The following is a 56,362-nucleotide window of genomic DNA, read 5'->3' as shown; positions in this document are numbered from 1 at the left end:
ACCGGCCCCCTGAACTTTTGGCAGTTTTGCAAGGGCTGCGTCATTGGCGGTCTGAACGACCTTCGGATCACCGCCTGCGGCACGGATCAGGCCGGATGCCGCGCCCTGTTCATCATCCAGCAGGGCCTTGAGCAGATGCTCCGGCGTCAGCTGCTGGTTGTAGTCCCGAAGCGCAATGGTCTGTGCGGCCTGAAGAAAGCCCTGGCTGCGTTCGGTGAAATTCTGAATGTCCATTCTCTTAAATTCCTCTCATGCCCCGTTACGGCGGCATTGATGTGCTTGGCCGCCCCCGGAGGCAGCGGCCTATGATTAATATTTAGGCAGTCATTTTTTCGTTTCAAGGGCCTCCCGATGACGTTTTGCCGGTCCCTGCAAAACAAGATCCGCCTTGGAGAGACGGTCAAAGGCATTCCGGTTCTGATGCCAGTACGGATAGATCAGGTCAGGCGCACTCACATCGTCAAGCCGGCGGACCTGTTCCTGCGTCAGACGGAGCGACGCGGCTGCCAGATTGTCCAGAAGCTGGCTCTCTTTACGGGCACCCAGAACCAGCGAGGTGATCGCCGGCTTGTGCAGCGTCCAGGCCAGCGCTACCCGGGCAGCAGAGACGCTGTGCTCCTCGGCGATCTGCACCAGAACCTCGATCGTATCATAGAGCTTCTTCAAATCCCGGACTTCCGGCTCCGGCCAGCCGGAAATGCGGCGGGAATCTTCCGGCGCCGTCTTGCCGCGCCGGTATTTGCCCGTCAGCAGACCACAGGCGAGCGGACTCCAGACCTGCACCCCCAGCCCCTGATCGACGGCGAGTGGCAGAAGCTCGTATTCGGCATCCCGGGCTTCCAGCGAGTAATAGAGCTGCTGGCTGACCGGCGCGATCAGACGGTCCCGCTCGGCGGCGCCCAGAAGCTTCATGGCCTGCCAGCCCGCAAAATTGGAAATCCCGGCATAACGGATCTTGCCCTGATCGCGCAGGGTCTGGAGCGCCTCAAGCGTCTCCTCGACCGGCGTCAGACCATCCCATTCATGCAGATAATAGAGATCGATGTGATCGCGCCCCAGCCGACGCAGACTGTCGTCGCAGGCATTGAGGATATGGTGACGCGACAGACCCTGTTCGTTCGGCCCTTTTCCCGTTGGAAAACGCACCTTGCTGGTCACGAGCAGTTCGCGGCTGCGCCCCTGAAGGACGCGGCCGAGAATTTCCTCGGCTTCACCGCCGGAATAGGCATCGGCCGTATCGAACATGTTCACGCCATGCTCGACGCAGATGTCCACCATGCGGGTCGCTTCGGCGATATCCACCTTGCCAGTAGCGGCAAAATTGCCCTGTCCGCCGAACGTCACCGATCCGAAATTGAGTGCTGAAATCTTGAGGCCCGAGCGACCAAGCTGACGATACTGCATATCCATCAGGCTCCTTCTTGCTGAGACATACCACGATACACAACACACGAACCCGGGATCGGTCCCGGTAAAATCGCCCCCGCTCCCATAAACGTGAGAAGGGAGCGTTCCTCTCTTTTGGAAACCCTGTTCACAAACGACGGCCCGGTCCATGATCGACGTCAAAATCCTGTCCGTCGTCATGCTTACGGAGATGCAATGCTGTCACTTTCCCTGCGCCTTCCTTTGCGCCGAACTCTTCTGGCCTGTGCCATCCTGTCGCCGCTACTGTCAGCCGGCACCCTTCAGGCCGCAGAGCCCCCCGCCTGCATGGTCGATCTCGCAAAGACCCGGAATGGCGCGCTTGGTCTGCCCAATCACGCCGAAGTCACGCCGGATGGTCATTCCGTCCTGTTCCTGCGCTCGGGGCCGTTCGACACGCATCTGCATCTTTACCGCTACGACCTGCCCGACCATTCGCTGCATGAACTGGCTGCCCCCGCCTCGGGCCCGGAGCATCTGTCGGTCGAGGAAAAGGCCCGGCGTGAACGGGCCCGCCAGATCATGTCGGGCATCACCGACTATCAAATGAGCGAGGACGGCGGCACGGTTCTGGCGTCTCAGGGCGGGCAGCTTGAACGCATCGCCACCGATGACGGCCGGGTCACGCCGATTGAAGGTCAGTGGATTGCCCCCCGCCTTTCCCCGGACGGACTGACCCTCGCCGCGGTTCGGGACAATGACCTGTACAGCGTCGATCTCGTCAGCGGGCACGAAACACGTCTGACGACCGGCGGCCGCGACACCCTGACGCATGGTCTGGCCGAATTTGCCGCAGCCGAGGAACTGGAGCGTGCTGATGGCGCCTGGTGGTCTCCTGACAGCAAAACCATCCTGTTCGAGGAAGCCGATAACAGCGACGTCGAAAAGCATTACATCACCAATCCCGAAACCCCGCAGGCCGAGCCAATCTCATTCCGCTATCCCCGCGCCGGGACGAACAACGCGAAAACGCGTTTTGGTCTCGTGGATACGAAAGGCGGCCCGGTCCGCTGGATTTCCTGGGATCACGAGGCATGGCCGTATCTTGGTCGCGTAGTCTGGCGAAAGAATGGCCCCCTCGCCGTCGTGCTGCTCAACCGTGCCCAGACGCAGGAACAGCTTCTCACGATCGACCCCGCAACCGGCGCCACCCATCTCCTGCTCGCCCAGTCCGACCCCGCCTGGATCGAACTGGACCCGCGCGCAGCCTCCGGCGGCCACAGCCTCCCCGTCTTCCTCGCCAATAATGCTGGTTTCCTCTGGGCCGCGGACCGAGGCAAAGACTGGCAGCTTGAACTCCATACACCTGATGGAAAACTCCAGCGCGTCCTAACACCCCCCGGACTGTCCTATGTCGCCTTCGACGATTACGACTCCGAACACAACACGATCACCGTGACGGTCCGGACCAACCGGCTGGACAATGAGGTCGTGCATATCGACCTTGCAACCGGTGCCGTAACGCCGTTTGTGACGGAGCGCGGCCTTCATAATGTCCATGTCACGAATGGCACGCACACGGCCATGGTAGACACGTTTGCCAGTGCGGCGGGCACGCGCCAGACGCTGGTGCGGGATGCGAACGGCCATGTCATCGCGACCCTGCCCAGCGTAGCGCAGCCGCCGAAGCTGCCAGTCCATGTCGAGTTCACGACGGCCGGTCCGCGTGAATTTGATGCGGCCATCATCCGCCCGGAAAACTTCAGCGCCTCCAAACGCTATCCGGTTGTGCTGTCAGTCTATGCCGGTCCGGGCTCCAAGATGGTCCATGACACGCCGACCTCCTATCTCGATGACCAGTGCCTGGCCAATCAGGGCTATATCGTCGTCACGCTCGATGGGCGCGGAACGCCAGGACGCGATCATGATTTTGAGCGCGCCATCAAGGGCAACCTGATCGACCTGCCGCTTCAGGACCAGATCGACGGACTTCAGGCGCTCGGCAAGCGCCATCATGAAATGGACCTTTCCCGCGTCGGCGTGCATGGCTGGTCCTTCGGCGGCTATTTCACCGCAATGGCGACCATCCGCCGCCCGGACGTGTTCAAGGTCGGTGTCGCGGGTGCGCCTCCCGTCGATTTCGCGGATTACGACACGGCCTACACCGAGCGTTATCTCGGCACGCCGCAGGATGATCCGGAAGGTTATCGCAAGAGCAACGTCTTGACCTATGCCGACACGCTGAAACAGCCTCTGCTGCTCATGCACGGCATCACGGATGACAATGTCTATTTCGAGAACACCATGAAGCTGACGCAGGCCCTGCTTCATGCCGGCAAGCCCTATGACCTGCTGCTGCTGCCGGGCACGCACATGCTGCCTGATCCGGTTATCCGCGCCCGGGTGGCCGAACGGCGCGCGCAGTTCCTGAGCGCAGTTCTCCAGCCCGGAAAATAACGTTCTGTCATGCAAACATGAAAAAGGGGGCCGGATCACACGATCCGGCCTCCCTTGTTTTTGTAAAGCTTGCCTGAAATCAGACGGCGATATCGTCGAACAGACCCACGCCGGACCGTACGGCCATGGCCTGCCGGTAGGCTTCGACTTCGGCCGGATATACGACGCCCCGGATCAGCGACATGCTGTGCAGATGCGCATAAAGATGGATGTCATCCGTGGAGAGTTCGCCATTCACGGCCTCTGGCGAACCGATGAGCGGCGCCAGATCCTTCAGCATCGCATTCAGCTGCGTGAGTTCGTCGGTCTTTTCTTCCAGAAGGGCACTGAAAGAACCCACAGACGGTTCCTTGCGCCGGATGAAGCCAGCACGCGCGGATGTCGTCGCGAACTCCGGCAGAGGTGCCGCCGCAGCGCGGGGCAGGAACAGGCGATAGAGCGGCGTTCCCGCCTTCTTCAGCCAAGCCGCGATCTCGGGGCGCGTCTCACCCGTCAGGACAGGAGTTCCGATCGCATCGATATGGGCGACGATATCCATGCTCTCGGGCATGAAGGTCCCGTTTTCCTCCAGGATGGGCACAACCTTGCGACCCACCATGCGAACCGGACCGTCGATATCATCATTGAGCAGGATGCGCTGCTCATACGGGATGTTCTTCAGCCCGAAGATCATCCGCGCTTTGGTGCAGAACGGGCAGTGTTCATAGATGTAAAGGATATGGGGTGCGCTCATGCTGCCCTCCTGTGTCTGGTGGATCATTTCTGCGGAACAGGACGCCTTGTTCAGGCTTCCCCGATCGATGAAGAAAGAAGAAGCGGGTCGAAATCTATGGCCACGAGGGCCTGTCGCCATTTTTTCGCATGATCGGTTCCGAACACGATCTCGTCGGTCGCAGGCGCGATGAACCAGGAACTGTCGCGCAGGATTTCCTCTTCGAGCTGCCCCGGCGCCCAGGCAGCATGTCCGAGCGCCATCACGGCCTGTCTGGGACCATGTCCCGCGGCGATCTCGCGCAGGATGTCCAGACTGGCGGTCAGGGTCGTATGACCGTCCACATCCAGACTGCCCTCTCCCGCCCAGTCCGCCGAGTGCAGGACAAACCCACGGGAATGCTCGACCGGACCGCCCATGCACACACCGATCCGGCGTTCGGGGGGGCTGGGCTCGATTCCCAACTGGGCAAACAGATCATCCAGTCCCGGCTGGGACAGGCGCTTGTTGACGATCAGCCCCATCGCACCGTCCTGCTCGGAATGGGCACAGAGATAGATCACCGTCCGTTCAAAAAACGTCTCTGCCAGCGCAGGCGCGGCCACGAGCAGTTTTCCCGTAAGACCGAGTTCCATGAGAGCGGCGTCTGTCAGGTTGTCATTCCGTCCGTCGAGTGTTTTCTTCATGCCTGCCAACATGGGTGCATCCCTTCCTGTATTGCAAGCGTTTGCCTTCAGGAGTGTTAATGACATCCAATGTCACTGACCTGGGTACCCCGTGCCGCCCCTGCCGGGTGCGGACTGTCCGTCTGGAGATTGCCATGCCTCTCACCGTCCTCGTCACCGGCGCCACCGCAGGCTTCGGTCACGCCATAGCAACGCGCCTCGTCCGCGAAGGTCACCGCGTCATCGCGACCGGACGCCGCAAGGAACGTCTGGAAGCCCTCAAGGACGAACTGGGCGAGAGCGTCCTGCCCTACACGCTCGACATGACGGACCGTGAGGCGCTGCGCGCTTTGCCCGCTTCCCTGCCCGAGGAGTGGCAGGACATTGATGTCCTCGTGAACAACGCCGGTCTCGCACTCGGCATGGAGCCGGCGCAGGATGCCGAGCCCGATAACTGGGAATCGATGATCGCAACAAACGTCTCGGGCGTCGTGGAACTGACCCGCGCACTTCTGCCGGGCATGGTCCAGCGCAATACGGGCTACATCATCGCACTGGGCAGCACGGCCGGGACCTATCCCTATACGGGCGGGAACGTCTATGGCGCGACCAAGGCCTTCGTGCACCAGTTCACCCAGAACCTGCGTACGGATCTGCTCGGCACCCGCATCCGCGTGACGAATATCGAGCCCGGCCTGTGTGGTGGCAGCGAGTTCAGCAATGTGCGTCTGGGTGACGATGCAAAGGCGGCCGCCGTCTACAAGGACACGACGCCATTGACGCCCGAGGACATCGCTGGGACCGTCTCCTGGCTCATCGGGCTGCCGTGGCATGTGAACGTCAATTATCTGGAGATGATGCCGGTCTGTCAGGCATCGGGGGGGCTTGCGGTGAACCGTCATGTCGGCTGAAACCGGACTTCCTTCCCAACTTCGCATCACGGACGGAAAGAAATTCCGTCTGTCCTCCATCGCGACGAACGACAAGCTCGGCCGTCAGAAAAACTCGTCCCGCACCCGCATCCGCGACTGCGTGGACCGGATGTCCATCCTGCAGCAGCGACTGGCGGCTTACGCCACCCACGGCATTCTGGTCGTGCTTCAGGGTATGGATACCGCCGGCAAGGATGGCGCGATCCGCCATGCTTTTTCCGGTCTAAATCCGCAGGGTGTGCATGTCACGTCCTTCAAGACTCCCGTCGGCATTGCCACGCGCCATGACGATCTATGGCGCATCCATCTTGCCGTGCCGTCGCGCGGGGAGATCGGCATTTTCAACCGCAGCCATTATGAAGATGTCCTGGTGGAGCGCGTTCATCCGGACATGGTGCGGGCGCGCGGACTCGATCCCGATCTTCCGGATTTCTGGGATCACCGTCTCGGCGATCTGCGCAATTTCGAGAGCTATCTGCGGCGACAGAACATCATCGTCCTCAAGCTGTTCCTGCATATCTCGCCGGAAGAACAGCGCCTGCGGTTGCTCAAACGGCTGGACCACCCGGAAAAACGCTGGAAATTCAGCCCGTCGGATCTGAAGGAACGCGAATTCTGGCCGCATTATACCGCAGCATACGAAGAGGCGATCCGCGCGACGGCAACACCCGACGCCCCCTGGATCGTGATTCCGGCGGACCATAAATGGCTCGCCCGTGTGCTTGTAGCGGAAGCCCTGCTGGACACACTTGAAAGCCTGCACCTCAAGGAGCCGGAACAGAAAATGTCCGATGCGCTCAAGGAGGCCCAGCAGATCCTGCTTAAAGGGGCGGCCAAGACCGTCTGATCCTGACCATGCCGCTTCTCTCCCGTCTCAGGCGTCTGTTCTCCCCACCGGCCGGAGCTTCCGGTCTGGCGGGGATCGCACGCAGCACGACTGCTCTCGAAACCTGTCCCGTCCGAGCGGTTTCCGCGCCCTGCAACCCGGACCTGAGCCATCCGGAACGTAATCCGTTCCGGGACTGGAAGAGCATGCCGGTCACGGTCAGCCAGTTCACTCTGCGCGACGTCGTGCTGGACCAGCCCCTGATGACACTGCTGCATGCAGGCCATCCAATCGCTGAGACCGCCTATGTCCAGGATCCGGAAGCCGTGCGTCACCTGCGGCTGCGTCCTGCGGATGTCATCCGCTGTGCACCCTTCAAAGGCATTACGGCGAGTTGTGTCGACCACTGGGCCTCAAACTATTATCATTGGGTGGCCCATACGATCCCGATCCTACACGTCCTGTCCCAAACGGGCACACCGGTCCGTCTTGTCCTGCCCGAGCATATGCATCCGTGGCAGTTCGAGACGCTGGAGCTTTTTGGTCTGACCTCCGCCGCTCATATCCGTCTACAGCAAGGGCGACAGTACGCCTTCAAAACCCTAGACTACATCACCTTCGTCAATGGCAGCACCGATTTCGCCGTCTCGGACGTGTCTCGCGACGCCTATGCACGGCTGCGTCAGACCGCAGATGCCACAACGAAGCCTGCCAGACGGCGGCTCTATATCGAGCGTGGCAGTTCGGCCAACCGGCACGTTCCCAACGAAGCCGAACTTGCGGAAGGGCTGGAAAAACTCGGCTTCGAGCGCGTGCATCCTGAAACCCTGTCCCTGACCGAACAGATCCGCCTGTTCAGCGACGCCGGGACGGTCATGGGGATGCTGGGCGCCGGGATGGCCAATATCGCCTGGTGCCAGCCGGGAACATTCGTTTACGAACTCGTCCCGTCCCATCATATCAACCCCTGCTTCGCCGCCATGGCGACTCAGGGCGGCCTGACATACTGGGCAGATGTTTTCGAAACAGGAGCGGCACAGGAAAATCATACTGACAATGCCGCCATCCCGCTCCCGGTCAAAGATATCCTCGACCGCGTCCGGGAGTTGGTAGCTCTCCTGCCCGACGTCTGAAACAACAAACCCCGCCGGAGACCTGCTCCGGCGGGGTTCTGCGTTTCAGATCCTGAAAGACGGATCAGGAACGGCGCTTGCGGCTCGAACCGTCACCGCGCGGACCATCACCGGCTGCGGGCTTCGGACGACCATAACCCGAACCGCCGCGGCCCTTGTAACCGCCGCCGGCACCACCGCGCGGACCACCCTTGAAGCCGCCGCCGCCCGGACGGCCACCGCCACCAAAGCGCTTGCCTTCACCCGGGTTGCGACCACGGGGGCCCATGCCACCGGCAGGGGCTTCGGACGGCTCGATCGTCACTTCGTCGGCTTCAGCGCCAGCGAGGCAGGACTTGAAGCGGGCCACGCTCTCATCCGCGATCTGGAAATAGGTCTGCTCCTGATCGATGCGGATGCTGCCGATCTCGCGCTTCTGCACGCCACCCAGACGGCAGATCAGCGGGATCAGCCATTTCGGATCGGCGCGTTCGGTGCGACCGACGCTCATCTTGAACCACTCGCCCGCCATGACATGCTCTTCACGCGGCGCACGTTCGGGGCGCTCACCACGCTCCGTGCGGCGCGGAGCCTCGACGGACATTGGACGGATCTGCTCGACCTTCGGCAGGCGCGCGCGGTACAGACCCACCAGCGCAGCGGCAAGCTTCGTGGCGTCATACGTTTCGACCAGCTGGTTGACCAGCTCGTCGGACATGTCGTCCACAGCGTTCGTCAGGATCGGATCGTGCATCAGGCGCGTCTTGTCCTGCTCGGCAATGGCGTCGGCCGTGGGAACGGCTTCCCATTCAGCCTGGATCTTCGCCATCTGAAGCAGACGCTCGGCCCGGCGACGCTGGTTCAGCGGAACCATCAGAACGCTGGTACCCTTGCGGCCCGCACGGCCCGTACGGCCCGAACGGTGCAGCAGGGTCTCGGCAGCCGTCGGAATGCTGGCATGAATCACGAGGTTCAGGGCCGGCACGTCAATGCCGCGGGCCGCAACGTCCGTTGCAACGCAGACGCGGGCCTGACCGGAGCGCAGGCTCTCGATCGCACGACTACGCTCGTTCTGGCCCATCTCGCCGGAGATAGCGACAGACGCAAAACCACGCTCAAGCAGCGTCGCCTGAACCTGATTGACCATCATGCGGGTGTTGCAGAACACCATCGCCGTCGGGCTCTCGTAGAAACGAAGCACATTGACGAGCGAACGCTCGATTTCCTGCGGCTGCGTGATGACGCAGCGATAGGTGATGTCGGAATGCTGCTTGGCACCCGACACCGTGTCGATGCGCTCGGCATTCTTCTGGTAACGGCGCGCAAGGGATGCGATCTCGCGGGCGATCGTGGCGGAGAACAGCAGCGTGCGACGCTCGGTCGGGGCGGCATCGAGCAGCTTTTCGAGCTCGTCGCGGAAGCCCATGTCCAGCATTTCGTCGGCTTCATCAAGAATGACGCAACGCAGGGCAGACAGGTCGAGGGAGCCGCGTGACAGATGGTCGCACAGACGGCCCGGCGTGCCGACAACGATATGAACGCCACGATTGAGTTCTCGGGCTTCACTGCGGGCATCGGTGCCGCCAATGCAGCTCGCGATGCGGGCGCCGGTTTCGGCATAGAGCCATTTGAGTTCGGACTGGACCTGAAGCGCCAGCTCACGCGTCGGCGCAATCACAAGCGCCATAGGCTGAGGGGACGGCGGAAGGCGATCGGCATCTCCGAGCAGGGTCGGAGCGATGGCCAGGCCGAAGGCGACGGTCTTGCCCGACCCCGTCTGCGCGGAAACCAGCAGGTCGCGCTCGTCCAGCCCCGGCTGCAGAACTGCTTCCTGAACAGGAGTCAGCTGTTCGTAGCCACGTGCCTCAAGGGCGCGCTTAAGGGCAGGATGGGTATCGGGAAAAGGCATATTTTATGAACACTCGGCAAACGTCACGCCGACGACAGGATGCGGCGGCTGGAATGCCGCTGCATAAAGACTTCCAGCCGAAAATGCCAGAAAGAACGTATGGAAGGCTTTTTCTTGTTCTTCCCGCTCCGTCCGGCACCCGCAACGCAGTCCCTGCCCTGTTCAATTCCTCGGCTTGCGCCCGATCACCGCATGCACCGTATCGCGCCATGCCGTGAGGTCCTCAGGCGGCACGACCTCCCCCGTATCCAGCTCCGCCAGCCCGGCGCGGGACATCAGCACGCTGGCCAGACGCACCCGATCCGCTGGCTCAAGCGCCTGCCAGATCGCCACAGCCTTCACTGCATGGAACTGGTCGGAAAACGTCAGGATCAGCGGTGCGCCGGGCTTGAGGACACGTACGACTTCTGTCAGCACGGCCAGCGGCTGCGTCAGATAGGCCAGCCCGTCACACAGCGTCACGGCATCGAAGCTGTCATCCTCGAAAGGCAGCGTCGTGACCTCGTTGAGATCCTGCACCACACGCTCGCCCAGAACCGGATTGGAATCCAGAGCGCCCTTGGAGATCCCGAGCCCGACCACGCGCTGGAATGTCGCTTCCTCGGGATAATGGCTGAGCGCGCCCGCCATCAGATCCAGCACCGCACCACCAACCGGCAGGGCCGTCTGATACAGCGCCGTCACGGCCGTCCGCGCGCCCATATCCATCAGCGAATCCGGCACGCGCTGGGCATAGAAAATCGTGTCGGGCTCGCTGTTGGCGCGCGTGAACGCCGCTGCGTGCATTCCTTCAAGCTGTTCCGGGCCGCTCATGTCCACTCCTTCTGATCCAGCAGCCGAAATGAGGGCATGTTCCCCGTGCGTCAACCCGCAGGATGCTTTATGAGAAGCACCATCATGACCCTCTCCTTCACGAAAATGCACGGTCTGGGCAACGATTTCGTCGTGATCGACGGCCGCCAGAACGATCCCACCCTTGATACCGCGACGATCCGCCATCTGTGCGACCGGCGCTTCGGAATCGGCTGCGACCAGCTTGTCCTGTTGACGCCGCCGACGCTGGCAGGGGCAGACGTGCATGTCCGTTTCTTCAACCCGGACGGTTCGGAAGCCGGGGCCTGCGGCAATGCATCGCGCTGCGTGGCGAAGTTCGTCGGTGGCGCTCCGACGCTCCAGACGGCCGCCGGCCTTCTTCCCACGGCACAGGATGGCGATCTCTTCACAGTCGATATGGGCATGCCCCGGCTGGACTGGCAGGACGTGCCGATGTCCCGGGCCTGTGACTCCCTGCATCTGCCACTGCATGATGCGGCAGCCTGCTCGATGGGAAATCCACACGCCACGCTGTTCGGTGACGCCGCCCGCGCGGAAGAACTGGGGCCAGACCTCGAACGAGATCCCCTCTTCCCGGAACGCGCCAATATCGGTTTCGCGCAGATCCTCTCCCCGACACACATGCGCCTGCGCGTCTGGGAGCGTGGCGCTGGCCTGACGCTCGCCTGTGGATCGGGAGCCTGTGCCGCCGTCGTAAATGCCGTCCGCCGCGGCCTGATAGAACGGACCTGCACGGTCACGATGGATGGCGGAGACCTGCGCATCACATGGCGTGAGGACGGGCATGTTCTCATGACGGGCCCAGCCGTCACGGTCTTCCACGGGACAACCTCGTGAGCGCCTCTGTTCTGACATTCGGCTGCCGGCTCAACGCCCATGAGAGTGACGGCATGGCCCATCACGCGCGTGGTCAGGACGACACGATCATCGTCAATACCTGCGCCGTGACGACCACAGCCGAACGACAGGCCCGGCAGGCTATCCGCCGCGCGCATCGTGAGAATCCGGACGCAAAGATCGTCGTGACAGGCTGCGCCTCCGATATCGCCCCTGACCGCTGGGCCGAGCTGCCCGGCGTTGTTCGCGTTGTGCCCAACGAAGACAAGCTCAAGCCAGCCATTTGGGGTGACGCCAGCGCGGGTCTGCCGCCATCCCGTCACGCGCGCGCCCTCCTTCAGGTCCAGCAGGGCTGCGATCACCGCTGCACTTTCTGCATCATTCCTTATGGCCGCGGAGATTCCCGTTCTACCCCCGTTGAAGACGCCATCGCGCGCGCCGAAGCGCTTGTCGAAGCCGGGCATCAGGAAATCGTTCTGACCGGCGTGGACATCGCTTCATGGCAGGAGGGCGAGGGCAAGGGACTGGGCGCGTTATGTCGCGAACTGCTGCGCCGCGTGGAAGGCGTGCGGCGACTGCGCCTGTCTTCCATTGATCCTGTTCTTCTCGATGCAACAACGGGAGACGCGGATTTATGGTGGCTTCTGGAGAACGAGCCCCGCCTGATGCCGCATCTGCACCTGTCCCTTCAGGCTGGCTCGGATCTCATTCTCAAGCGCATGAAGCGTCGTCACGATACGGCCGGGGTCGCAGCAACACTGCGCCGCGTCCGCTCTATACGCCCGGAGACAGGCGTTGGTGCCGATCTGATCGCGGGCTTTCCCACGGAAACGGATGCCCTGTTCGAGGAAACCCGAGCCTTTATCGAAGAGCAGCAGATCCCCTTCCTGCATGTCTTTCCTTACAGCGAACGCCCCGGAACGCCAGCTGCCCGCATGCCGGCTGTCCCCAATGCCGAGCGCCAGAAACGCGCGGCCTGTCTGCGCGACATCGGCGAGGCAAACCGTGACCGTTTCCTGCAGCGTCTCATCGGTACCGAGTTCGATATTCTGGCCGAGACGCCGGATCGCGGCCATTCGCCGGAATTTGCCGCCGTGCGCCTGACCGGAACCGCGCCTGCGCCAGTCCGGGGCAGTTTCGTACCCGTTCGCGCCACGGGACTGGAAAACGGCACACTTCTGGCCGAAATCCGCAGCTGAAACGCGCTCAGATCTTCCTATGCCCTTGACGTTCGGCCCGACCTGTCCGAACTCCCATGCATGGCTGGATTTTTCTCACGACTCAAACAGGGTCTTTCGCGGTCGAGCTCGCGTCTCGGCGCCGTCTTCACGCATCGCAAGCTGGATGAAACAGCTCTTGAAGAACTCGAGGACGAGCTGATTGCAGCCGATCTCGGACCGGCCGTGGCCGAGCGCGTCATCGAGAACTTCCGCAGCACACGCTTTGGCAAGGACGTCACCAGCGACGAAATCCGTGAGACACTCGCGACCGAAATCGCCCGCGTCCTTGAACCCGTTGCCATTCCCTTCGAGCCCGACCCGAAGAAGAAACCCCATGTCGTGCTCGTGGTTGGCGTAAATGGTGTCGGCAAAACCACAACGATCGGCAAGATGGCCCGTCATTATACGGAAGAAGGCAAGTCCGTGATGCTGGTGGCCGGAGACACGTTCCGTGCCGCCGCCGTCGAACAGCTCGAGGTCTGGGGCAAGCGTGCCAACGTGCCTGTCATCGCCGGCAAGCATGGCGCCGATGCTGCGGGTCTGGCCTATGACGGTCTCAAGCGCGCAACCGAAGCCGGAACCGACCTGCTCCTGATCGACACCGCCGGACGCCTGCACAACAAGGGCGCTCTGATGGAGGAGCTGGCCAAGATCATCCGCGTCATGCGGAAGTTCGATGAAACAGCACCCCATTCCGTCCTGCTGGTTCTGGATGCAACGACCGGACAGAACGCTATCGAACAGGTGCGGGTCTTCCGTGAACTGGTGAATGTAACCGGACTGATCGTGACCAAGCTGGATGGTTCCGCCCGCGGCGGGATTGTTGTGGCACTTGCGGAGCAGTTCAAACTGCCGGTTCACATGGTCGGTGTCGGAGAACAGGCCGAGGATTTGCGTCCTTTCTCGGCTCAGGAATACGCAAAGGGTCTGGTCGGTGGCTCCAACGATCTGGCATCCAGACTGATGGAAACCTCAACCGACGAAACGCCTTCCGCGTAAGGCGCCAAATCCTGCGGCCTGCAGATCAGGTCGCAGGCGCATCCTCGTCCGAAGACATCCATTCTTCCTGAAGATACGCGATGCGTTTTTCAATGGACTTGCGCTCGCGTCGCGCGATTTCCGCGTTCCAAAGCCGGCCGCTGATGGCCGATGCTTCCGCCACGAGCCAGGCTGCCCCAGCCGCGAGCCAGTCCAGCGCCAGCGTCACGGGCTGCGTGATCTGCGCGATACACGTCTCCCAGTCTCCGTTTGCGGCCCAGGCCTCGTGCAGAGGATGCACCATGGCAGCGCCGACATAGAACATCACGATCATGATACGCTGACCGTCAGCATTGGGATCAACGAGCTTCAGGGCAACCAGCGGAAGCAGCAGAACACCTGCAACCAGCAGGCTTCCAGGAACATAGGAGAGCAGCAGCCCGATGATGATCCCGTGCCACCACCGGAATCCCGGGGCCCGGAGCGATCCCGGGTCTGCCTGTCTAACGGACGCCATGGGTCTTCCTCACTGACAGAACTCCAGCCAGATACTCACCATTGCCACAGCGATGCCCGTCAGAAGTGAAAAGAATTCTCCCGAATTGCGTGCTTCACGATCATTGGCGGCTCTGCGCTCGGGCGCTTCATCGAGAACACGCATCAGATGGCTGATTTCCGCCTCGGCTTCCTGCGCCTGGCGCTGATCCAGCCGCAGACCCGTCGGATCATTAACGATCGCCAGGAACGTACCGAGATTTCCGTCTTCCGCCGCCTTGCCAAGACGCACACGCCGTCTGGCACGCGAAGTCTTGCTCCGCCACTGACGCAGTTCCGTTTCCAGAAGCGGCAAGGCCCGCTGCGCCAGAAAACTGAGCGGTGTTCTGTCGAATTTCCTCTGTACGGCCGCAAGCACGGTCAGATCAGCAAGCCAGCCGGGCAATCCTGCTTTTTGCGACTGGGAGAGCGGAATGATCCCCTGACGCGCGCAGTTCGCTTCAAGAAAGGAACGCATCTGATCATCCAGAAAGCCGCTCCGTCCCAGAGCCTCGTCCGGCAGATCCTCAACTCCCACATGCCGGTTCAGCCAGTGCAACAGCCCTTCCGGCAGGGAAATCCGGGCCTCCAGACATCTCTTTGAAAGGCAGGGCAGGAATCTGTTCAGCTCATAGGGGAAACGTCTGACCAATTCCGCCCCTCTGGTTCCGATGCGTCTCGCCGTTACGGACAGGGCGGTAATCTGCTGCCTCTGCCGCTGAGGCAGATGGGCGGACATGAAGGCATCGGGATTGGCCGCCATGAAACTCAGGATATTCCGGACCGTCCGCTCTTCATCCGGCGTGGACGGCTGAACCGTGGCCTGAACCACCATCTGGGGAAGCGCCTCGGGCCAGAACCAAGTGCCACCCCAGAACATGGGCGCGGCAGGATCGAGGACGGAAATCGCATGCGTGATGACCATCGTGGCAGGATCAACCGCCTTGCTGCCACCGGCCGGAAGAAATGAGGCACTCGCCTGTTCGATCAGCCCCGCCATGACGGAGAGTTCAAGCTCGCGGCCCAGCCAGTTGCTGACGACTTTCCTCTGCAGCAATGCGGAAAATTCCGCAGGATGCCGCCCCGCATACCAGGCGAGGGCCTGCGGTGTATAGACGGCATTTCCGCCAATCATGAGGGGGATGCGTGCGGGAATAAGCGGCCGGACCGTAAAGACCTTGCTGGGCGCGATCGTCACAAGATCGCGCGGCGAGGGTCGGCTGACGGGATCATCGGAGAGCATCGCTGTCAGAAGCGAGCGGAGCCCGACCGGCACGTTATGGCCATCCATATAGGCGGCGGGTGTGCCGATTTCGAAACGCCGCTTGAGAATATCCGTATCGGAGAGGCCTTCAAGAGGGAGCTTTCCGATAGCGAGCGCAAGAATGACGACCCCCAGCGAAAAAACATCGCAGTCCGTCGTCCCCTCGCCGCGCGCGGAGGGGCGACAGACCGCTGAAGACAGGGGTTCGAAAAGAACGGGCTGTTTTTCACCCGGTGCAGCCACTCCCAGAGGCCCAAGCACGACCTTGTGCAGCCCCTGCCCGACGAACAGGTTATCGGGACGGATGCTGCGGCATGTCAGCTTTTCAGCCTCCAGCCGCTGAAGGAGCGACGCCATCGGACGGATGACGCCGTCGATCAGCTGGCTCTCGGTCCACAGCCCCAGCCCTTCCGCAAGTGAAGGACCGGGGGGATGGGGACAGAGCAGCCATAAGGCGCCCTGAGAGTATTCGTGGGTCTGGACGGGAATCACGCTCTCATGACGAAAGAACATGATTTCCGTAAGCCGGGGCGAAGGCGCGAAGGGAGCCAGGGCCAGATAGGACGCCCCGGATGCCGTCACGTCCTGGGCACTATAGGTCGCACAGCCGCCGAGATCGGGCTGTTTGCGGTCCAGGCTGATCAGATACCGCTCGGCGATGAGCAGTTCCTGGCTGTTATCTGCCTGTGTGTCGGCCATTGAAGTCCCGTTGTTTCCCTATCCGGTCTTTTGTGCCGGACAGGGATTGAGACTTCGTTAATGCAGGACCGATTCCGGAGTTAAGAACTCAGTCCTCGAACGGATCACGCATCAGGATGGTATCATCGCGTTCCGGGCTGGTGGAGAGCAGCGTCACAGGGGCTTCGATCAGTTCCTCGATGCGGCGGACATATTTGATGGCCTGTGCCGGCAGCTCGGCCCAGGAACGGGCGCCTGCGGTCGTTTCTTTCCAGCCCGGCATCGTCTCGTAAACCGGCTTGACGCGGGCCTGTGCACCCGGAGCGGACGGGAAGGTCTCGATCTTCTGACCGTCCAGTTCATAGCCGACACAGATGGAGATTTCGTCCAGACCATCCAGAACGTCGAGCTTCGTCAAAGCGATGCCACTGACGCCACCGACGCGGACGGCGCGACGGATCAGGACCGCATCGAACCAGCCGCAACGACGCGGACGACCGGTGACAGTGCCGAACTCATGACCACGCTCGCCAAGGGTGCGGCCGGTCTGGTCATGCAGTTCGGTCGGGAACGGCCCCTCACCCACGCGGGTGGTGTAGGCCTTGGCGATCCCGAGCACGAAACCAACGGAAGACGGGCTGACACCGCTACCAGATGCCGCGACGGCCGCAACCGTGTTGGAGCTCGTGACGAACGGATAGGTGCCGTGATCGACATCCAGCATGACAGCCTGCGCACCTTCAAACAGGATGCGGCGACCGGCACGACGCGCTTCGTCGAGACGATCCCAGACCTGGCAGCAGAACGGCAGAAGGCGCGGGGTGATCTCGGCCAGGAAGTCCTTGAGCTGCTCCTTGGTGAACGTCTCGGCACCCAGACCGGCAAGCAGCGTGTTGTGATGCAGGAGCAGTTCGTCCAGCTTCCAGTCCAGCGTCTCGGGCTCGGCCAGATCGCAGATACGGATGGCGCGACGGGCCACCTTGTCTTCATAGGCCGGACCGATGCCCCGACCGGTCGTGCCGATCTTGTGGTCGCCACGGGCGGCTTCACGGGCACGGTCGAGCGCACCATGTACCGGCAGGATCAGCGGCGCGTTCTCGGCGATCCACAGCGTCTCGGGCGTGACAACCAGACCCTGCGCCGTCACGCGGTCAATCTCGGTCATCAGGGCCTTCGGGTCCACGACAACGCCATTACCGATCACGCCGATCTTGCCACGAACCAGACCGGACGGCAGCAGGGACAGCTTGTAGACCTGATCGCCCACGACCAGCGTGTGACCGGCGTTGTGACCACCCTGAAAGCGGACAACGATATCGGCGCGGCTGGCGAGCCAGTCGACGATCTTGCCTTTACCCTCGTCCCCCCACTGGGTTCCGATCACGGTGACGTTGGACATGAGCTGACTTCCTAGAACTGACGAAACTGGGGAAAACGAAAGGGAACGATGGATCAGAGCGGCTGGGCCGCACCATCCTTCCAAACATGGGTGCAGCGCAGATGCCGTGCCTGAGCGGCCGCATCTTCGTCGTGCGACAAAGCAGAGACCGTGGCGTAACCGGCCTTATGCAGACCGGAAAGGCTGGCCGCATCGAGATCAACCGGAACGTAACAGCGCGGACGCGACGCAGACACCGGGGCCGCACGCAGAAGGGCCTGCGGACGAAGCGTCAGGCCACAGGCAGGCTCCTGCCCGGCCAGATAGCGGCCGCCACGTCCCAGTTCCTCACGCGAACTGGTGGAGAACACCGTCACACACAGTCCGGTATGATAGCGCCATCCACGGAAATCGACGGGATCGATCGTCAGACGCAGATCGGGGTTGCGCTCGCGGATTGCCGCTACGGATGCTGCCAGACGCTCAAAATGCCCGACGACGTCATTTGGGTAATCCAGTTCCGCCAGCAGATCCAGCGCACGGTCGGCAGGCCCGGCGGCGCGCAGCATGACCGCCAGCATCCCGGCGATCGGGCCACCAAGCTCAGCCACGGCGCTGGCATCCTTGCGGTCCAGCGCATGCAGCAGCGGTTCACGATCAGCTTCGGGAATGACGCCTTCGATCAGACCCAGAGCCAGTGCGGGCATGGACAGGTCGAAGGACACGCCTTCGATCCCGAGTTCGGCGAGCGCCTTCGCGCCGAGTGCGATGACTTCCGCATCGGCCTGCGCGCTGTTCGGGCCGATCAGTTCGATTCCGGCCTGAGAAATCTGGCGGTCAGCTTCGCGGCCTGGCGTGCCGACCACGATGCAACTGCCCGAATAGGACAGCCGCAGCGGACGCGGCGCGTCCTGAAGGCGGATGCTCGCAATGCGGGCGATCTGCGTCGTCATGTCCGGACGCAGCGCCATCATGCGATGCGAGTTCGGATCCATCAGACGAAAGGTCTGGGGTGCGAGGGATTCGCCCGATCCACCAAGCAGCGACGTCTCGAATTCCAGCAGGGGCGGACGGACGCGCTGATAGCCGTGACGGGAAAAGGCTTCCATCACGCTCGCGATACCACGGGCTTCTGCTTCAGCCTCGCCGGGGAGAAGATCGGCAAATCCGGACGGCAGGAGCGCAGCACTCGGGGTCTCGGAATACAGATTCATACCGAAAACTCCGCACGGGTCTGCTCATGGGCCCAGTCCAGCCAAGGCAGCAGCGCCTCGATATCGACCGTCTCGACCGTGGCACCACCCCAGATCCGCAGACCGGCAGGGGCATCACGATAGGACGCAAGGTCGTAACCCGCGCCTTCCTTTGCCACGAGACCCGTCAGATGCTTGACGGCCTTGCCCTTTGCTTCAGCCGACAGACTTTCAAACCAGGGGGCCGTGATTTTCAGGCAGATGGACGTGCTGGAGCGCATCTCTTCCTTGGCAGACAGGAAGGACACCCAGTCCGCTGTCGCGATCCATTTCGTCACGGCGGCCAGATTCTTCTGCGAACGGGCCTTCAGGGCGGAAAGACCACCAATCTGCTCGGCCCAGCGCAGACCGTCCAGCGCGTCCTCAACGCAGAGCATGGATGGCGTGTTGATCGTATCGCCTTCGAAGATGGCTTCGATCAGGCCCTTCTTGTTGGCCAGACGGAAAATCTTGGGCAGCGGACGCGGCGATGGCTGGGCCAGACGGGCGGCAGCACGCGGGCTCAGCGCCACCATGCCATGCGCAGCCTCGCCACCCAGTGCTTTCTGCCAGGACCAGGTCACGATATCGAGCCGATCCCAGGGCAGATCCATCGCAAACGCCGCAGATGTGGCGTCACAGATGACCAGACCTGCATGTTCGGCCGGAATGGCGCTGGCATCCGGGATGCAGACACCCGATGTCGTGCCGTTCCATGTCAGCACGACATCGCGGGTCCAGTCCACTTTCGTCAGGTCCGGCAGTTCGCCATAAGGCGCGTCCAGAACGCGCAGATCCTCGATTTTCAGGACGTCGCGCAGATCCTGCGCCCAGGTTCCGGAGAAGCTTTCAAAGGACAGGACGTCGATCCCGCGCTCACCGGCGAGCGCCCACAGGATCATTTCCACGGCGCCCGTATCGGACGCCGGGACAATGCCGACGCGCCAGTCCGACGGAATGCCGAGCACGTCTTTCGAGCGCGTGATGACTTCCCTGAGGCGCGCACGGCCTTCCGGCGCACGATGCGAACGGCCCAGCAGGGCCTGATCCAGGCCGGACAACGACCATCCGGGGCGCTTGGCGCAGGGACCTGAGGAGAAGAACGGGCGGGAGGGTCTGACAGTCGGCTTGGACATGCTCGTTCCGGGCTGATCGGTCCTGAGGCCATTCCGGCAGGGAATGACCATTCATGGTGCGAGAGAGGGGATTCGAACCCCTATGCCTTTCGGCGGTCGATTTTGAGCCGACTGCGTCTACCGTTCCGCCACTCTCGCGCGGGCGGCCCGAACCCTAATGCATTCCCGGCGAAAGTGCCAGACTGCAAAATCCGAGCTGCAAAATCCGGGCCGCAGACTGATGCCGCCTGATGACGCGTCTTACAGGCCCAGCATCAGAAGCAGATTCTGGATGGCTGCCCCCGAGGCCCCTTTGCCCAGATTATCCAGCCGTGCCGTCAGGACGACCTGCTCGCCATTATGATGGACGCGCAGTTCCATGCCGTCGGTATTGGCCAGGGTGTCGGCCACAAGCTGCGTCTCGGCAGGAAGAACCCGCACATGCTCACATCCCGCATAGGCGTCCTGAAGCACGGCTTCCAGTTCCGCGGCCGAAGGCTGCCCTGGCAGGTCCTTCAGATGCAGCGGAATGGAGACAATCATCCCCTGCGGAAAATGCCCAACCGAGGGGACAAACAGCGGCTGGCGCGTGAGACCGGAATAGTGCCGGATTTCGGGCAGGTGCTTGTGCTTGAGGTTCAGCCCATACAGGAAAAAAGCCGGACCGCCGTTTTTCTCATGCTCTTCAATCGCGATCCGCCCTGCCCCGCTATAGCCGGAAACGGCGTTGATCGAAACAGGATGATCGGCCGGGAGCAGCCCCGCCCGGACCAGCGGACGCATGAGGGCGATCGCACCTGTCGGGTAGCAGCCGGGATTGGCGACAAACCGCGCCGCCTTGATGGCAGCCGCCTGTTCCGCGTCCATTTCTGGAAAACCATAGACCCAGCCATCAGCGATCCGGTGCGCCGTGCTGGCATCCAGAATCCGGACATCCAGCCCTTCCGCCAGCGCTACAGTTTCCCGGGCTGCATCGTCCGGCAGGCACAGAATGGCGACATCGGCCTGCTCAAGCATGGAGCGGCGGGCTGCCGTATCCTTGCGCAGCGCCGGGTCGATGGACAGGATTTCCAGACCGTAAGAGGCCGGAAGCGCCTCGATCCGCTGGCGGATGCCCAGACCTGTCGTGCCTGCTTCCCCGTCAATGAAAATGCGTGCCATGCGCCATCCACCCTGTCTGCAAATCCGTCCCGCCCCGGCAGGTGCCTGAACGTCCGGCAGTCGTTTTACGTCGGGAATGGCGGACTGTCACCCGCAAGACCCTTCCGACGCTTTCATCCCTGCGGCGGGACCGCTATGCAGGGCGCAGACACGATCACAACAGGAAACGCTCATGATCCAGTCCGACCGGCCGTCCTCCCCGCCATCCCCACGGCAGATCGACCGCCTGCTGGATGTCATGAAGCGCCTGCGCGACCCCGAGAGTGGTTGTCCGTGGGACGTGGAGCAGACCCCGGCGACGATTGCCCCGTTCGCGATCGAGGAAGCCTATGAGGTCATGGACGCCATTGCGCGTGACGACCGCGAGGCCATTCCGGACGAACTGGGCGACCTGCTGCTTCAGGTCGTCTTTCAGGCCCAGATGGCCGAGGAGGCCGGACACTTCGACTTCGAGACCGTTGCGGGAACGATTGCCGACAAGCTCGTGCGCCGTCATCCGCACGTCTTCGGCGATGCGGCTCTCGACGACGATACCTGGGAGCGGGAAAAGGAGGCCGAGCGCCAACGCAAGGCCGAATATGGCACGCTGGCAGGTGTTGCCCTGCCGCTGCCTGCCCTGATGCGCGCCGCCAAGCTGACGCGCCGCGCGGCCCGCGTGGGCTTCGACTGGGACGACGCCACCGGCATTCTCGACAAGGTTCATGAAGAAATCGACGAGCTGAAAGTCGAAATTGGCGGAGACCGCGACCGGATCGAGGATGAACTGGGCGATGTCCTCTTCACGGTCGCAAGCCTTGCGCGCAAGCTGGATATAGACCCCGAAGCCGCCCTGCGCCGCAGCAATGACAAGTTCACCCGTCGCTTCGAAGCCATGGAAGCCATGCTGGCCGAGAAGGGGCAGACCATGGCCGAACAGGACCTGCCGACGATGGAAGCACTCTGGCAGGCCGCAAAAAAACTGCCCGGCATGAAATGAGATCCGGATTTTGGGTACGGGCATCTATTCCGGATGTAACAGGCGATCATCCGTCAATGTAACAGATGCACGGTTCATATCCCTGCACAATCCGTATCACTCGGTTACATGAGTCCTTATCCTTTATTAACTTTCTGATCCGAAAATGACTTCGTTCCTATCTCACGGAGTCTTTTCCTCATGACCAGCATTTCCTCCATCGGCTCTTCCACCATGAGCAGCCTTTACAGCACCAGCAGTGCGTCCTCTTCCAGTTCGTCCTCGTCGTCCAGCGGCACGTCGTCCACGCAGGAAACCACCACGACCAAGCTGAACGCCGATGGCTCCACGACGACCATTGTCGAAGACGCCCAGGGCAACATCATTTCCGAGACGACCTCCGGCGGCTCCTCGAACTCCGGTTCCAGCAGCGATACGAGCCACCTGCTCAGCGTCTCTGCCTGATTCAACACCGCGGGCAGCCGGTGACGTCAGGCGCTGCCCATCCATTTGCGAAACCCGCCATCAGGACGCAGCATTTTCCCGAGCCGCAATGATCGTCCCGAAAAGGCATTTTCATGTGAGCCGAACCTGCTAGAGAACGTCCCCATGACGGATGATCTCGCCCCGTTCGATTTCGAACTCCCCCGCGACCATATCGCGACAGAGCCTGCCCGCCCGCGTGACAGTGCAACGCTGCTGCATGTCCGGCCCGGTCTGGCGCCTGATCCGCATGTGATCCGCGACCTGCCGGATTTCCTGCGTGAAGGGGATCTGCTGATTGCCAACAACACGGCCGTCATCCGCGCCCAGCTTGCCGCCACACGCGGCGAGGCGAAGATCGGCCTGACGCTCGACCGTATTCTGGCGGATGGAAGCTGGCATGCCCTGGCGCGCAATTCCCGCAAGCTGAAACCGCAGGACATCCTGCATTTTGGTGAAGATCCGGTCACGGCCACCGTTGTCGAGAACGAAGGCGACGGCGCGGTCAGCATCCGCTTCTCGGTCGAGGGAGACGACTTCGATGCGTTCCTCGAACGGGTCGGCGCGCTGGCCCTCCCTCCTTATATTGAGCGTCCTTTCGGCCCAACAAAGCAGGACGATGCGGATTACCGCACCATTTTCTCACAGTATCGCGGCGCTGTAGCAGCCCCCACGGCCGGCCTGCATTTCACGCCTGAACTGCTCGCAGCCCTGGATGCAAAAGGCATCCAGCGCCGGACGCTGACGCTTCATGTTGGCGCGGGAACCTTCCTGCCCGTCCGCTCCACCATCGCCGAGCACAAGATGCACGCGGAATGGGGTGAAATCGACGCCGAAACCGCGGCCGCCATCAACGAGACCCGTGCGCGTGGCGGCCGGATCGTCGCCGTCGGCACCACGTCCCTGCGCCTGCTGGAAAGCGCGGCCCGTGAGGACGGAACCGTGGCACCATGGCGCGGCGAGACCTCCATTTTCATCAAGCCCGGATACCGCTTTAAGGCGGTGGACGTGCTGATGACCAACTTCCATCTGCCGCGTTCGACGCTGTTCATGCTCGTCTGCGCGTTCAGCGGCACCGAGACCATGCGTGAGGCCTATGCCTACGCCATCGCCAACGGATTGCGGTTCTATTCGTATGGCGATGCCTGCCTGCTGGAGCGCGCGCCATGAGCGATCACAAGACCGATCACGCTACCAAAATGACCTGGGTGCCCGAAGCAACCTGCGGCATGGCGCGCGCCGGCCATCTGCACACCCGCCACGGCACGGTCCCCACCCCGACCTTCATGCCGGTTGGAACCGTCGGCACGGTCAAGGGCATGACGATGGATGCCGTGCGCTCCACGGGCGCGGGCATCGTTCTGGGTAACACCTACCATCTCATGCTGCGCCCCACGGCGGACCGCGTGCAGAAGCTGGGCGGCCTGCACAAAATGATGGACTGGTCCGGCCCGATCCTGACCGATTCCGGCGGATTTCAGGTCATGTCGCTCGGCGCGCTGCGCAAGCTCGACGAAGATGGCGTGACGTTCCGTTCGCATATCGACGGCAGCAAGCACCGCCTGACTCCAGAGATCTCGACCGACATCCAGTTCAAACTCGACGCGACCATCACCATGGCATTCGATGAATGCCCTGCACTCCCCGCCACGCCGGAAGTGCTACGCAAATCCATGGAAATGTCGATGCGCTGGGCCGCCCGCTCCCGCGAGGCTTTCGTGGCGCGCGAGGGATACGGGCAGTTCGGCATCGTGCAGGGTGGGACCGAGCGGGACTTACGCGAATATTCCATCAAGGCCCTGACCGATATCGGCTTTGAAGGCTATGCGATCGGCGGTCTGGCCGTGGGCGAAGGTCAGGAGCTGATGTTCTCGACGCTGGACTTCACCACGCCGATGCTGCCGCAAGACAAGGCCCGGTATCTCATGGGTGTCGGCACGCCGGATGATCTGCTGGGCGCGGTCATGCGCGGCGTGGACATGTTCGACTGCGTGATGCCCTCACGCGCCGGCCGCACCGCCCGGGCCTATACCGAGCGCGGCACGATCAACCTGCGCAACGCCCGTTTCGCAGACGACACACGCCCGCTCACGCCCCATGACGACACACCCGTCGCCGGACGTTACAGCCGCGCCTATCTGCACCATCTTTTCCGCGCCAACGAAATGCTCGGCCCGATGCTGCTGACCTGGCACAACCTGGCCTATTACCAGCGCCTGATGCGCCAGATCCGCGCCGCTATCGTGGACGGCACGCTCGACGCCCTGGCCGTGAAACTGCGGAAAGACTGGGCCAAGGGCGACTGGACCGAAGACGAATGGCCGATGCCGGATCTGGCCCTGTAAGCTGGGGCTTTGCCCCAGACCCCACAAAGGGACGCGGTCCCTTTGATCCCGATTCACGAAGTGGGGTGAAGGGGTCAAGACCCCTTCCGGGTGCAGGGCAGAGCCCTGCAATACGACACATCAAGCTCCGCACTACGGCCTGATCCCGACAAACTGTCACAACATTCCCATGCCGCTCTGCGTTAACCTCGCAGAAGGAGCAGACACGGCATGCACAATCTCATCACGCTGACGGCTCAGGGACTGGTGGGCGAAGGGAGGCTTCAGCTTGAAGAGCTGGCGCTCGCATTCGTGCTGTCGTCCCTTGTGGGACTGGAACGTGAGATCCGGCAGAAAAGCGCGGGTCTGCGGACGCATACGCTTGTCGGGGTTTCCGCCGCCCTGTTCATGCTGATTTCCAAATACGGCTTCATGGACGTCATCGATGCCGGGCGGATCGTGCTGGATCCGTCCCGCGTGGCCGCGCAGATCGTCTCGGGGATCGGCTTCATCGGGGGCGGCGTGATTTTCATGCGCCGCGATGCCGTGCGGGGTCTGACAACGGCCGCGGCCATCTGGTTCACGGCAGCTCTGGGGATGGCCTGTGGTGCAGGGCTGCCCATTCTCGCCATTGCCACGACAGTTGCGCATTTCATCGTCATGGTGCTGTTTCCGAAACTGCTGAAACAGCTTCCGCGCTCGGGAGAACAGTCAACCGAGCTGACGATTTCCTATGAAGACAGCCGCGGTCTGCTGCGGACCATTCTGGTGAGCTGCACGGAACTGCGCTTTGCCATTGATGGCGTGCGCCTCGAAGAAGAAAGCCGGAATGCTGAACAGCTTCTGGATGAAGCGGATCGCGAAGGAACGGCCCCCGCTGCTCCGCGTCCACGCCTCGTGACGCTGACCATGCTGGTTCATGGCAAGCGGCCCGTTTCCCATCTCATTACGGGACTGGGCGCGATTGATGGTGTTCATGAAGTCAGGAAGATCGACCCTGACCATGACTGAACACCACAGCTTTTACCGGGCCGTCGGCAGCGCCTTTTCATACTGATCCCAGTGCGTCGCCAGTTCCTTCACGACCACGCTCCCCACCGTATAGGCGGCATCGACCGAGGCCTGGAAACCGGAGAAACCGGTCTCATGCGCTTCGTCCGACAGAAGCTGCGCGGCGGTCTGGCCCGGTGGCTGCATGTCGAAATTGCTAGCCGTCCGCAGGATCAGTGCGCGTTTCGGGTCAACGCGTCCCGCCTTCCCCTGTAGCGCCAGAGCCTGACAGAACGCGACGTCCTCTTCGGCAGTCGTTGCCATGACGCCCTGCCCGTCCGTCCAGTATTTCACCCAGCGCTCGGCCCACTGGTTCATTTTCGCACCAACCCAGAAAGTTTCGCCTGAGATCGTGTCGCCAAGCTGGACGGAAGGCGGCTTCTGGGCTGCGGCAAAACCGGTATAGCGCAGGCGGGAGGCCTTCAGACCGTCATTATCCGGCAGGGAAATGTCCTTCGTCAGGCCATAGGCCCACTGCACCAGCGCCGGATCGAGCGTGTATTCCATGTCCCCCATGCCGGAATGGAGCGGAGGACGAGGCTTTTCATCCGGTGTGCTGCCCTGTACGGGCGTGAAGCCATCCGGCCAGGACGCAGGGATTTCGCGCGGGTCCACCAGATGGGACAGGCCACCATTAATGACGCGCGGCGCCCAGACGGCCGAGCCGATGGTCCCGAAATTCGGATCGATCCCACCGATCCCGGCCAGCACGAAATAGGCATGGCGCAGATCAAAACGCGGGTCGAGCACGAGGGCCGTAATGGCGGATGCCATGTGCTCCGGTCCCTCGCCGCTCGCGATCCCCAGAACATGCAGGTCCGGATTGTAATGCATCACGTCATGATCGGTGCCGGGTGCCGGAATCGTCTTCTGCAGCGGCAGTTTTTCGATCCAGTTCTGGTATTCGCCAGCCGTGTCCCCCGTATCCTTGCCGATCTCGAAGGTTGTGACGACGACAACACGCACGGGGATCGGCGCGTGAGCCGAGGCCGAACCGAGGGCACAGAGGGACAGGAGCGCGGCCCCGAAAACGGTTGAGACGGATTTCACTGGTAGAGTCCCTCATGTGTGACAGTGGCTTCGAAGGTCCCGAACCGCTGTTCGAGCGCCCATTGCAGCCGGGCTTTCTCGCTGGATTTCAGAAAAGTCGTGCAGGCAGCGGATACGACGGGCAGCGTCCGGCAGGCGAGCACGAACTGCCCCGCCTGATGATCCGACCACAGACTTTCCCCCGGCACGAACGCATATTCCAGTCCGGTGCGGGACAGGGTTTTCAGATCGGCATAAGATAGGTCATAGGTCTGGGCCGCGCGGACATATTCCTGCGTCAGGTCTCCCCGCGAGACGCCCTCGTCATCCGTGGACAGCGCAACGGGCACGCCAGCCCGGCGATAGAGCGGGAACGGATGGGCCGAGCCTCTGATGCCAAGGATCTCGTCATTGCTGGTCAGATTGACTTCCACCATCACATGGCGCCGCGCCATCTCGGCCAGAAGCGATGCGGGATCGTCCTCAAGCGCCACGTCCACGCCATGCCCGATCCGGCTGGCTCCCGCCACGTCAATGGCGGCGCGGATATGATGACGCAGACCTTCCGTGGGAACGAGACCGGTTGTCAGTTCACCGGCATGCAGGCTCAGCTTCACGCCCGGAGTGACACCGTTCAGGAAATGGAATATCCGCATGTGCAGGTCATAATCGCGCATGGCGGTTGGATCATCCTCGGGCGCCACGATGTTGAGCCCGACAAAGCGCGGATCGGCTTTCACGGTCGCATAACCGGCATCAAGCTGCGCATAGACCGCTTGCGGCGGTAATGTGCGCAGGGTCTGGAACAGGTAGCGCACCGCCACCGTGCATCCCGGATGGGCCTGCGGAGTTCCGCATTTCAGGACGTCTTTTGCCTGCGCTTCCATCTGGTCCGTCGCAGCCCGGGCCTTCTGCACCAATGCTGGAATTTCCGGCATGAGCGCCTGGTGCGCGGCAGGCAGGTCATCGCCTTTCAGAGGATGATGGAATCCGGCCCCGATCATCGGGCCAATGCCGGGAGAAATCATCAGCTCCAGATAGGTTATATGGTCGCGGGCCGCACGGTCACGCGCTTCAGCCAGCATGTCTCCGGCGTGCGCATCCTCGATTGCACCAAAACGGGCGAATGTCGCGAAGAAATGGTCATGCCCGGAGGCGTCGCCAGGAGCGGGCACGAAATCGCGCATGGACAGTGCATCGATCAGGACATTTTCCGATTCCGCGCGATGCGACAGCTCGGCGGCGGGAAACTCACCCTCGCCCGGATGCATGCAGGCATGGTCGAGGATGCGTTTCTCCTTCAGCGACACACACAGACCATCATGCGCGGCCCAGTCCAGCATGTTTTCGGCGTAGATAGCACCAACCAGATGGTTGTGCAGGTCCGCCCCTTTCGGAAAGGCACGGAGAAACATATTCAGCCGGACCGGATCGTTCCGGATGCGGTCATAAACCTGTGCAACAGACTGCGGAGCCGCATGTACAGCCGGAATCATCGTCAGAGCAGAAGTCATACCCAGAAAAACGGCGGGCAGAACACGAAAGAAAGGATGTCGCATGGCGCGACGATGCCGCCCCGCATCCGACGTGGCAAGCCATTTTCAGATCGTGACAAATCCTGTCTGCATCAGCCGTTCCGGACACCAGAAAAGCTGGTCCGTCTGCCTCCCTGATGGCATAACGGCTCCCCGTTCACCGGCGAGACCTGTCCCTTCCATGCCTGCTTCCCCGAAACCCGATACAGGGCCTGAAGCCCGGATTGCGGTGCATGCCCGTCATCTGGGTTTCGATGCGATCGGGTTCTGCAAGGCGGAACTCGGGCAGGACGTGGCTCGGAACCTGCGGGAGTTCGTCGCGCAGGGCCATCATGGCACGATGGAGTGGATGGAAACGCGGATCGAGGAACGCGCTCATCCGCAGGCCCTGTGGCCCGAAGTCCGGAGCGTGATTTCACTCGGCCTGTCCTATGCCCCTGCCGAAGGACCGACGACCGATCCCGAATGCGGCAATATTTCCGTCTATGCCCGCAACCGGGACTACCATGACGTCATCAAGGGCATGCTCAAGCATCTGGCGCAGTTCGTCGTGAAGCTGGGCTGCCCGGAGACGCAGGTGAAGGTTTTCGTCGATACGGCTCCCGTCTCCGAGCGGGCACTAGCGGAAAAAGCGCATCTTGGCTGGACGGGAAAGCACACCTGTCTCGTCTCGCGTGAGCACGGATCATGGCTGCTTCTGGGGGAGATCTACACCACGCTGGAACTGACACCGTCAGAACCCACGGGCGGAAACTGCGGCACCTGCACGCGCTGTCTGACCGCCTGCCCGACCGAGGCCTTTACAGGCCCGGGAAAGATGGATGCGCGGCGCTGCATCTCATATCTGACGATCGAGCATAAAGGCCCGATCCCGCATGAGCTGCGGCCGAAAATCGGCAACCACATCTACGGCTGCGATGACTGCCTGGCCGTCTGTCCGTGGAACCGCTTTGCGGAAAGCGCACGGCATATCAAGCTCCAGGCGCGGCCTGAGCTGGTCGCCCCGAAGCTCGATGAACTGGTCCGGCTGGATGATGCGGCCTTCCGGACGTTCTTTTCCGGCTCTCCGGTCAAGCGGATCGGGCGCAACCGCTTCGTGCGCAACGTCCTGATCGCGATCGGCAACTCCGCCGATCCGTCGCTCGCATCTGCCGCGCGGGATCTGCTGAACGATCCGGACCCGGATGTGTCCGAAACCGCGCAATGGGCTTTGGCCCGTCTTGAGGAAAAATCGGCATGAGTGATCTCGTCAAACGCAGCCTGTCTCTGTCAGGACACCGGACGTCCGTGGCGCTGGAACGCGAATTCTGGACGGTACTGGATGCGATGGCGGCAGCCCGTCAGCAGAGCTTTGCGTCTCTGGTGGCCTCTCTCGATGCCGCGCGACCGCCCGAACGCCCGCTGGCCTCGGCCCTGCGGGTTGCAGCACTGATGCATCTTCAGAAAAGCATTCAGGCGGCTGGTTAGCTCCCGGCGCTGTCCGCCGGAAGGCCCAGCCAGTCCGGATGTTTGCGCTCGATCCAGCGCAGGACGCGGCCCTGAAGCTGGCGGAAGAGAGGAATGTCCTGCGAAAGCAGCATCACGCCGACCGGCAGCATCCACAGACCCAGAACAGGCAGGATGGACAGAACGCCGCCCAGCATGAACAGCACGCCCGCCGGAATCCGGACCCATTTGTGATCCGGCACCCGCAGCCAGTTCAGCACTTTCTGCAGCCGCTCGGGCAGACGCTGGATCAGAAGATCCATCAGCTCGTCATCAGAGCGGAAAGGGGTCAAAGAGGCAGTCTGAATCGGGGTAGGCATGAAAATATCCGTCATGAAACGAGCAGAAGAACCTGCGCCTCAAAAGCATGAGACGGCGATAAGTTCGTAATTCCCGCCCTATACCACACCGCAGGCCAGGACGGTTGGTCCATGCGGAGCACCCTGCCTGCGATCTGTCATTTGCCGCTGTGAGCGGGCGTGCTAGATTGATGACATGGCTATCTGGGGCAAGATGTTCGGTGGTGTCGCGGGCTTCGCGGTTGGTGGTCCTTTCGGAGCACTGATGGGCGCAGCGCTGGGACATGCGGCCGATAACGGTTCGCTACTCAAGCCCTCGACGGGCGGCTGGAGCGAGCGTTTCCCCGCGAATGGCCGTCCCGATCCCAACAGCGCGGCCTTTTTCGGCGCCGCCAAGATCGCTGCGGCCCTGGGCAAGCGCGATCAGCTTTACGCCATCGGCCTTGTCGCCCTGTGCGCGAAACTGGCGAAGATCGACGGGCCGGTGAACCGGCACGAAATCAACGCTTTCAAGACCTGCTTCCAGTTCCCGCCCGATAACGTCAAGGAAGTCGGCATGCTGTTCGATCGCGCCCGCGACCGGACGGACGATTTCGAGATGTATGCCCGCGAAATGGGCAAGGCCTATGCCGATAACACGGCGCCCCTTGAGAACCTCATGACGGCACTATTCCGCATCGCCCGTGCCGATGTCGGACCAAGCCGCGAACTTCACCCGAAGGAAATCGATTTCCTGCAGCGCGTGCACCGGGCATTCGGCCTGCCGCCAGGTGCGTGGGACCGGGCGGAAAGCGGCAACAGCCGCGCCGCCAGCGGGAACGAGCCGGACGCCTATCGCATTCTCGGCATCCCCCGCAGCGCGACCGATACGGAAATCCGCATGCGCTGGCGCACCCTCATCCGCGAGCACCATCCGGATGTTCTGGCGCAGAAGCCCATGTCGGAAGCAGAGCGCCGGCGTGCGCAGGACCGGGTGGCCCGCATCAATGCCGCCTGGGACCGCATCAAGCGCGACCGGCAGCTTTGATCTTTCGCAATCCTGCGGAAACTTTCAGTCACCCGGAAGCGTAGACCAGTCTCAACCGGCAAGAGAGACGTGCCATGGGACTGATTCTTCTTGTAATCCTGATCCTCCTGCTGATCGGTGCGCTGCCGTCATGGCCGTACAGTTCGAAATGGGGCTACTACCCCTCCGGCGGCCTCGGCCTGATCGTGGTCATCGTCGTGATCCTTGTCCTGATGGGACAGATCTGACCTCAAAAATCTCTCCACAAAAAAACCGCGCCCCTCCCGGAGCGCGGTTTTTTTGTGCCCTGAAGAAGAGGATCAGGCCGGGATGGCGGCCTTCACACCTTTCTCACGGATGACCTGGCGCAGGGCGATAACCTTCTGGTCCAGCTCCGACGTGTCCAGATCACGCCAGCCATCGAAGGCCGGAAGCTTCAGCGCACTTTCAAAATCATCGGCCTTGGCCAGCTTCTTCTGGGCCTCGCCATAAGTCGGCTCGGACGATTCATACGTCCCGCCCTTCTCGTCACGACCGCGGAGCATCTCGAGATAGGATGCAATCCCGAACGCGATCCGCGACAGGTCGCGCTTGCCTTCGATGGCCCGGCGCACGGTTTCCGTCCAGAACACCTGGATCTTGGAGCAGCCATCACTCGCGATCCGCAGCGTCTGATCAGACATGGCCTTGTTGGAAAAACGGCTGATGACACTGTCTCGGTAACCTTCAAGCGTCATGCCCGGCGGTGCCTTCAGGGTCGGGATGACGTCCTTGTTCAGGTAGTTCTCAAGGTTGCCGCGCAGATCCTTGTCCTCGATCGCGTCATCCACGTTCTCGTATCCGACAAGAATACCCGGGAAGCAGAGCGTGATGTGACCGGCATTCAGCATCCGGATCTTGACGTGTTCCCAGTCCGTCACGTCATCGACGAACTGCACGCCTGCCTTTTCCAGCGGGGGACGACCATTGGCAAACTGGTCTTCCAGCACCCACTGATGGAAATCCTCGGCCACCAGCGGCAGGTCGTCATCCAGCCCACTGGCCGCGTTCAGCTTCTTTGCGATTTCCGCCGAGACGGTCGGGGTGATGCGATCGACCATGCCGTTCGGGAAGGTCGCGTTTTCCTCAATCCACTTCGCGAGTTCGGGATCGCGCGCCTTTGCGTAACCCAGAAAAGCCTTGCGGGCGACATTGCCGTTATGGCGCAGGTTATCGCAGGACATGACCGTAAACGCCTTGCCACCGGCATCCCGGCGACGGCGCAGGGCTTCCACGACATAACCGAAAACGGTGGACGGCTTTTCCGGATTCTGAAGATCGGCCTTTACTGCCGCATTCTCCAGATCGAAGGCACCGGTCGTCTCGTTGATGTTGTAGCCGCCTTCCGTGATCGTCATGGAGACAATACGGATAGCCGGATCAACGAGATGCTTCAGCACGGCTTCCGGATCAGCCGGCGCCAGCAGATAATCACGCAGCGCGCCCATGACGCGCACCGTGCTCTTGCCGGACGGTGCCGTCTCGGTCAGGGAATACAGGCAGTCCTGAGCCTTGAATTCCTCGGCTTTTTTCTTCGAGCGGTCACTGCCCGTCAGGCCAACACCAACGATCGCCCAGTCCGGAGCGTGCTCAAGGATCTGCTCGACATAGAACGCCTCATGGGCCCGGAAGAAGTTACCCACGCCGAAATGCACGATCCCCGGCTTGATTCCGTCGATGTCATAGGGGGGAGCCTGGACATTGGCAGGAAGAGACTTGAGGGTTTCGCGCGTAATCATGGAATTCTCCGTGGTTTCGGGCCGGTCGCTGACGGGGACCGACAAGGCCGGGCATGTGCCATCATAGCCCCGGAACAACGTAAAAACCGAATGACGGTTTCAACAGGAGCCATTCCGCCCCCTGGCTGCTAGCCGCGGGACGGCCTGTTCAGAGGCCTTTTGCGGCGCTCGCATCGGAGCGCATGACCACTCCGACGGCCCGTTCGAGATCCTCGCGGAACAGGGACATCACAAAGCGCATCTCAGGGCGGGTCTGCTCTTCCAGCCGAGGCAGAAGCTCGAGGATTTCATCGTCTTCGGACTGCTGTTCGTGCTGGTTCCGCTTTGCACGCAACTGCTCTTCACAACTATGTGCCAGCGCCCGCAGCGCATGACTCAGCCCCTTGTACAGGGGCAGCAGGCCTGTGTTCCCTGCCGCACGCCCCGTCGCAATGGCGCGTGCCACCAGCATCGTGTCGTTCAGCAGCCGCCGCATCAGCCTGGGAAGTGCCGCCAGAACCGGATCGCGCTTTTCCAGTTCCTTCCAGCGCTCGCGCCGTGCCTCGGTCACGGCGTCTTCCAGTTCCGTCAGCAGGGCCACGCAGTCATCATTCTGGCGCTCGATCGCCGCCCAGCCTGTATTCTGGTCGAGCGCGCTCTTGAGAAGCTGGTCCATGCGACGCAACAGGCGCGCGGCCGTATGGAAGGCCTGTTTGCGCGCGCTGCTGTGCAGGATGAAGAACGACACCACGATCGAGACCGCAACACCCACCACGATGGCCAGAAGCCGCGTGATCATGGGCAGGAACGGGCTGCCCTGGCTCGGGAAAAGATACACGATCATCAGCGTAATGCAGGCAAAACGCAGCGTCGGCTGGATAGCTGTCAGAAACACCAGCGGGGCCAGCATGATCCAGAACGGAAGCCAACGCAGGCCCGTCGTGATTTCCAGCACCACCGCGCAGACACCGGCCAGCGCGCCGATCAGCGTGCCGCTGATCTGGTCCCGCGCCGTCGTCATGGTCTGGCTGATGCTGGACTGCGTGACGATCAGCGCTGTCACCAGCGCCCAGATCGTTTCCTGCAGATGCATGAGCGAACCCACGATCCACGCGACCACAACCGACACCAGAACGCGGATGGTCTGGCGCGTCGCGGGGCGCATCACTTCGCGCCATCTGCTGTGTCGGGGCGGCACGGACAGCCATTTCCGGCTCAGACGTGTCAGAAGGTTCATGGCAGCTTTCAGCGCAGGGGGACGGCCTCAGTTCCCAAGGAAGGGCACCGGCACCCAGCGCAGGCCGTCATCATCCTGCACCAGCAGCAGCACTTCCGTCTTCTTGCTGTCATGCAGACGCTGCACCGCCTTGGCGAAATCGTCCGGCGTGTTGATCTGGTCCTGCCCGACCTGCGTGATGACGTTCCCTTCCGCAATCCCGCGCGATGCGGCGGGGCTTCCGACCTCGACACGCGAGACGAGAACGCCGCGCTGATCGTCCGTCAGGGCATACTGCGTGCGGGTATCCGCATCGATCGAACTGACCGTTACGCCCAGCTCGCCCAGTGCCGCATGACGATGTTCGGGCTGATGCGTGTCCGAAGGCGGCATGTCCGGCGGCGTAGGCGACTGACCCAGCGTAATCGGCAGCGTCTTGAGCGCCCCCTTGTGCCAGACGGTCAACTGCGCCTTCGCACCAGGCAGGATGGACGCGATGATGCGCGGCATGGTCTGGCCGGTCACGTCCTGATCGCCCACGCGGGTGATGATGTCGCCAACCTCAAGACCGGCCTTTGCAGCAGGGCCTTTCGGATCGATCTCCGAAATCAGCGTGCCCTTGCCGTTGGAACCGTCCGGCTTGTGGAAATCGAGCGTCTCCGCGATGTCGTTCGTCACATCCTGGAACTTCAGCCCCATCCAGCCACGGGAGACATGCCCCGTGCGGCGGAGCTGGTCGATAATCCCGCGCGCATCATCAGCCGGAATGGCAAAGCCGATGCCGATGGAATCGCCGCCCGCACCACCATAAATCAGCGTGTTGATGCCGATGACTTCGCCGGACAGGTTGAACAGCGGACCACCAGAATTGCCGCGATTGATGGCCGCGTCAGTCTGGATGTAGTCGTCATACAGCCCGTGTTCGACGTTTCGCCCACGCGAGGAAATGATGCCCGCCGTCACGGTTCCGTTCAGGCCGAACGGATTGCCGATCGCCAGAACCCAGTCCCCGATCCGCGCCTTGTCGCTCTGCCCGAGCGGAACGGTCGGAAGCGGATGCTTCGGCTTGACCTCGAGCACCGCCAGATCGACCTGACTGTCCCGCCCCACAATCCGCGCCGGCATTTCCGTCCCGTCCTGAAGCGTCACGCTGACCTGATCCGCCCCTTCGATGACGTGGTTGTTCGTCACGATGATGCCGGACGCATCGATGATGAAGCCCGAGCCCAGAGCCTGCTGACGGCGCGGCGGCTGGTTCGGAGCCGGTTTGTGCTTCAGGTAATCATGGAAGAACTTTTCCAGCGGGGAGCCCGGCTGGAACGGGGGCACCTGCGGGCCGTCAGGATCGCTGGAATCCGGGCCCTTGTCGTCATTCTTTGACGGCTTGAGCACCGCGGATGTCGAGACGTTCACGACCGAGGGAAGCAGCCTGTTCGCCAGATCCGCGAAGCTCGACGGCACGGAACGCGGCGCCGGGGTCGGCACCGAAGACGGCTGGCTTGAGGTCGGCGGCGCGCTCTGGGCAAAGGCAGGGCCCACACTCCAGCCCCCCGAAAGGGACAGGGCCAGACCGGAAACAGCAAGACAGGCAGCACGACGGGCGCCGGAACGGGCGAGCAGGTTTTTCATACCTGCACGCTAACGCAGAACGTGGTCCTTCGTCACCATCCCGCCGTTCAGGATGCGTTTTCGGCCCGGTCATGCTAGGGTCAGAGTCCTTTCCGATACGATATTCCCCTGATGAGAGCCCGGCATGACTGACACCACGCCCCCCAACGACATGCCGCCCGGCTCCTCCGAGACCAATCTTCCCAGCGCCGAGACCCGCATTACCGACATCCTGAAAAGTGAGCAGGACGCCCAGGGCTCGAACGTCCTGTCCTTTGCCGCGCTGGAGAGTGTGTCGGTCCGCAACGGTCATGCCCATGTCTCGCTGGCGACGTCGCGCGACAATGCCTCGCGCGTGGAGCCACTGCGGCCGCGCGTCGAAGCCGCGATTGCGAGCCTGCCGGGCATCACGGGCGCCACGCTGTCCTTCACGTCACATCGTCCCGCAACGCCAGCCGCCGCCAATGGCCCGGCTCAGGGGGGCGGGCACCGGCCTTTCAATCTGGGCGACAAACGCCGCAATGCCGCGAGCCGGCATGCGCCTGAAACGCTGCTGCCCGGCGTCAAGGCCGTCATTGCGGTCGCATCGGGCAAGGGCGGCGTCGGCAAATCCACTACGGCCGTCAACCTAGCGGTCGGGCTGGCCCAGCAGGGCCTGAAAACCGGCCTTCTCGACGCAGACATCTATGGCCCGTCCCTGCCCCGGATGCTGGGACGCAACGCCCGCCCGGAAGTCGTGGACGGGACGATCCTGCCGATCGAAGCCTGGGGCCTGAAAAGCATGTCCATCGGCTATCTGGTAGACGAGAACCAGGCCATGATCTGGCGCGGCCCGATGGTCATGGGCGCCCTGACGCAGTTTCTGGGTGAAGTCGAATGGGGCGAACTCGACGTCCTCGTGATCGACATGCCGCCCGGCACCGGAGACGCCCAGCTGACCCTGGCCCAGAAGCTTGGTCCCAAGCTTGCTGCCGGTGGCGCGGTCATCGTCTCCACACCCCAAGATATCGCGCTGCTGGATGCACGGCGCGGTGTGGCCATGTTCGAACGGATGGAAACCCCGATCCTCGGCGTCGTCGAGAACATGTCCTATTTCTGCTGCCCGAACTGCAACCATCGCACGGAACTGTTCGGACATGGGGGCGCCAAGGCCGAAGCAGAGAAAATGGGGGTCCCGTTCCTGGCGGAAATCCCGCTGCTGGCCGATATCCGCGCAAGTGGCGATGAGGGAAGCCCGATTATCCTTTCCGCACCACAGAGCGAAGCCGCACAGGCCTATACGAGGCTCGCGCAGGCTGTGGCCCGCTCCCTGTCTTCCGAACACAGCACGAAAGAACGGCCATGATCCGTCTTCTTCTCATCGGCGCCTGCCTGACACTGGGGGCCTGCTCCCAGACGGTCACGCATCGTGGCCTGTCTTCCGATGGTTACGGCTTCACGCAGGACTCTCAGCATCTGCCCCCACCCGCAGACCTGATGACTCCCATCCCGCACTAAAATCCTGCACCGGCACAGAGAATCGCTCTCCGAAGCTTGACCTGATACGCCCCGGCATGGAAAAAGCCGCACTGCTGATGCCGGGTTAGCACAGTGGTAGTGCAGCGGTTTTGTAAACCGAAGGCCGGGGGTTCAAATCCCTCACCCGGCACCAGCTTTTTCCAAAAAGCGGCCAATACCCCGGGCGACTGGAAAATGTTGTTCAAACCGGGACTTGCAGGCTAAAGCTCCAGCCTTTCCAAGGCCATGGGCTCCATGCCCCCCTGAAAATCAGTAATGCACAAGTATCGTAATCGCAGAGGGTGGAATGTGGGTATTCCCAGAATACTCTTGACAACTTTGTGCTGAGAATCGGATTACCCCCACGATTCGTAGATAAAATTATCAAACCAAATCAGAGGCTTAGAAACAGAACCCCGAGAATCAGCCCGAATCGAACCACCTCAAAGAGAGACTCCAAGCCTGTGGATAACTCTGTTCGTAAAAAAATCCGCAGCCGTTGTGATGAGAGTCACACGAATTCGGTCTGAATCTCTCAAAAAACCCACGCAAATAAAAACAGACAAGAAAATCTGCTTTTACCTGACGTTTACAGTCATGAATATTTTACGACGCAGGCCAGAAAAAATGAATGGCCAGAGATGTCAGAACAAGAGCAATAGCTATTGCCGCCCACAGGAATAGATTTGGCGTTCTTTCTGGTGCATCTTCGACTGGATTGGCCGCCTGTGCTTCTCTTGCGGCAAGCATCAGGCGTTCGAGATCGTTTCCGGCTGGTCCCGGAGCGGGATCAGGATGCGCCATCCAGAACCGCCACCATTTCCGACCACTCGCGCTTGGTCAGGCCGGAATTTTCCTGTGTGACCGTTTCACCAGCCAGACGGCGGCGCACCACCTTCAGCATACCGGCAGAAAGCGTGAAAGCTCCGAGACGATATTCCTCGAAGGCCGCTGCCGTTGCCGGAACCCACGCCTTGAGAATCTCGATCATCTTTTCCGCATAGACGCGGATTTCATACTGCGCGTGCGGATCAGCCCGCAGGGCCAGGAAGTGCATCAGATTGTGCAGATCGATCTTCCAGTACCACTGGGTATAGGTGTTCAGAGTCAGGTTGATCCGCGCGAGCTCACGCGCCAGACCTGTGCCTTCCGGATTCAGAAGGCTTTCGTAGTCATCATAGCACTGGCTGGCATCGCGGCGCAGGATCTCCAGAACCTGATGCGCCGTATCGGCATCCAGAGCGTCGCTCCGCCCCTGCCGGTTCGAACTGCTCTGTGCGGCGACCTGATCCATCGCCGGCAGATAGAACTCGCGGTCCAGAATGGAATAGCGCGCCGAATACTCATTCACGCTCGCCATGCGATGACGGATCCACTGACGTGCCACGAAGACGGGCAGCTTCACATGGAACTTGATCTCGCACATCTCGAACGGTGTCGAATGACGGTGACGCATCAGATAGCGGATCAGCCCCGCATCCTCGGACACTTTCTTCGTCCCGCGGCCGTAAGACACCCGCGCAGCCTGCACGACCGCACCATCATCGCCCATATAGTCGACGACGCGCAGGAAACCATGATCCAGCACCTCGAAAGGTGTAAAAAGCAGGTTTTCCATCGCCGCCACGGTCGGACGGGAGGTCAGCTGGGGTTCGCTGCGCTGCGCTTCGATTTCAGCGCGCTGTTCGGATGTCAGTGCCATGGCGGCGGCTTTAGCATGGGCTTTTGCCCGGCGTCATCCGAATGAATCGGATTGACACGATTCCGGAGGCTTAATTTTTTTCATCCCCGCCTTTTCCCTTGCGACCGGACACGCGCACTCCTATGTTCAGCAGTGCAAGGGGTTCGTCCCCGGCTATGGCGATAAACGGTAAGTGAAATAAGTGTTGTGGACCCGGGGGCAGTGCCCGGCGTCTCCACCAAAAACAACCCCTCGCAAAAGGGGTCTGTGGGGACGAAACAGGCTCGACACGCATGGTAAAGACTTATCTTTTGCCCGGCATTGTACCACCGTCATCGGGCTAAACTTACAAGTGCCAACGATAACTCAGAGGTGCTCGCTGTCGCTGCATAAGCGATAAGCGCGGTTCGGGAGGGCACCGGGCAACAGAAGCCCTCCCACCTCATCATGTCCCCGACATTCACAGCAAAGACGGCTTGCCATCCGCGCCCGTCTGTCGCATCCCTGAGCAAGTTGACCGAAACATCAGGCTTGCGACCATGAGCGACGACGATCACAACGGCCAGGACGGCTTCGAGCACGAGCTTCCCGAGAGCCTTCTCCCTTATGATGACTGGGTGGAAGACGCCTATCGTGAAGTCATGCTCCGTGCGATCGAGCATGTCGCGGCTGAAGGCCTGCCGGGCGCCCACCACTTCTATCTGACATTCCGCACGAACCGCCCGGATGTCATCATCCCGACCCGTCTGCGGGCGCAGTATCCCGAAGAGATGACCATCGTCCTTCAGCACCAGTTCTGGGATCTGGCGCTGGACCGCGAGAAGAACGTGATTTCCGTTGGCCTGTCCTTCGGCGGCGTTGGCAGCATCCTGTGCATCCCGGTGAACGCCATCACGGCTTTTGCCGATCCCCATATCCGCATGGCGCTGCGCTTCAGCCATTCCCCGCTGGAGGAGGATGAAGACGTCGAGATCCCTGAAGGCGCCGTGGAGCCGGACGATATCGATCCCGCCCACCATCCTGAGGTCCAGCCGGAAACGGCTTCGTCCGAAGACGTGAAGAAAGATGCGGAAGTCGTCAGCCTGGCCGCATTCCGCAAGCGGCCGCCGACCTGAGCATCCGCCCTGCGGGATTTCGAAAACGGATTGGCCAGACAGTGTTTTTCCGGCCTATACTGGCCGGAACGTCGCTCTCATGAGGGATCCCCATGCGCTTTACCGTCGATCGCCTTGACCATATCGTGCTGACCGTCCGGGACCGGACCCTGTCTGCGTCCTGGTATCAGCGTGTTCTGGGGATGGATATCGACGAATACGGCCGCAACAACCGTGTGGCCCTGAGCTTTGGCGGGCAGAAGATCAATCTGCGTCCCGAAGGCTCGGAAGGCTGGGAAACGGCAGGCGATGCCGCGCCGGGAACGTCAGACCTGTGCTTTACGACAGCCATCGCCAGCGAACATATCGTCCGGCATCTGGAAAAATGCGGCGTGGAGATCGTCGAAGGCCCGGTGGCGCGTCTGGGGGCGCTGGGTCCGATCACGTCCGTCTATTGCCGCGACCCGGACGGCAATCTGATCGAACTCGCCTCCTATAACGGCTGAGGGCGGCAGAGCACACGCCCCGCCGCCCGCCGGGTCACCAGTTCTTGGAAATCAGCCAGAACTCTTCGGAGGTCAGCGTGATGGCATTGCAGTCCTTCGTTTCGGCCGCAGCCTTGGCGAGGGCGTGAATGCGCTCGATCATGATCGTCTTGCGCTGGTGAGCCTCGGACGTTTCCTTGACGGTCGATAAGGTCTGCAGAGCGGACTCGGACGCTTTGGCGACGCGCGCGGCGTCAATGGCGGCATAAGACATGAACTGTCTCCCTGAATGTCAAAACCGGGAGGCAGCCTACTCCACGCGAGATCGGATACCAACTCCGCCGCCACCGCATTGCCGAAGCACACCCTAGACGGGCGTTGCCGCCACCGCTGCCTCATAGGCGTCCAGCACATCCGCAGCCGGCCCGTCCATGCGGACTTCCCCGCTCTCCATCCAGATGATGCGCGTGCACCATTGACGCAGAACCGTCAGCGCATGGGATGTCACGACCAGGATCTCAGCCGCATCGACCATCCCTTCCAGCCGCGCTCTGGCCTTGTCCTGGAACTTCTGGTCACCGGCCATGAACCATTCATCCATCAGCAGGATGCGGGAGCGCGGTACCGTTGCCAGCGCGAACCCGAGCCGGATGGACATGCCCGAGGAATAGAGCCGCACCGGAAGATCGAAAAACGCCCCCAGATCGGAGAACGCCTCCACATCCTTTTCCAGCTCCTGCGTTGCAGCCCGGCTCAGCCCCATCCGGCAGGCGAAGAGCTGAATGTTTTCCCGCCCCGTGAGTTCGCTGTTCATCCCGGCTTTCGGATCGATGAGGGCGTGGGTATCGCCTTCGATATCCAAAATCCCATCATCCGTTTCATAAATCCCGGCCAGAACACGCAGCAGCGTCGATTTTCCCGCGCCGTTATGCCCGACGAGGCCGACCCTTTCCCCCTCCCCAATCGTGAAGCTGACTTTGGAGAGAGCCTGGACTTCCACGACTTCGGTTGCATTACCGCTCATCCGCATCCGGCCGCCGACCGCTTCCGTCTTCCCGGCCACAGTGCTTCGGGCACGGGACAGCAGGGTCTTTTTCAGGGAGCGAGAGCCGCCGTGGAGTACGGGGAAAGACAGGGACAGGTCTACAAGACGGATATGAGCCATGATGTCAGATCCAGAAAACCAGGCGCGACCGCACCCGGATGAATGACCGCACGGCAATCAGCCAGAACACGACGCTAGTGGCCAGCGCAATGCCCCAGATCTGCAGGGACGGCGCATGCCCCAGAAGAGGCTCGCGCACGATTTCCAGCAGCGGATAGAACGGATTGTACAGCAGATAAGCTGCCCTGGGTCCGAGCTGCTGCGGCATCCAGATGACCGGCGTGACATAGAACACGATCTGCAGCAGCGCGCCGATGATCGGCGCAACATCGCGGAAACGCGCGCAGAGCGAACCGAACAGCATACAGGCGGCAAAACCGTCCAGCCCCCACAGCACAAGCGCGGGGATCGCCAGAAGGGCGTCCATCCCCGGCCAGAGATGATAGAGGGCGAACACGCCAAGCGGCACGACGATGTTGTGGGCGAAGACGATCGCATTGCGCACCACGACCCGCACCGCATACAGCAGGAACGGCAGCCGGACAGACCGCACCATGTCCTCGGCATCAAGGAAGCAGGTGCAGGATTCCTGGATCAGGCTGGAGAACCCGACGCTCCACAGCGTAAGCGACAGCGACAGGAACGGCAGATAGGACGCAAGCTGCATGTGAAACAGCTTGCTGTAGAGCACCCCCATCGAGGCGACCATCAGGGCAGAGGTAATGGTCAGCCAGAACGGCCCCAGTGCGGACCCGCGGTACCGGAGCCGGATATCGAGCCAGCCCAGCCTGACACCCAGCCTCCACAGACGCCGTGTTTCCTTCCAGTCAGCCCAGGCCCGGGCCGCAGGACTGCCCCGCAGAGCGTCACGACTGACCTGCCTGTGCGGCGCATCGTTACGTGCGACATCTGAAGCTGGAGAAGGTACACTCATATCGTCCGCCTACCCGATCCCCCCACCCCCGGCAAGAAGGCGGGCGGAGGAAGTTCATATTCGGGAAATGAATCTCCGCTACACTTCTTTCCGTAAGCCGTTCCCTGTCAGAAAATCTGTTCTGCAGAGCCCTTTTTCCTAGTTTCGCCGTAATCCCCGTGTATGCTTGTCACATTGAGACAAGTTTTCCTCAGGTGCCCAGACCCGATGCCCAGACCCGTCTTTCCGTTCCGGACCACTGTCCGCACCCTGTCTCTCATCCGAGCAGGTGCTGCTTTGGGTCTGGTCGGACTGCTCGCCGCCTGCGCCGGCAACAATGCTGACATGGGCGGCGGATCGGAGCTTCCGGTTTCACAGGAAGCGGCGAATTACCGCGCTCACGCGAAATCCTATTACGCTCCCCCCGGCCCGCCCAGCGATCCCTGGGGGCCTTACATCCAGGAAGCCTCCAACCGCTTTGATGTGCCCGAGGCCTGGATCCGGGCCGTCATGCAGCAGGAATCCGGCGGACACCTTTTCGACCATAACGGCAATTTCATCACCTCGGTTCCCGGCGCGATGGGACTTCTTCAGCTCATGCCGCCAACCTATGACGACATGCGCCAGCAATACGGGCTCGGCGAAGATCCTTACGATCCGCACGACAACATCCTCGCGGGGACGGCTTATCTCCGGCAGATGTATGACATCTACGGATCTCCCGGCTTTCTCGCGGCCTATAACGACGGGCCCGGAAGCCTCGACCGCTATCTCCGCCGGGGCCGCGCCCTGCCCCGCGAAACGCGCCGCTATGTGGCTGCCATCGGCCCGCATATCGCTGGCATCACGCCACACAATCGCTCCGCGGCCGACCTTCTGGTCGCCCAGCATGATCCCAACTCCCAGGTCATGCTGGCCCAGAACACACAATCGGCAGACATAGCCCCGGTGACCTCGGCTTCTGAGCGAGCAGCCGTCAGCGCGGCATGGAATCACAGGGAAGCCGCCGACACGTCTTCTGACACATCTTCTAATGATTCAGATTCGGATACCTCGGTCACGACGCCCCAGACGGCTCCGGTCCAGGTCGCATCCGCCACAGGCTCCGAAGCCCCAGCGAGCATCAGCGCAGCCTGGGCCGCGCGTGGCTTTACACAGACACCTGCCCCACCCGCCGTCCGACAGGTTTCCGTTCCCGATGATGAGGTCGCGGACAACCGGGTTACAGCGCAGGAAATCCCGATCGGGCATCACCTGCAGCCTCAGCCGATCATGGCCGTCATGCCAGCCAGCCGGGTGCAGCCCCGCATTTCCCTTCCGGCAGTTTCCGCGTCGTCCAGAGCGGCAACGGGCAACTGGGCCATTCAGGTCGGCGCCTTCGCCAATGCGAAGCAGGCAGGCATCGCCACCGCCGAAGCCCACAGCAAAGGTGGTGTCGTGGTGGCCTCGGCCCGATCGCAGGTTGAAAGCGTGAAGGGGGGACGGTCGCATCTCTATCGCGCCCGCCTGACCGGTCTGACGCATGAAAATGCAGTTGCAGCCTGTCGCCGTCTGTCGCACGGTTCTCCGTGCGTTGTGGTTCCGCCCGGCGCATATTGATCCGTTTTCCGGGCCTTTCCGCCCGCTTTTCTGACAGGGATACACCACCCCGATGCGCCGCTTTTCTGCAACGACCGCTTTCTGCGCTGTCGCCCTCGCCGGCGCCCTGACCACCGCTCCGGCGCATGCTGCCCTTGAAACCGGCACCCATGCTCCGGATTTCTCCGCTTCTGCCAGTCTCGGAGGACACGAGTTCACCTATCATCTGGCGGATGCGCTCAAGACCGGGCCCGTCGTCCTGTATTTCTATCCGGCAGCCTTCACCAAGGGCTGCACAATCGAAGCCCATGAATTCGCGGATGCCATCCCGGACTTCAAGGCACAGGGCGCCACCGTCATCGGCATTTCCATGGATCCGATCGACAAGCTGAACCGTTTCTCGGTCAGTGAGTGCCGTAGCGTTTTCCCGGTCGCAGCTGATCCGACCGGCAAGATCACCCTCAGCTATGCCGCCAAGATGCCCCTGCTCCACATGGCAAGCCGCACCTCCTATGTCATCGCGCAGGATGGCCATATCGCCATGAGCTATGCCTCCATGTCTCCTGACGAGCATGTTTCGCGCGCCCTGGCCGCGGTAAAGGCCCTGAAGCAGCATCCGTGAGTACCCGTTCTCCGTCCACAGCTCGGGACCTGTTCGGGCAGCATCATGTTGGCGATTCACGACCACTTAAACTTGCTGAGGACATCACCAGCACGGCGATCTACGGCGGCCCGCAGGACTGTTACCGTTACACCCTGCGCCGCGTTTGGGACGAAAGCCGTCCCATGATCATGTGGCTGATGATGAATCCATCTGTCGCGACCGAGTTCGGCGATGACCGGACGGTCGCCAAGTGCCAGCGCTATGCACGCGCCTGGGGCTATGGCGGCATGTTCGTGGGCAACAGCTTTGCCTATCGTTGCACGGACCAGAAGCGGCTGCTGGAAGTGCCCGATCCTGTCGGACCGGACAACGATGCCCATCTTCTGGACATGGCCCGGCAGGCCGATCTTGTGGTTCTGGCTTACGGCTCCCCACAGGCCAAGGGCCTGCGCGCGCGGGGGACGGAAGTCGCCCGCATGCTGGCTCATCACGGCATCAAAGTGACAGCCCTGCGTCTGAGCAAAAGCGGGCGTCCGGAACACCCGCTTTATCTGCCTTCAGCCCTCGCCCCCCAGCCGCTCGATCCGGATATGCTGGATTGAGCGGCGTTTCTGGCGGGACCTAAGCCTGACGGTCAGTTCCCGGCCTTGTCCTGCTCGTGGATGCTCCAGACGAGCACCACATGCTGGTCATGGTTGGGATAGGTCGCCTGAGGCTGGATCGAGCCAGACACTTTCTTGCTCTTGTACAGGGCCTGAATGGCCTGCATGTCCGCGGCCAGAAGCTCGTTCGTAACCGGGCCGCCGGCCTGAAGCTTTGTCGCCGCTTCCAGATCAGCGGTCGAAACCTTCTTGTTCCCCTGAAACTCTACCTTGTCGAGCACCAGAGCGGTCGGGCTCGCTGCGCCTGCAGCCTGTTCTTCGATAACCAGCTTGACGGAGACGGCCTTGCCGGAAATCCGCAGCTGCTCTCCGAGGCTGACACCCACCTTCCGGGCGGAATACAGATCGCCCACGCGCTTCTGCGCAGCGGCCAGTTCATCGCGCGTGACCATGTCGCCCGCGTGATGACCGAAGGCCTGGAGAATATCCGCCGTCGGAACGCGGCTGTTGCCCTGAACGGCCACAGTCATCAACTTTAGCGGAACAGTTGGCGCCGGGATGGCGGCGTAAGCCTGCTCGGTGATAATCATTCCCGTAACAGGGACCACGGCAAGCGAAACGCCAAGAAAACTCCGGGCCAGCAGGGAGCGAAGGGACATCTGGCAATCTCCTGTAATGAAAAAAATGAGAAATTCTCTGACTTTTACGCTACAGGACTTCCCTGCTTTGGCAAATCTTCCTCTGAACCCCGGTTGGAGCAACATCTTCCGGACCGATGCGTTCAGTACCCTCGAACCCCGGTGGCGCCTTCTTTTCGACGCCTTTCTTCCAATACTGGCGCCTCGGGTCCAATTCTGCCCCTGACAGGATCTTCAGGGATACACCGCTCCCAACAGCTCTGGACCACCACCAGGCTCCCGTTTCACCAACTCCATTGAAAAGGCCCCGCCCGCTTCATGCCTGTACTCGCTTCTTTCGCCCGGACTTCTTCCCGAATCCGTTCCGAACACCTGCGATCTGTCCTGATGGGGCTTTTTTCCGTTTCCATGCTGGCCGGCACGGTCGAGCGCGCGCAGGCGCAGTCCGATCCTGACCCCAACAGCGCCCGCAACCGCGTTTCCAGAGCCGCTGCCCTGTCGTCTCCTGCCCCCCAGAACAGTGAAACACCGGCCAATGGTGGCAGCAACACGCCCATCATGCAGAACACCGTCTCCGGTTTCGCCCAGACGCAAGGGGACCCGGGGCCTTACTTTTCCGCCCCCATGGGAACACAGCATTTCCTGGGAGACTGGGGTGGCGTGCAGCCGTGGCTCCTCAAGCGCGGCATCCACCTCATGGCCGCCATCAACGAGGAATTTGCCGGCAATTTCACGGGCGGCAAGGAGCGTGCCTATTCCGACGCCGGACAGTTCGGCATCGAACTGGATATCGACTGGGACAAACTTGCTGGCGTACGGAACTTCTGGACGCATACCCTGATCGTCAACGGTCATGGCCAGAGCGTCTCCCGCAATTTCGGCGATTCCATCGCAGGCGTGCAGCAGATCTACGGTGCCCGAGGCAACGTGGTAGCCCACATGGTCGCGATGTATGGCGAGATGTCCTTCGTTCATAACCGCATCGATGTCAGCGCAGGCTGGATCCCGGTCGGCAGCTTCTTCGCCGCATCCCCGCTGTTCTGCGATTTCATGAATGTCGCGATGTGCGGCAATCCGGCGCCGAACAAATATACGGAAGGCAACCGCGACTGGCCGTCGGGCAATCTGGGCGCGGTCGTCCGGGCCATGCCGACCATGGACACCTATATCATGGCAGGTCTCTTCGCTGTCAGCCCACATTCCTATAACGGCGGCATCTCGGGCTGGTCCTGGGCGCAGTCGGGCCTTGGCAAGTTTTCCACGCCCGTTGAAATCGGCTGGACTCCGCGCTTTGGCCACAACCATCTCCAGGGCCATTACGTCATCGGCTATTCCTACGACAATTCGCGCTATCTGAACCTGTACGAGGACATTCACGGCAATTCCTGGCAGGCCACGGGACAGCCCCGCCGCTATGAGGCAGGCCGTAACAGTGCATGGCTCATCCTCGACCAGATGCTGGTCCGCAATGGCCCTGGCAATACGAACGGGCTGATCGCCATGGCTGGCGCGATGTACAGCGATGGCAAGACCGTCGCGATGCGTGATCATGAATGGGCCGGTCTGGTCGACACCGGCTCCGCCTGGGGCCGGCCGCTCGATACGGTCGGCGCGATGTACCAGCATTTCGACATGAGCCACACGGCGGCCCTGCAGCAGGAAGCATCGCTGGCCCTTGGCCTGCCCTATCAGGACAACCAGTGGGGCGCGGTCTATGGCCCGCAGAGCCATGAGAACGTGTACGAACTCTTCTATTCCGCGCATGTCGCCCGCGCGATGGCGATCCAGCCGGACTTCCAGTACATCCAGCGCCCGAGTGCTACGACGACTTTCCATGATGCCGCCGTTCTGGGCGTTCAGTTCACCGTCGTACTCTGATACACGAAACAGACTAGCTTTTCTGCGGAGCGGGGCCTGAACGGCCCCGCTTTTTTGTATCCTGATACATTTGGCAATCACAATTTAATTGCGAATAACTCGCATTATCGCGATAACCCGGCACACTGTCTATTGTTTCGAGGTTTCCGTGCGCGCATCGTTTTCTGCCCCGTTCTCACGCCCCCTTCGGGCTGCGCGCCTGTCCTGCCTGCTTCTGGCAGGAACAGCCTTTCCCGTTCTCGCGGCTGACCCCGTTCCGACCACGGCTACCGCCACAACACCCAAAACCAAGCCCGCAGCCAAACCTGCCAGCGCTGCAGAGCAGGTCACGCCGGACGAGGAAATCATCGTCCGGGCCAGAAAGCGGGACCAGATGCAGGTCAGCAGCGGCGGACAGCTCGGCGCTCTGGGCAACAAGAAAGGTCTGGATGTTCCGTTCAACATCCGCAGCTATAATTCCAGTCTGATCCTGAACCAGCAGTCCCAGACACTGGGCGAGGTGCTGGAAAACGATCCGTCCGTCCGCACAACCTTTGGTTATGGCAATTTCTCGGAAATGTTTGTCATCCGCGGTTTTGCCGTGGACGGAGACGACGTGTCGATCAACGGGCTGTATGGCATCACGCCCCGTCAGCTCGTCTCGCCCGAACTATATGATCAGGTGCAGGTCCTCAACGGCGCAAGCGCGTTCCTCAATGGCGCAGCACCGAGTGGATCGGCCATTGGCGGCAACATCAACCTGCTGTTCAAACATGCGACAAATGCCCCCCTTACCCGCATCTCGGGCGACTACACCAGCAGTGCCATGGGCGGAGGCAGCATTGATGTCGGACGGCGTTTCGGCGAGGACAAGGCCTTCGGGGTGCGGCTGAACGTCGCGGGCAAGAGCGGCGAGGATTCCGTCACGGATGAATACCGGCATTCCACAACCCTCGGTGCGGATTTCGACTGGCATGACCGCAGCAACCGCACCCGCATCACCATGGATATCGACTACGAAAACCAGGGCGTGAATGGTGGTCGTCCGGCAATTTTCCTTGGCAGCGCCGTCACGTCTGTCCCGCGTCCCGCTGCGCCATCACATAATTTCGGTCAGCGCTGGGCCTATAATAACCTGAACTATGTCTTCGGCATGCTGAACATCGAGCATGACCTGACAAAGAACGTCACGCTCTATGGTGCGTTCGGAGCCCTGACCAGCAATGAGAAGGGCAACTATTCGAGCCCGACCGTTACCGACCCCACTACCGGCGCAGGAACGGCAGGTGCGATGTACGTGCCTTACGATCAGACTAACGAGAGCACGCGCGCAGGTGTCCGCGCCCATTTCCGTACCGGCCCGATCCGCCATGAGATCAACGCAGGCGGCTCCGGCCTGTGGGAAGACAGCGCCGCTGCCTATGCGATGACCCTTACATCCCATGCAACCAACATCTACAACACGCCACAGTTTGCCGCCCCGGCCGAAACCTATGCCGGTGGCGTCGTCAACGACCCGCAGACGATTGATCGCACGCGCCTGTACAGCCTGTTCTTCTCGGACACGATGTCCTTCTTCCATGACCGCGTCGCCCTGACAGGGGGCTTTCGCTACCAGAACATGCTCATCAATGGCTACGCCTACAGCAAGACCGGACAGGGCGCGATGAGCAGCCATTATGACCAGGACGCCATCACCCCGGTCGTCGGGCTGGTCATCCACCCGACACGCAGGACCTCGCTGTACTTCAATCGGATCGAAGGGCTTTCACAGGGACCGACCGCAACCGGCAACGTAGTCAATCTTGGCGAGATCTTCCCGCCCTACAAATCCACCCAGTATGAAGTCGGCGCGAAATACGACACGGGCCGCTTCAGCGCTGCCCTTGCAGTCTATGAGATTTCGCAGCCCAATGCTTACTCCGTAGCGGTCGGCAATACGGGGGAATTCGCGTACCGTGAAGACGGGTTGCAGCGCAATCGTGGCATTGAGCTGACGCTCAACGGCGAAATCCTGCCCGGCCTGCGCTTCAATGGCGGCGGCACCGTCATTCAGGCGGATCTGCGCCATACGGCAGGCGGCCTGCAGGACGGCAACACGGCCATCGGCGTGCCGAACTATACGATTAACGGCAATCTCGAATACGATCTGCCCTTCCTCAAGGGCGCCACGGTCGTGGGCCGCGTGGTCAACACGGGCAAGCAGTGGGTCAACACGGCCAACACGCTGCACATCCCGGTCTGGACACGCTTCGATCTGGCAGGGCGCTACACTTTCGTGACGCATCATACGCCGGTCACGCTGCGCTTCGGCGTCGATAACCTTGCCAATACGCGCTACTGGTCCTCGGCCTTCAACGGATACCTGCTGCAGGGTATGCCCCGCACCTTCAAGTTCTCCTTCACGACGGATCTGTAATCCGCCTCAGACCGCCGAAAACGAAAAACGCGCCCTCCCCTGCGGAAGCGGCGCGTTTTTCATGTCCGGTCTTCCGATCAGCAAAGATCAGAACGTAATACCCGTCTCGAAATCCAGAAGCAGCGGGTTCTTGTAGCGGTTCGTGCCGCCCGTGCTCCAGATATACTGCGCACCGGGCCGGATCACGAGCCAGGGCGTCGGACGCCAGCCATAGTTCAGCTCCAACGCATGCTCGCCGGACGGCTTGTAGATATCAGTCCCACCGGCAGCCTGAATCTGGCGCACCCAGTTCGTCAGCTTCGGGTTCACCCACAGCATCTTCATGCCAATGCTGATTGTATCGTTCGGACGGCTGCGGAAGGTGCCCTTGCGGGTCACGCCCCAGGTGATGAAATACGGTGCGACGGACGTACGCGGATCACCCCAGGTAAAGGATGTGAACAGTGTCGTGCCGCGGTTCGGGTCGGCTTCATCGCGCTGAAGCATCCGGTCGAACTGGAACCAGCCACCAAACCGGCCGCGAACCTTTTCGCTCGGCGCCGAAATCAGGTACTGCGCCGGCACACCGAAACTTCCGAGATGGGAGTAGACGTCGCTGACTTCGGATGTGTCCCAGTATCCGCCAATCTTGATGTTGGTCTGGAGCGGACCGCTGTAGTCGTCCTTGCCGCCCTGATGCCAGCCGAGCTGGAACGGCAGATAGGTGCCGGTCGCATCATGAAGATTCAGCTTCCAGCCGTTATGCGTATTCGAGATCGTCGGATCGACCGAATACGCACCGAACTGCACCAGGTAATGGTCGTTTCCGGCCGGATAGAACTTCACCCAGGCACCGGGATGGGCCGTCGGATACCAGCCATAGCCCGAGTTCATCGCAATGGACTGCGGCATGCCGCAGATCGCATTCGATTCGAACTGGCAATACTGGCTCATGCCCCAATAGACTGAAGACTGCTCGAAGTCGTTTTCGGTGTTGATCTCACCGACCTCGGTCGTGACGTATTTGTTCCAGGGCATTTCCCAGGACAGACGCGTCAGACGCACCGTCTCACCCGAGCCGAAAATCTGCTGCGGGCTATCCATTGCCGGAAGCGTAGCCCCGATACCCAGACCCTGACGCGCCGTGATCAGCGTATGGAACATGCCCAGATTCAGGCCGGTCAGCTTCTTGAGGTTGAAGTCGATATTGATGCCGAACTCATCCGCATAACGCACGGCCTTGGTCTTGCCGCCCATCGGATTGCCAGCGCTGTCTTCAAGATAGTGGCCGCCGATATTGATGCCCTTGTCGGTCAGCCAGGTGCGCCAGCCACCCCAGTCACCCGTCATGGTGCTCTGGGTCAGCCAGTCATGAAACGATGCCGGGAAGAAACGGTTCTCAGTCGTATCGGATGTTTTCGCTGCGGTCTCGACGCCTGTCTGTGTCGGAGCCGGTTTGACCAGCAACGGAACCGGAGAAATGGATTTCGTCCGGATCTGCGGGGTACCCATGGTCGCCGTGCTGGTTCTGGCGGCAGCCTTCTGGTGGCCGTCCACAACGCCGGCCGGTGTCGTCTGTGCGTGGCCAACGGCAGTAATGCCGGGAAGCACCGCTGTCATGGCACAGGCCGTCAACAGCGCTTTCGTCCAATCCTGCCCGAACTTCCCCATCTTCCAAACTGTCTCCCTGTGACACCATTGCAGCCGCCAGGCGCACGGTCCTGCGGCTGGCCACTGTCATACAGTCCGGAAACGGTCCAGAATAGAGCGGGGAAGACCTCTGTTTTCGTAATATGCCTTTCGCGACACGATCCTGAAGCGGGACGTCAAATTTTTATCCGGAGATTTCTCCCGGATTACAAAAAGTTTAACGCTACAGTTTCCGGGGCTTATTCGCCGATCACAGTTACGTGTTCCCGGTCCCATCGCCGAGTCAGGGGCTCAAGGCAGAGTAGTATCACGACCAGCCCCGCTGCGATTTCACACAACGTCCGGAAAAGCCCCGCATACAGTGAAGCGCCCCCGCCCCCGGCGATCACTTCCGGAGACAGGGCGGCCTGATTGGCGATGAGGCTGCCTACGTACATGGCAATTCCCCACAGCAGGTAGAGCGCGCCCATCATAAAGCCACTCAGCCGGGCGGGGGAGTAACAGGCGACGACGGCCAACCCCAGCCCGATTGTCAGCAGTTCGCCCAAAGACAGGCAACCATATCCCATCACCATGACCCAGGGAGACACCAGCCCGTCTGCATGGGCGGCGGCTGTCCACCATACTGCAAATCCAAGCGCGACCATTGCATAGCCAAGGATCATCTTGCGGGCATGGGAGGTCTGCTTCTGGTGTTGTCCCATCCGGTTATAGAGGAACGCCAGCAGGGGACTGAGCGCCATGATCCAGAGGGAATTGAGAACCTGAAACTGCCCCGCAGACATATGAAACAGCGTCACGCTGCCAATACGGTAGTCTCCCGAAACACCCCGCAGGGCAAACAGTGTCAGGGATGTCATCATCTGCTGATAGAAAACGAGATAGATCGTCCCCTGCAGACATAGCAGATAGGTCAAACGCAGCCCCGGACGCTCGGTCTGAGGTGCTCTCACATAGAGCGCAACCCAGATTGCTGCCAGCCCCGCCCCTGCCGCAATCACGCACAGACGCGCCAGCGTATCGCTGCCCAGAATCCAGGCATTGAAGGCAGTCAGCAAAGCAAGACCGCCCGCAACCAGTCCGAACCGGGACAGCGGGACCGACTGTTTTTCCGAAACCGGCGTCGTCGGCTCAAGCCAGCTGGAGCGCAGCATATAATAGAGCAGCCCGATCCCCAGTCCAACCGCACAGGTCGCAAAAGCGACCGGCGCCCCGTAATGAATCTGAAGCCACGGCGTAAGCAGCATGGAGACGGTCGAGCCGACATTGACGGACATGTAATACAGCGTGAAAGCTGCATCGAGCGCGGCATCATCACCCTTGTAGATCCGACGAACCAGATTGCCGGCATTAGGCTTGAACAGGCCGTTTCCCGTGGAAATCAGGGCCATCGCCACCAGCAGCAGCGTGTGGGACTGCAGCGCTGCGGCCAGAAAGGCATAGCCACAGGTCAGGGACAGGGCCCCCATGACCATTGCCCGCCGTGCACCCAGCACGCGGTCGCCGATGACGCCACCGATGACAGGCGTGATGTAGGTGAGCGCTCCGAAAGCGCCCATCATAAGATTGGCGGCCGCATCGGCCATTCTGAGCTGTTCGACCATGAAGAGCGTCAGGACGGCCTGCATGCCGTAATATCCGAACCGCTCCCACAGTTCGATGGCCAGAACAACGGTAAACGCCCTGCGGCGCAGTCCCGGAGTGGAAGCCCCGGCCGGAGAAAAAGAGGAAGCGGTCATGCAGAACCCGTCAGAAACCAGAAGACGGGCCACATCTTAGGGCAAATGCCACTCTCCGGCGAGAATCAGTGCGTGCGTACTGATGATGCCCAGAACCATCACGAAGATCAGCGCCACAATACCGCCGATGATGTCACTCCACGGCCATTCCGGCAGTCTCGACCGGACGCGACGCACCATCCCCATGTCTTCAGCTCTCCTGCTGGCTGAAGAAGGCCTCCAGCTCGGGGGAGACAGTACCGATATGAACCTGCAACGTCACCAGCAGATCACCGGCCGGATGCTTTTTATCGCCCCCGATCCCTCGTCCGGACAGACGCAGGACCTTGCCGCTGTCGGAATGCTTGGGAATTTTGACCGAAACATCGCCCTTGGGGGTCGGAACGGCGATCTTGCCGCCCAGAATGGCCGTTTTCAGGTCGAGGTTCTGGGTGATGCGCAGATTGCGCCCCTCACGGACATACCGGCTGTCGGGCGTAACCGTAATCGTCAGAAGCGCGTCACCCGGAACACCCGGCTGCCCGTCCATTCCCGGACGACCCGGCGCCCCCTTGCCACGCACGCGCAGGGTCTGGCCATCTTCCACCCCTGGCGGAATACGGACCTCGGTATGGCCGCCCTCGCCCAGTGTCAGATCCAGGGACGTCCCCAGAACAGCCTGCTGGAACGAGATCGTTACCGCATAGCGGCGGTCGGACCCCTTGGACGCACGACGCCCGGCCGAACCGCCCGGCTGGAAATCGCCGCTGAAGCCGCCCCCGAACATGTCCGAAAAGAAAGAGCCGAGATCTTCCTGACTGAAACCGCCCTGGAAGCCCTGTGCGCCCCCACCCGGACCGCCAGGGCCATACCCGCCGCCGCCAAAGCCACCGCCGAACGGTCCGCGTTCCTGACCGTCGGCATCGATCTCGCCACGATCGAAACGCGCGCGTTTTTCCTTGTCGCCGACGATGTTATAGGCCTGCCCGACCGCCTTGAAGCGCTCTTCAGCCTTCTTGTCGTCCGGATTGTGATCCGGATGGTACTGCTTGGCCAGTTTCCGATACGCGCTGCGGATTTCCTTGTCCGTTGCCGTCTTCGAAACGCCCAGTACCGAATATGGGTCGCTCATGTCATCTCCCCGTCTTCTTCAGGTCCCTCATCCAGCAGGGAAATCAGGACCGCAATGACTTCATCCTGCGGGAATCCGGCCCGCACACCGTCTGAGATCAGGGCCTGCAGCTTCGGGCGAAGATAATCCTCTGCAGGATGTCCGTCGTCTGCCATTTCTGATCCTCCGTTATTCCCAGATGTGTGATCGCACGGGGCTGGGGTCAATGTTTCAGAACAAACTCTGCAATATCAGACACTACTGCGCCATCCAGCGGAAGTGATCCATCCGCAGCCGGAGCCACACCAAGATCCGCCAGCGGATGGATCACATTCGGCAGCAGAACAACCTGCGCCTTCGGATCAGCCGCCTTCAGCAGCGGCAGGTCTTCAGTTGCGCTGACCTGACGATCCGCCTCCCCCTGCATGATCAGAACCGGCCCACGATAAGCCCTGAGCAGAGCGACGGGGTCATGATGGAAAAGATCGATCATGTAGTCCTGAACGGCTGGATGAAACAGCTGACGCAATCCCGGATGCAGCGTCTGGACATCCACATGATGTCCGGCTTCAAGCGCATCAATCGCCCCGTCGATCTGCGGCAGCACCGTCTGCGCGGAGGGCACGGCATGAAGCTGGCCCCGCAGCACTTCACCCATAGGTCGACCGGCAGTAGACAGAAGGACCAGTCCACAGACATCCGTCTGTCCCTGGGCCGCTGCCAGAACGACAAGTCCTCCCTCGCTATGTCCTGCAAGCCAGACGCAGCGTACACCGGCCTTGCTCCGGATAACGGCAATCCAGTTCCGCACATCGGTGGCATAGTCCGCAATCGTGACGTGATTACCATCCGCTACGGCCTGTTTGCTGCCGAACATGCCGCGCTTGTCGATCCGGACGGAAGAAATGCCGCGTCTCGCCAGCCCATCCGCAATCTGCCGCAGTGTCGCAGGTTTTAGCCCCAGAGCCGAGTTTCCATCCCGGTCCGTTGGCCCGGAGCCGGGAATCATCAGAACGACGGGCGTACCGGACCCCGCATTCACGAAGGTCCCTGCCAGCGACCCCAGAGGACCAGACGCTTCAATGGCCGAGCTCTCAGCCGCAAACACATGAGACGACAGTCCACAGAGACCTGACAGGAGCAAGAGGAAACGAAACACTGCCGGCTTCATTCTGCATCTCCTGTTCAGGTGCCCAGCGCTTCCGCCTTATCGTGTGAAGGCTCTGACGAAAGCGTTCTGCTGTTTGACTTCGACGGGGAGTCTGGTGTCGGTGAGGGCTTTGCCCTGCCATCCGGCGCCGAGTGCGATGTACAGCGCGACGGCGTTGCGGACGCGGGCGAGGCGGCCGACGACGGCCTGGTCTTCGGCGGACAGGGCGGTCTGCTCGGTCGTCAGCACGTTCAGATATCCGGTCAGACCGGCCGTGAACAGCTTCTGCGCCCGGTCACGGGCCAGGCCGGCATCGACGGAGGCC

At 61.6% G+C, this 56,362-nt stretch carries 55 protein-coding genes, 2 tRNA genes, 1 other RNA gene and 1 pseudogene (1 of these 59 cut by a window edge); 27 read left to right on the top strand and 32 right to left on the bottom strand.

Annotation, left to right across the window (positions count from 1 at the left end; translation table 11 throughout):
* Positions 1-234 carry the start of an ATP-dependent chaperone ClpB gene (gene clpB / locus HKD27_RS14840; RefSeq protein ID WP_194689995.1) on the bottom strand. Its footprint begins 2,367 nt before the window's first position, so the window shows 234 of its 2,601 coding nt (coding positions 1-234); its start codon is at positions 232-234; its stop codon lies beyond the left edge, outside the window.
* A gap of 90 nt (positions 235-324) precedes the next feature.
* On the bottom strand, positions 325-1,404 hold the full coding sequence (locus tag HKD27_RS14835) for an aldo/keto reductase (protein WP_194265518.1): 1,080 nt from the start codon (positions 1,402-1,404) through the stop codon (positions 325-327).
* A gap of 198 nt (positions 1,405-1,602) precedes the next feature.
* On the opposite strand from HKD27_RS14835, the gene HKD27_RS14830 reads away from it, so the two are divergent.
* Positions 1,603-3,822, top strand: coding sequence for a S9 family peptidase (locus tag HKD27_RS14830; RefSeq protein WP_194689996.1), 2,220 nt, complete (start codon positions 1,603-1,605; stop codon positions 3,820-3,822).
* A 79-nt stretch (positions 3,823-3,901) separates the two neighbouring features.
* Here HKD27_RS14830 and grxB read toward each other — a convergent pair whose 3' ends face one another.
* Entirely contained in the window at positions 3,902-4,555 is a 654-nt protein-coding gene (gene grxB / locus HKD27_RS14825; RefSeq protein ID WP_194689997.1) for a glutaredoxin 2, read from the bottom strand.
* Between the two features lie 50 nt (positions 4,556-4,605).
* Positions 4,606-5,220 (bottom strand): YqgE/AlgH family protein, encoded by a 615-nt coding sequence (locus tag HKD27_RS14820; protein WP_194265514.1) that lies wholly within the window; start codon positions 5,218-5,220, stop codon positions 4,606-4,608.
* A gap of 134 nt (positions 5,221-5,354) precedes the next feature.
* Between HKD27_RS14820 and HKD27_RS14815 the strand changes: the two genes are divergently transcribed.
* Genes HKD27_RS14815 through HKD27_RS14805 form a run of 3 tightly spaced genes read left to right on the top strand, consistent with a single transcriptional unit; the run spans position 5,355 to position 8,090 of the window.
* Entirely contained in the window at positions 5,355-6,110 is a 756-nt protein-coding gene (locus tag HKD27_RS14815; RefSeq protein WP_194265513.1) for an SDR family NAD(P)-dependent oxidoreductase, read from the top strand.
* Positions 6,100-6,978: a polyphosphate kinase 2 family protein gene (locus HKD27_RS14810; RefSeq protein ID WP_194689998.1), complete on the top strand. Its 879-nt coding sequence runs from the start codon at positions 6,100-6,102 to the stop codon at positions 6,976-6,978. The genes HKD27_RS14815 and HKD27_RS14810 overlap by 11 nt, the downstream gene beginning before the upstream one ends.
* 8 nt (positions 6,979-6,986) lie before the next feature.
* The gene (locus tag HKD27_RS14805) at positions 6,987-8,090 is read left to right on the top strand and encodes a DUF563 domain-containing protein (RefSeq protein WP_194689999.1); all 1,104 of its coding nucleotides are present in this window, start codon (positions 6,987-6,989) and stop codon (positions 8,088-8,090) included.
* Positions 8,091-8,154: 64 nt separating this feature from the next.
* Here the strand turns inward: HKD27_RS14805 and HKD27_RS14800 are convergent, their stop codons facing one another.
* Complete coding sequence (locus HKD27_RS14800; protein ID WP_194690000.1) at positions 8,155-9,978, bottom strand: DEAD/DEAH box helicase; 1,824 nt, start codon at positions 9,976-9,978, stop codon at positions 8,155-8,157.
* 162 nt (positions 9,979-10,140) lie between these two features.
* Positions 10,141-10,791 carry a class I SAM-dependent methyltransferase gene (locus tag HKD27_RS14795; RefSeq protein ID WP_194265509.1) on the bottom strand — a complete coding sequence of 217 codons (651 nt, stop codon included), beginning with the start codon at positions 10,789-10,791 and terminating at the stop codon, positions 10,141-10,143.
* A gap of 84 nt (positions 10,792-10,875) precedes the next feature.
* Here HKD27_RS14795 and dapF point away from each other — a divergent pair, with 84 nt between their 5' ends.
* The 3 genes from dapF to ftsY are packed head-to-tail and all read left to right on the top strand — an operon-like array spanning position 10,876 to position 13,868.
* Complete coding sequence (gene dapF, locus HKD27_RS14790) at positions 10,876-11,649, top strand: diaminopimelate epimerase (RefSeq protein ID WP_194690001.1); 774 nt, start codon at positions 10,876-10,878, stop codon at positions 11,647-11,649.
* Entirely contained in the window at positions 11,646-12,848 is a 1,203-nt protein-coding gene (locus tag HKD27_RS14785) for a MiaB/RimO family radical SAM methylthiotransferase (RefSeq protein WP_370544283.1), read from the top strand. Before dapF ends, HKD27_RS14785 begins: the two co-directional genes overlap by 4 nt.
* A gap of 60 nt (positions 12,849-12,908) precedes the next feature.
* Positions 12,909-13,868, top strand: a complete 960-nt coding sequence (ftsY, locus tag HKD27_RS14780) for a signal recognition particle-docking protein FtsY (RefSeq protein ID WP_011252987.1) — start codon at positions 12,909-12,911, stop codon at positions 13,866-13,868.
* A 25-nt stretch (positions 13,869-13,893) separates the two neighbouring features.
* Here ftsY and HKD27_RS14775 read toward each other — a convergent pair whose 3' ends face one another.
* The 7 genes from HKD27_RS14775 to argC form a co-directional block, all read right to left on the bottom strand.
* Positions 13,894-14,364, bottom strand: a complete 471-nt coding sequence (locus HKD27_RS14775) for a hypothetical protein (RefSeq protein WP_062269348.1) — start codon at positions 14,362-14,364, stop codon at positions 13,894-13,896.
* Between the two features lie 9 nt (positions 14,365-14,373).
* Positions 14,374-16,344 carry a serine/threonine protein kinase gene (locus HKD27_RS14770; RefSeq protein WP_194690002.1) on the bottom strand — a complete coding sequence of 657 codons (1,971 nt, stop codon included), beginning with the start codon at positions 16,342-16,344 and terminating at the stop codon, positions 14,374-14,376.
* A gap of 88 nt (positions 16,345-16,432) precedes the next feature.
* Positions 16,433-17,722: an adenylosuccinate synthase gene (locus tag HKD27_RS14765; RefSeq protein ID WP_194690003.1), complete on the bottom strand. Its 1,290-nt coding sequence runs from the start codon at positions 17,720-17,722 to the stop codon at positions 16,433-16,435.
* Positions 17,723-17,775: 53 nt separating this feature from the next.
* Positions 17,776-18,915 (bottom strand): ATP phosphoribosyltransferase regulatory subunit, encoded by a 1,140-nt coding sequence (locus HKD27_RS14760; RefSeq protein WP_062494483.1) that lies wholly within the window; start codon positions 18,913-18,915, stop codon positions 17,776-17,778.
* Positions 18,912-20,069, bottom strand: a complete 1,158-nt coding sequence (locus HKD27_RS14755) for a phosphoserine transaminase (RefSeq protein WP_194690004.1) — start codon at positions 20,067-20,069, stop codon at positions 18,912-18,914. Before HKD27_RS14755 ends, HKD27_RS14760 begins: the two co-directional genes overlap by 4 nt.
* 54 nt (positions 20,070-20,123) lie before the next feature.
* Positions 20,124-20,207, bottom strand: a tRNA-Leu gene (locus tag HKD27_RS14750).
* 102 nt (positions 20,208-20,309) lie between these two features.
* The gene (gene argC, locus HKD27_RS14745) at positions 20,310-21,209 is read right to left on the bottom strand and encodes an N-acetyl-gamma-glutamyl-phosphate reductase (protein ID WP_194690005.1); all 900 of its coding nucleotides are present in this window, start codon (positions 21,207-21,209) and stop codon (positions 20,310-20,312) included.
* Between the two features lie 172 nt (positions 21,210-21,381).
* Between argC and mazG the strand changes: the two genes are divergently transcribed.
* The 5 genes from mazG to HKD27_RS14720 all read left to right on the top strand — a co-directional run bounded on the left by mazG (position 21,382) and on the right by HKD27_RS14720 (position 25,982).
* A complete protein-coding gene (mazG, locus tag HKD27_RS14740) occupies positions 21,382-22,185 on the top strand; it encodes a nucleoside triphosphate pyrophosphohydrolase (RefSeq protein ID WP_194690006.1) in 804 nt (267 codons plus the stop codon).
* Positions 22,186-22,365: 180 nt separating this feature from the next.
* Positions 22,366-22,629: a hypothetical protein gene (locus HKD27_RS14735; protein ID WP_194690007.1), complete on the top strand. Its 264-nt coding sequence runs from the start codon at positions 22,366-22,368 to the stop codon at positions 22,627-22,629.
* 144 nt (positions 22,630-22,773) lie between these two features.
* Positions 22,774-23,817, top strand: a complete 1,044-nt coding sequence (queA, locus tag HKD27_RS14730; RefSeq protein ID WP_194690008.1) for a tRNA preQ1(34) S-adenosylmethionine ribosyltransferase-isomerase QueA — start codon at positions 22,774-22,776, stop codon at positions 23,815-23,817.
* 29 nt (positions 23,818-23,846) lie between these two features.
* Positions 23,847-24,992, top strand: coding sequence for a tRNA guanosine(34) transglycosylase Tgt (gene tgt, locus HKD27_RS14725; protein WP_194690030.1), 1,146 nt, complete (start codon positions 23,847-23,849; stop codon positions 24,990-24,992).
* A gap of 210 nt (positions 24,993-25,202) precedes the next feature.
* Positions 25,203-25,982, top strand: a complete 780-nt coding sequence (locus HKD27_RS14720; RefSeq protein WP_062455002.1) for an MgtC/SapB family protein — start codon at positions 25,203-25,205, stop codon at positions 25,980-25,982.
* 12 nt (positions 25,983-25,994) lie between these two features.
* Here HKD27_RS14720 and HKD27_RS14715 read toward each other — a convergent pair whose 3' ends face one another.
* Together HKD27_RS14715 and HKD27_RS14710 are read right to left on the bottom strand one after the other, a co-directional pair.
* Positions 25,995-27,071 carry a purine nucleoside permease gene (locus HKD27_RS14715; protein ID WP_194690009.1) on the bottom strand — a complete coding sequence of 359 codons (1,077 nt, stop codon included), beginning with the start codon at positions 27,069-27,071 and terminating at the stop codon, positions 25,995-25,997.
* Positions 27,068-28,609 (bottom strand): adenosine deaminase, encoded by a 1,542-nt coding sequence (locus tag HKD27_RS14710; protein WP_194690010.1) that lies wholly within the window; start codon positions 28,607-28,609, stop codon positions 27,068-27,070. Before HKD27_RS14710 ends, HKD27_RS14715 begins: the two co-directional genes overlap by 4 nt.
* A gap of 157 nt (positions 28,610-28,766) precedes the next feature.
* Here HKD27_RS14710 and queG point away from each other — a divergent pair, with 157 nt between their 5' ends.
* Complete coding sequence (gene queG / locus HKD27_RS14705) at positions 28,767-29,825, top strand: tRNA epoxyqueuosine(34) reductase QueG (RefSeq protein WP_194690011.1); 1,059 nt, start codon at positions 28,767-28,769, stop codon at positions 29,823-29,825.
* Positions 29,822-30,052, top strand: coding sequence for a ribbon-helix-helix domain-containing protein (locus tag HKD27_RS14700; protein ID WP_194690012.1), 231 nt, complete (start codon positions 29,822-29,824; stop codon positions 30,050-30,052). Before queG ends, HKD27_RS14700 begins: the two co-directional genes overlap by 4 nt.
* On the opposite strand, the gene HKD27_RS14695 is transcribed toward HKD27_RS14700, so the two are convergent.
* Positions 30,049-30,390: a hypothetical protein gene (locus tag HKD27_RS14695; RefSeq protein WP_228518567.1), complete on the bottom strand. Its 342-nt coding sequence runs from the start codon at positions 30,388-30,390 to the stop codon at positions 30,049-30,051. The two genes, HKD27_RS14700 and HKD27_RS14695, sit on opposite strands and share 4 nt — an antisense overlap.
* 175 nt (positions 30,391-30,565) lie before the next feature.
* On the opposite strand from HKD27_RS14695, the gene HKD27_RS14690 reads away from it, so the two are divergent.
* Positions 30,566-31,396 (top strand): TerB family tellurite resistance protein, encoded by an 831-nt coding sequence (locus tag HKD27_RS14690; protein ID WP_194690014.1) that lies wholly within the window; start codon positions 30,566-30,568, stop codon positions 31,394-31,396.
* Between the two features lie 74 nt (positions 31,397-31,470).
* A complete protein-coding gene (locus HKD27_RS14685) occupies positions 31,471-31,623 on the top strand; it encodes a DUF3309 family protein (protein WP_080504750.1) in 153 nt (50 codons plus the stop codon).
* A gap of 72 nt (positions 31,624-31,695) precedes the next feature.
* Here HKD27_RS14685 and HKD27_RS14680 read toward each other — a convergent pair whose 3' ends face one another.
* The 3 genes from HKD27_RS14680 to HKD27_RS14670 form a co-directional block, all read right to left on the bottom strand.
* A complete protein-coding gene (locus tag HKD27_RS14680) occupies positions 31,696-33,153 on the bottom strand; it encodes a mannitol dehydrogenase family protein (protein WP_194690015.1) in 1,458 nt (485 codons plus the stop codon).
* 148 nt (positions 33,154-33,301) lie between these two features.
* Positions 33,302-34,369: an aromatic acid exporter family protein gene (locus HKD27_RS14675; RefSeq protein WP_194690016.1), complete on the bottom strand. Its 1,068-nt coding sequence runs from the start codon at positions 34,367-34,369 to the stop codon at positions 33,302-33,304.
* Between the two features lie 27 nt (positions 34,370-34,396).
* Positions 34,397-35,977, bottom strand: a complete 1,581-nt coding sequence (locus HKD27_RS14670; protein ID WP_194690017.1) for a Do family serine endopeptidase — start codon at positions 35,975-35,977, stop codon at positions 34,397-34,399.
* Between the two features lie 124 nt (positions 35,978-36,101).
* Between HKD27_RS14670 and HKD27_RS14665 the strand changes: the two genes are divergently transcribed.
* The 3 genes from HKD27_RS14665 (at position 36,102) to HKD27_RS14655 (ending at position 37,607) form a co-directional block, all read left to right on the top strand.
* Positions 36,102-37,301 (top strand): Mrp/NBP35 family ATP-binding protein, encoded by a 1,200-nt coding sequence (locus tag HKD27_RS14665; protein ID WP_194690018.1) that lies wholly within the window; start codon positions 36,102-36,104, stop codon positions 37,299-37,301.
* Positions 37,298-37,453, top strand: coding sequence for a hypothetical protein (locus HKD27_RS14660; protein WP_169795779.1), 156 nt, complete (start codon positions 37,298-37,300; stop codon positions 37,451-37,453). The genes HKD27_RS14665 and HKD27_RS14660 overlap by 4 nt, the downstream gene beginning before the upstream one ends.
* Positions 37,454-37,532: 79 nt before the next feature.
* Positions 37,533-37,607, top strand: a tRNA-Thr gene (locus HKD27_RS14655).
* A 452-nt stretch (positions 37,608-38,059) separates the two neighbouring features.
* On the opposite strand, the gene HKD27_RS14650 is transcribed toward HKD27_RS14655, so the two are convergent.
* Both HKD27_RS14650 and thyX read right to left on the bottom strand, forming a co-directional pair.
* The gene (locus HKD27_RS14650) at positions 38,060-38,257 is read right to left on the bottom strand and encodes a hypothetical protein (protein ID WP_194690019.1); all 198 of its coding nucleotides are present in this window, start codon (positions 38,255-38,257) and stop codon (positions 38,060-38,062) included.
* A complete protein-coding gene (thyX, locus tag HKD27_RS14645; protein ID WP_062446731.1) occupies positions 38,244-39,155 on the bottom strand; it encodes an FAD-dependent thymidylate synthase in 912 nt (303 codons plus the stop codon). The genes HKD27_RS14650 and thyX overlap by 14 nt, the downstream gene beginning before the upstream one ends.
* A gap of 94 nt (positions 39,156-39,249) precedes the next feature.
* Between thyX and ssrA the strand changes: the two genes are divergently transcribed.
* From ssrA to HKD27_RS14630, 3 genes are all read left to right on the top strand, one after another.
* Positions 39,250-39,576, top strand: a transfer-messenger RNA (tmRNA) gene (gene ssrA / locus HKD27_RS14640).
* Positions 39,577-39,673: 97 nt separating this feature from the next.
* Entirely contained in the window at positions 39,674-40,249 is a 576-nt protein-coding gene (locus HKD27_RS14635) for an SspB family protein (protein WP_194690020.1), read from the top strand.
* Positions 40,250-40,341: 92 nt separating this feature from the next.
* Entirely contained in the window at positions 40,342-40,734 is a 393-nt protein-coding gene (locus HKD27_RS14630) for a VOC family protein (protein ID WP_011252963.1), read from the top strand.
* Between the two features lie 34 nt (positions 40,735-40,768).
* On the opposite strand, the gene HKD27_RS14625 is transcribed toward HKD27_RS14630, so the two are convergent.
* The 3 genes from HKD27_RS14625 to HKD27_RS14615 form a co-directional block, all read right to left on the bottom strand.
* Positions 40,769-40,987, bottom strand: coding sequence for a hypothetical protein (locus HKD27_RS14625; RefSeq protein WP_011252962.1), 219 nt, complete (start codon positions 40,985-40,987; stop codon positions 40,769-40,771).
* A gap of 93 nt (positions 40,988-41,080) precedes the next feature.
* Positions 41,081-41,878, bottom strand: coding sequence for an ABC transporter ATP-binding protein (locus HKD27_RS14620; protein ID WP_194690021.1), 798 nt, complete (start codon positions 41,876-41,878; stop codon positions 41,081-41,083).
* A gap of 4 nt (positions 41,879-41,882) precedes the next feature.
* Positions 41,883-42,752, bottom strand: a complete 870-nt coding sequence (locus tag HKD27_RS14615; protein WP_062494513.1) for an ABC transporter permease — start codon at positions 42,750-42,752, stop codon at positions 41,883-41,885.
* 207 nt (positions 42,753-42,959) lie between these two features.
* Between HKD27_RS14615 and HKD27_RS14610 the strand changes: the two genes are divergently transcribed.
* From HKD27_RS14610 to HKD27_RS14600, 3 genes are read left to right on the top strand one after another with little or no spacing between them, the layout of a single operon-like run.
* Complete coding sequence (locus tag HKD27_RS14610; protein WP_194690022.1) at positions 42,960-44,330, top strand: lytic transglycosylase domain-containing protein; 1,371 nt, start codon at positions 42,960-42,962, stop codon at positions 44,328-44,330.
* A gap of 52 nt (positions 44,331-44,382) precedes the next feature.
* Positions 44,383-44,931, top strand: coding sequence for a peroxiredoxin (locus tag HKD27_RS14605; RefSeq protein ID WP_194265489.1), 549 nt, complete (start codon positions 44,383-44,385; stop codon positions 44,929-44,931).
* A complete protein-coding gene (locus tag HKD27_RS14600) occupies positions 44,928-45,515 on the top strand; it encodes a DUF1643 domain-containing protein (protein ID WP_194690023.1) in 588 nt (195 codons plus the stop codon). The genes HKD27_RS14605 and HKD27_RS14600 overlap by 4 nt, the downstream gene beginning before the upstream one ends.
* Before the next feature lie 32 nt (positions 45,516-45,547).
* On the opposite strand, the gene HKD27_RS14595 is transcribed toward HKD27_RS14600, so the two are convergent.
* Entirely contained in the window at positions 45,548-46,174 is a 627-nt protein-coding gene (locus HKD27_RS14595) for a POTRA domain-containing protein (RefSeq protein WP_194690024.1), read from the bottom strand.
* A 297-nt stretch (positions 46,175-46,471) separates the two neighbouring features.
* Here HKD27_RS14595 and HKD27_RS14590 point away from each other — a divergent pair, with 297 nt between their 5' ends.
* Together HKD27_RS14590 and HKD27_RS14585 are read left to right on the top strand one after the other, a co-directional pair.
* The gene (locus tag HKD27_RS14590; RefSeq protein ID WP_062494517.1) at positions 46,472-48,031 is read left to right on the top strand and encodes a carbohydrate porin; all 1,560 of its coding nucleotides are present in this window, start codon (positions 46,472-46,474) and stop codon (positions 48,029-48,031) included.
* 148 nt (positions 48,032-48,179) lie between these two features.
* Positions 48,180-50,429, top strand: a complete 2,250-nt coding sequence (locus HKD27_RS14585; protein ID WP_194690025.1) for a TonB-dependent siderophore receptor — start codon at positions 48,180-48,182, stop codon at positions 50,427-50,429.
* 87 nt (positions 50,430-50,516) lie between these two features.
* On the opposite strand, the gene HKD27_RS14580 is transcribed toward HKD27_RS14585, so the two are convergent.
* The 7 genes and pseudogenes from HKD27_RS14580 to HKD27_RS14550 form a co-directional block, all read right to left on the bottom strand.
* A complete protein-coding gene (locus HKD27_RS14580) occupies positions 50,517-52,028 on the bottom strand; it encodes a carbohydrate porin (RefSeq protein ID WP_370544282.1) in 1,512 nt (503 codons plus the stop codon).
* Between the two features lie 269 nt (positions 52,029-52,297).
* Positions 52,298-53,797: a peptide MFS transporter gene (locus HKD27_RS14575; protein WP_194690026.1), complete on the bottom strand. Its 1,500-nt coding sequence runs from the start codon at positions 53,795-53,797 to the stop codon at positions 52,298-52,300.
* A gap of 36 nt (positions 53,798-53,833) precedes the next feature.
* Complete coding sequence (locus tag HKD27_RS14570; protein WP_167315814.1) at positions 53,834-53,983, bottom strand: hypothetical protein; 150 nt, start codon at positions 53,981-53,983, stop codon at positions 53,834-53,836.
* 4 nt (positions 53,984-53,987) lie between these two features.
* Positions 53,988-54,908, bottom strand: coding sequence for a DnaJ C-terminal domain-containing protein (locus HKD27_RS14565; RefSeq protein ID WP_194690027.1), 921 nt, complete (start codon positions 54,906-54,908; stop codon positions 53,988-53,990).
* Positions 54,905-55,063, bottom strand: a complete 159-nt coding sequence (locus HKD27_RS14560) for a hypothetical protein (RefSeq protein WP_165919964.1) — start codon at positions 55,061-55,063, stop codon at positions 54,905-54,907. The genes HKD27_RS14565 and HKD27_RS14560 overlap by 4 nt, the downstream gene beginning before the upstream one ends.
* A 47-nt stretch (positions 55,064-55,110) precedes the next feature.
* Positions 55,111-56,058 carry an alpha/beta hydrolase gene (locus tag HKD27_RS14555; RefSeq protein ID WP_194690028.1) on the bottom strand — a complete coding sequence of 316 codons (948 nt, stop codon included), beginning with the start codon at positions 56,056-56,058 and terminating at the stop codon, positions 55,111-55,113.
* Positions 56,059-56,094: 36 nt separating this feature from the next.
* A pseudogene (locus HKD27_RS14550) lies at positions 56,095-56,362 on the bottom strand (secretion protein); the annotation flags it as partial.

The organism is Gluconobacter sp. R75690 (assembly GCF_015244525.1).
GTDB lineage: Bacteria > Pseudomonadota > Alphaproteobacteria > Acetobacterales > Acetobacteraceae > Gluconobacter > Gluconobacter potus.
The sequence above is the reverse complement of the archived record's forward strand: the minus strand, read 5'-3'. Positions and strand labels throughout refer to the sequence as shown.

Coding starts and splice junctions, on each gene's coding strand:
- HKD27_RS14835 (WP_194265518.1), bottom strand. CDS start 1,404: ATGCAGTATCGTCAGCTTGGTCGCTCGGGCCTCAAGATTTCAGCACTC.
- HKD27_RS14830 (WP_194689996.1), top strand. CDS start 1,603: ATGCTGTCACTTTCCCTGCGCCTTCCTTTGCGCCGAACTCTTCTGGCC.
- grxB (WP_194689997.1), bottom strand. CDS start 4,555: ATGAGCGCACCCCATATCCTTTACATCTATGAACACTGCCCGTTCTGC.
- HKD27_RS14820 (WP_194265514.1), bottom strand. CDS start 5,220: ATGAAGAAAACACTCGACGGACGGAATGACAACCTGACAGACGCCGCT.
- HKD27_RS14815 (WP_194265513.1), top strand. CDS start 5,355: ATGCCTCTCACCGTCCTCGTCACCGGCGCCACCGCAGGCTTCGGTCAC.
- HKD27_RS14810 (WP_194689998.1), top strand. CDS start 6,100: ATGTCGGCTGAAACCGGACTTCCTTCCCAACTTCGCATCACGGACGGA.
- HKD27_RS14805 (WP_194689999.1), top strand. CDS start 6,987: ATGCCGCTTCTCTCCCGTCTCAGGCGTCTGTTCTCCCCACCGGCCGGA.
- HKD27_RS14800 (WP_194690000.1), bottom strand. CDS start 9,978: ATGCCTTTTCCCGATACCCATCCTGCCCTTAAGCGCGCCCTTGAGGCA.
- HKD27_RS14795 (WP_194265509.1), bottom strand. CDS start 10,791: ATGAGCGGCCCGGAACAGCTTGAAGGAATGCACGCAGCGGCGTTCACG.
- dapF (WP_194690001.1), top strand. CDS start 10,876: ATGACCCTCTCCTTCACGAAAATGCACGGTCTGGGCAACGATTTCGTC.
- ftsY (WP_011252987.1), top strand. CDS start 12,909: ATGGCTGGATTTTTCTCACGACTCAAACAGGGTCTTTCGCGGTCGAGC.
- HKD27_RS14775 (WP_062269348.1), bottom strand. CDS start 14,364: ATGGCGTCCGTTAGACAGGCAGACCCGGGATCGCTCCGGGCCCCGGGA.
- HKD27_RS14770 (WP_194690002.1), bottom strand. CDS start 16,344: ATGGCCGACACACAGGCAGATAACAGCCAGGAACTGCTCATCGCCGAG.
- HKD27_RS14765 (WP_194690003.1), bottom strand. CDS start 17,722: ATGTCCAACGTCACCGTGATCGGAACCCAGTGGGGGGACGAGGGTAAA.
- HKD27_RS14760 (WP_062494483.1), bottom strand. CDS start 18,915: ATGAATCTGTATTCCGAGACCCCGAGTGCTGCGCTCCTGCCGTCCGGA.
- HKD27_RS14755 (WP_194690004.1), bottom strand. CDS start 20,069: ATGTCCAAGCCGACTGTCAGACCCTCCCGCCCGTTCTTCTCCTCAGGT.
- argC (WP_194690005.1), bottom strand. CDS start 21,209: ATGGCACGCATTTTCATTGACGGGGAAGCAGGCACGACAGGTCTGGGC.
- mazG (WP_194690006.1), top strand. CDS start 21,382: ATGATCCAGTCCGACCGGCCGTCCTCCCCGCCATCCCCACGGCAGATC.
- HKD27_RS14735 (WP_194690007.1), top strand. CDS start 22,366: ATGACCAGCATTTCCTCCATCGGCTCTTCCACCATGAGCAGCCTTTAC.
- queA (WP_194690008.1), top strand. CDS start 22,774: ATGACGGATGATCTCGCCCCGTTCGATTTCGAACTCCCCCGCGACCAT.
- tgt (WP_194690030.1), top strand. CDS start 23,847: ATGACCTGGGTGCCCGAAGCAACCTGCGGCATGGCGCGCGCCGGCCAT.
- HKD27_RS14720 (WP_062455002.1), top strand. CDS start 25,203: ATGCACAATCTCATCACGCTGACGGCTCAGGGACTGGTGGGCGAAGGG.
- HKD27_RS14710 (WP_194690010.1), bottom strand. CDS start 28,609: ATGCGACATCCTTTCTTTCGTGTTCTGCCCGCCGTTTTTCTGGGTATG.
- queG (WP_194690011.1), top strand. CDS start 28,767: ATGCCTGCTTCCCCGAAACCCGATACAGGGCCTGAAGCCCGGATTGCG.
- HKD27_RS14700 (WP_194690012.1), top strand. CDS start 29,822: ATGAGTGATCTCGTCAAACGCAGCCTGTCTCTGTCAGGACACCGGACG.
- HKD27_RS14695 (WP_228518567.1), bottom strand. CDS start 30,390: ATGCCTACCCCGATTCAGACTGCCTCTTTGACCCCTTTCCGCTCTGAT.
- HKD27_RS14690 (WP_194690014.1), top strand. CDS start 30,566: ATGGCTATCTGGGGCAAGATGTTCGGTGGTGTCGCGGGCTTCGCGGTT.
- HKD27_RS14685 (WP_080504750.1), top strand. CDS start 31,471: ATGGGACTGATTCTTCTTGTAATCCTGATCCTCCTGCTGATCGGTGCG.
- HKD27_RS14680 (WP_194690015.1), bottom strand. CDS start 33,153: ATGATTACGCGCGAAACCCTCAAGTCTCTTCCTGCCAATGTCCAGGCT.
- HKD27_RS14675 (WP_194690016.1), bottom strand. CDS start 34,369: ATGAACCTTCTGACACGTCTGAGCCGGAAATGGCTGTCCGTGCCGCCC.
- HKD27_RS14670 (WP_194690017.1), bottom strand. CDS start 35,977: ATGAAAAACCTGCTCGCCCGTTCCGGCGCCCGTCGTGCTGCCTGTCTT.
- HKD27_RS14665 (WP_194690018.1), top strand. CDS start 36,102: ATGACTGACACCACGCCCCCCAACGACATGCCGCCCGGCTCCTCCGAG.
- HKD27_RS14660 (WP_169795779.1), top strand. CDS start 37,298: ATGATCCGTCTTCTTCTCATCGGCGCCTGCCTGACACTGGGGGCCTGC.
- HKD27_RS14650 (WP_194690019.1), bottom strand. CDS start 38,257: ATGGCGCATCCTGATCCCGCTCCGGGACCAGCCGGAAACGATCTCGAA.
- thyX (WP_062446731.1), bottom strand. CDS start 39,155: ATGGCACTGACATCCGAACAGCGCGCTGAAATCGAAGCGCAGCGCAGC.
- HKD27_RS14635 (WP_194690020.1), top strand. CDS start 39,674: ATGAGCGACGACGATCACAACGGCCAGGACGGCTTCGAGCACGAGCTT.
- HKD27_RS14630 (WP_011252963.1), top strand. CDS start 40,342: ATGCGCTTTACCGTCGATCGCCTTGACCATATCGTGCTGACCGTCCGG.
- HKD27_RS14625 (WP_011252962.1), bottom strand. CDS start 40,987: ATGTCTTATGCCGCCATTGACGCCGCGCGCGTCGCCAAAGCGTCCGAG.
- HKD27_RS14620 (WP_194690021.1), bottom strand. CDS start 41,878: ATGGCTCATATCCGTCTTGTAGACCTGTCCCTGTCTTTCCCCGTACTC.
- HKD27_RS14615 (WP_062494513.1), bottom strand. CDS start 42,752: ATGAGTGTACCTTCTCCAGCTTCAGATGTCGCACGTAACGATGCGCCG.
- HKD27_RS14610 (WP_194690022.1), top strand. CDS start 42,960: ATGCCCAGACCCGTCTTTCCGTTCCGGACCACTGTCCGCACCCTGTCT.
- HKD27_RS14605 (WP_194265489.1), top strand. CDS start 44,383: ATGCGCCGCTTTTCTGCAACGACCGCTTTCTGCGCTGTCGCCCTCGCC.
- HKD27_RS14595 (WP_194690024.1), bottom strand. CDS start 46,174: ATGTCCCTTCGCTCCCTGCTGGCCCGGAGTTTTCTTGGCGTTTCGCTT.
- HKD27_RS14590 (WP_062494517.1), top strand. CDS start 46,472: ATGCCTGTACTCGCTTCTTTCGCCCGGACTTCTTCCCGAATCCGTTCC.
- HKD27_RS14580 (WP_370544282.1), bottom strand. CDS start 52,028: ATGACAGCGGTGCTTCCCGGCATTACTGCCGTTGGCCACGCACAGACG.
- HKD27_RS14575 (WP_194690026.1), bottom strand. CDS start 53,797: ATGACCGCTTCCTCTTTTTCTCCGGCCGGGGCTTCCACTCCGGGACTG.
- HKD27_RS14570 (WP_167315814.1), bottom strand. CDS start 53,983: ATGGGGATGGTGCGTCGCGTCCGGTCGAGACTGCCGGAATGGCCGTGG.
- HKD27_RS14565 (WP_194690027.1), bottom strand. CDS start 54,908: ATGAGCGACCCATATTCGGTACTGGGCGTTTCGAAGACGGCAACGGAC.
- HKD27_RS14560 (WP_165919964.1), bottom strand. CDS start 55,063: ATGGCAGACGACGGACATCCTGCAGAGGATTATCTTCGCCCGAAGCTG.
- HKD27_RS14555 (WP_194690028.1), bottom strand. CDS start 56,058: ATGAAGCCGGCAGTGTTTCGTTTCCTCTTGCTCCTGTCAGGTCTCTGT.